This window comes from Pedobacter kyonggii, assembly GCF_004310665.1.
Taxonomy (GTDB): Bacteria; Bacteroidota; Bacteroidia; order Sphingobacteriales; family Sphingobacteriaceae; genus Pedobacter; species Pedobacter kyonggii.
The window spans coordinates 1-57,671 of sequence record NZ_SIXF01000004.1 but is presented as its reverse complement, the minus strand read 5'-3'; the positions used below and the strand labels follow the sequence as shown (position 1 = coordinate 57,671).

58 protein-coding genes, 1 tRNA gene and 1 pseudogene (1 of these 60 running past the window's edge) are annotated in these 57,671 nt (G+C 37.5%); 20 read left to right on the top strand and 40 right to left on the bottom strand.

Annotated elements, in window-relative coordinates:
* The 7 genes from eboE to EYS08_RS05980 all read right to left on the bottom strand — a co-directional run.
* Positions 1–1,101, bottom strand: the 5' portion of a protein-coding gene (eboE, locus tag EYS08_RS06010; RefSeq protein WP_131029125.1) for a metabolite traffic protein EboE. It extends 105 nt beyond the left edge of the window; 1,101 of the gene's 1,206 nt are visible here — the first part of the coding sequence; the start codon lies at positions 1,099–1,101; its stop codon lies beyond the left edge, outside the window.
* Positions 1,102–1,104: 3 nt separating this feature from the next.
* Positions 1,105–2,274, bottom strand: coding sequence for a 3-dehydroquinate synthase (locus EYS08_RS06005; RefSeq protein WP_262711717.1), 1,170 nt, complete (start codon positions 2,272–2,274; stop codon positions 1,105–1,107).
* A gap of 21 nt (positions 2,275–2,295) precedes the next feature.
* Positions 2,296–3,180 (bottom strand): UbiA-like protein EboC, encoded by an 885-nt coding sequence (eboC, locus tag EYS08_RS06000; RefSeq protein WP_244215863.1) that lies wholly within the window; start codon positions 3,178–3,180, stop codon positions 2,296–2,298.
* 4 nt (positions 3,181–3,184) lie between these two features.
* A complete protein-coding gene (locus tag EYS08_RS05995; RefSeq protein WP_131029122.1) occupies positions 3,185–4,171 on the bottom strand; it encodes a TatD family hydrolase in 987 nt (328 codons plus the stop codon).
* Between the two features lie 26 nt (positions 4,172–4,197).
* Positions 4,198–5,055, bottom strand: coding sequence for an EboA domain-containing protein (locus EYS08_RS05990; RefSeq protein WP_131029120.1), 858 nt, complete (start codon positions 5,053–5,055; stop codon positions 4,198–4,200).
* 15 nt (positions 5,056–5,070) lie between these two features.
* The gene (locus tag EYS08_RS05985; RefSeq protein ID WP_131029119.1) at positions 5,071–5,451 is read right to left on the bottom strand and encodes a transmembrane 220 family protein; all 381 of its coding nucleotides are present in this window, start codon (positions 5,449–5,451) and stop codon (positions 5,071–5,073) included.
* Between the two features lie 675 nt (positions 5,452–6,126).
* Entirely contained in the window at positions 6,127–6,993 is an 867-nt protein-coding gene (locus EYS08_RS05980; protein ID WP_131029117.1) for a LysR family transcriptional regulator, read from the bottom strand.
* Between the two features lie 72 nt (positions 6,994–7,065).
* Between EYS08_RS05980 and EYS08_RS05975 the strand changes: the two genes are divergently transcribed.
* Together EYS08_RS05975 and EYS08_RS05970 are read left to right on the top strand one after the other, a co-directional pair.
* On the top strand, positions 7,066–7,611 hold the full coding sequence (locus tag EYS08_RS05975) for a GNAT family N-acetyltransferase (RefSeq protein ID WP_131029115.1): 546 nt from the start codon (positions 7,066–7,068) through the stop codon (positions 7,609–7,611).
* A complete protein-coding gene (locus EYS08_RS05970) occupies positions 7,611–8,513 on the top strand; it encodes a DMT family transporter (protein ID WP_131029114.1) in 903 nt (300 codons plus the stop codon). Before EYS08_RS05975 ends, EYS08_RS05970 begins: the two co-directional genes overlap by 1 nt.
* Positions 8,514–8,865: 352 nt before the next feature.
* Here EYS08_RS05970 and EYS08_RS05965 read toward each other — a convergent pair whose 3' ends face one another.
* Together EYS08_RS05965 and EYS08_RS05960 are read right to left on the bottom strand one after the other, a co-directional pair.
* Entirely contained in the window at positions 8,866–9,627 is a 762-nt protein-coding gene (locus EYS08_RS05965; RefSeq protein ID WP_131029112.1) for a leucine-rich repeat domain-containing protein, read from the bottom strand.
* A gap of 12 nt (positions 9,628–9,639) precedes the next feature.
* Entirely contained in the window at positions 9,640–10,248 is a 609-nt protein-coding gene (locus tag EYS08_RS05960; protein ID WP_131029110.1) for a hypothetical protein, read from the bottom strand.
* A gap of 254 nt (positions 10,249–10,502) precedes the next feature.
* On the opposite strand from EYS08_RS05960, the gene EYS08_RS05955 reads away from it, so the two are divergent.
* Positions 10,503–12,494, top strand: a complete 1,992-nt coding sequence (locus EYS08_RS05955) for a tetratricopeptide repeat-containing sensor histidine kinase (RefSeq protein WP_131029108.1) — start codon at positions 10,503–10,505, stop codon at positions 12,492–12,494.
* Positions 12,495–12,576: 82 nt separating this feature from the next.
* On the opposite strand, the gene EYS08_RS05950 is transcribed toward EYS08_RS05955, so the two are convergent.
* From EYS08_RS05950 to EYS08_RS05930, 5 genes are all read right to left on the bottom strand, one after another.
* Positions 12,577–13,200, bottom strand: coding sequence for a response regulator transcription factor (locus EYS08_RS05950; RefSeq protein ID WP_131029107.1), 624 nt, complete (start codon positions 13,198–13,200; stop codon positions 12,577–12,579).
* Positions 13,201–13,331: 131 nt separating this feature from the next.
* Positions 13,332–14,081: a hypothetical protein gene (locus tag EYS08_RS05945; RefSeq protein WP_131029105.1), complete on the bottom strand. Its 750-nt coding sequence runs from the start codon at positions 14,079–14,081 to the stop codon at positions 13,332–13,334.
* A 91-nt stretch (positions 14,082–14,172) separates the two neighbouring features.
* Positions 14,173–15,045, bottom strand: coding sequence for a helix-turn-helix domain-containing protein (locus EYS08_RS05940; RefSeq protein ID WP_131029103.1), 873 nt, complete (start codon positions 15,043–15,045; stop codon positions 14,173–14,175).
* 121 nt (positions 15,046–15,166) lie between these two features.
* On the bottom strand, positions 15,167–16,075 hold the full coding sequence (locus tag EYS08_RS05935) for an alpha/beta fold hydrolase (protein ID WP_131029102.1): 909 nt from the start codon (positions 16,073–16,075) through the stop codon (positions 15,167–15,169).
* A 272-nt stretch (positions 16,076–16,347) separates the two neighbouring features.
* On the bottom strand, positions 16,348–17,169 hold the full coding sequence (locus EYS08_RS05930) for an alpha/beta fold hydrolase (protein WP_131029100.1): 822 nt from the start codon (positions 17,167–17,169) through the stop codon (positions 16,348–16,350).
* A gap of 342 nt (positions 17,170–17,511) precedes the next feature.
* Here EYS08_RS05930 and EYS08_RS05925 point away from each other — a divergent pair, with 342 nt between their 5' ends.
* Positions 17,512–18,306: an SDR family oxidoreductase gene (locus EYS08_RS05925; RefSeq protein ID WP_131029098.1), complete on the top strand. Its 795-nt coding sequence runs from the start codon at positions 17,512–17,514 to the stop codon at positions 18,304–18,306.
* A 99-nt stretch (positions 18,307–18,405) separates the two neighbouring features.
* Here the strand turns inward: EYS08_RS05925 and EYS08_RS05920 are convergent, their stop codons facing one another.
* Positions 18,406–18,771 carry a winged helix-turn-helix transcriptional regulator gene (locus tag EYS08_RS05920; RefSeq protein WP_131029096.1) on the bottom strand — a complete coding sequence of 122 codons (366 nt, stop codon included), beginning with the start codon at positions 18,769–18,771 and terminating at the stop codon, positions 18,406–18,408.
* A 138-nt stretch (positions 18,772–18,909) separates the two neighbouring features.
* Between EYS08_RS05920 and EYS08_RS05915 the strand changes: the two genes are divergently transcribed.
* Positions 18,910–19,242: a Cif family virulence factor gene (locus EYS08_RS05915; RefSeq protein ID WP_131029095.1), complete on the top strand. Its 333-nt coding sequence runs from the start codon at positions 18,910–18,912 to the stop codon at positions 19,240–19,242.
* A gap of 18 nt (positions 19,243–19,260) precedes the next feature.
* On the opposite strand, the gene EYS08_RS05910 is transcribed toward EYS08_RS05915, so the two are convergent.
* The 14 genes and pseudogenes from EYS08_RS05910 to EYS08_RS05855 form a co-directional block, all read right to left on the bottom strand.
* Positions 19,261–19,668 carry a hypothetical protein gene (locus EYS08_RS05910; protein WP_165456387.1) on the bottom strand — a complete coding sequence of 136 codons (408 nt, stop codon included), beginning with the start codon at positions 19,666–19,668 and terminating at the stop codon, positions 19,261–19,263.
* A 189-nt stretch (positions 19,669–19,857) separates the two neighbouring features.
* Positions 19,858–20,469 (bottom strand): DUF1266 domain-containing protein, encoded by a 612-nt coding sequence (locus EYS08_RS05905; RefSeq protein ID WP_208745795.1) that lies wholly within the window; start codon positions 20,467–20,469, stop codon positions 19,858–19,860.
* A gap of 106 nt (positions 20,470–20,575) precedes the next feature.
* On the bottom strand, positions 20,576–21,274 hold the full coding sequence (locus tag EYS08_RS05900; RefSeq protein WP_131029089.1) for a hypothetical protein: 699 nt from the start codon (positions 21,272–21,274) through the stop codon (positions 20,576–20,578).
* 14 nt (positions 21,275–21,288) lie between these two features.
* A complete protein-coding gene (locus EYS08_RS05895) occupies positions 21,289–21,744 on the bottom strand; it encodes a hypothetical protein (RefSeq protein ID WP_131029087.1) in 456 nt (151 codons plus the stop codon).
* Between the two features lie 161 nt (positions 21,745–21,905).
* Positions 21,906–23,258 carry a sensor histidine kinase gene (locus tag EYS08_RS05890; protein ID WP_165456386.1) on the bottom strand — a complete coding sequence of 451 codons (1,353 nt, stop codon included), beginning with the start codon at positions 23,256–23,258 and terminating at the stop codon, positions 21,906–21,908.
* A gap of 553 nt (positions 23,259–23,811) precedes the next feature.
* A complete protein-coding gene (locus tag EYS08_RS05885) occupies positions 23,812–24,537 on the bottom strand; it encodes a LytR/AlgR family response regulator transcription factor (RefSeq protein ID WP_131029083.1) in 726 nt (241 codons plus the stop codon).
* A 60-nt stretch (positions 24,538–24,597) separates the two neighbouring features.
* The gene (locus EYS08_RS26610; RefSeq protein WP_208745807.1) at positions 24,598–25,071 is read right to left on the bottom strand and encodes an outer membrane beta-barrel protein; all 474 of its coding nucleotides are present in this window, start codon (positions 25,069–25,071) and stop codon (positions 24,598–24,600) included.
* A pseudogene (locus EYS08_RS26605) lies at positions 25,068–25,196 on the bottom strand (hypothetical protein); the annotation flags it as partial. The gene EYS08_RS26610 and the pseudogene EYS08_RS26605, both read right to left, overlap by 4 nt.
* 43 nt (positions 25,197–25,239) lie before the next feature.
* The gene (locus EYS08_RS26000; protein ID WP_208745794.1) at positions 25,240–25,506 is read right to left on the bottom strand and encodes a TonB-dependent receptor domain-containing protein; all 267 of its coding nucleotides are present in this window, start codon (positions 25,504–25,506) and stop codon (positions 25,240–25,242) included.
* An 81-nt stretch (positions 25,507–25,587) separates the two neighbouring features.
* Positions 25,588–25,671 (bottom strand) — tRNA-Leu (locus tag EYS08_RS05875).
* Between the two features lie 45 nt (positions 25,672–25,716).
* A complete protein-coding gene (locus EYS08_RS05870) occupies positions 25,717–26,481 on the bottom strand; it encodes an MBL fold metallo-hydrolase (RefSeq protein ID WP_131029081.1) in 765 nt (254 codons plus the stop codon).
* A gap of 49 nt (positions 26,482–26,530) precedes the next feature.
* Positions 26,531–26,803, bottom strand: coding sequence for a hypothetical protein (locus tag EYS08_RS05865; protein ID WP_131029079.1), 273 nt, complete (start codon positions 26,801–26,803; stop codon positions 26,531–26,533).
* Between the two features lie 820 nt (positions 26,804–27,623).
* Complete coding sequence (locus EYS08_RS05860) at positions 27,624–28,274, bottom strand: LolA family protein (RefSeq protein ID WP_131029077.1); 651 nt, start codon at positions 28,272–28,274, stop codon at positions 27,624–27,626.
* Positions 28,275–28,335: 61 nt separating this feature from the next.
* A complete protein-coding gene (locus EYS08_RS05855; protein WP_131029075.1) occupies positions 28,336–30,927 on the bottom strand; it encodes an FtsK/SpoIIIE family DNA translocase in 2,592 nt (863 codons plus the stop codon).
* A 1,293-nt stretch (positions 30,928–32,220) separates the two neighbouring features.
* Here EYS08_RS05855 and EYS08_RS05850 point away from each other — a divergent pair.
* The 6 genes from EYS08_RS05850 (at position 32,221) to EYS08_RS05825 (ending at position 36,895) form a co-directional block, all read left to right on the top strand.
* On the top strand, positions 32,221–32,496 hold the full coding sequence (locus EYS08_RS05850; protein WP_131029074.1) for a helix-turn-helix domain-containing protein: 276 nt from the start codon (positions 32,221–32,223) through the stop codon (positions 32,494–32,496).
* Positions 32,497–32,498: 2 nt separating this feature from the next.
* Positions 32,499–32,720, top strand: a complete 222-nt coding sequence (locus EYS08_RS05845) for a hypothetical protein (RefSeq protein ID WP_131029072.1) — start codon at positions 32,499–32,501, stop codon at positions 32,718–32,720.
* Positions 32,721–32,950: 230 nt separating this feature from the next.
* The gene (locus EYS08_RS05840; protein WP_131029070.1) at positions 32,951–33,733 is read left to right on the top strand and encodes a hypothetical protein; all 783 of its coding nucleotides are present in this window, start codon (positions 32,951–32,953) and stop codon (positions 33,731–33,733) included.
* Positions 33,734–33,863: 130 nt separating this feature from the next.
* Positions 33,864–34,313 carry a hypothetical protein gene (locus EYS08_RS05835; RefSeq protein ID WP_131029068.1) on the top strand — a complete coding sequence of 150 codons (450 nt, stop codon included), beginning with the start codon at positions 33,864–33,866 and terminating at the stop codon, positions 34,311–34,313.
* Between the two features lie 1,130 nt (positions 34,314–35,443).
* Complete coding sequence (locus EYS08_RS05830; protein ID WP_131029066.1) at positions 35,444–35,776, top strand: Arm DNA-binding domain-containing protein; 333 nt, start codon at positions 35,444–35,446, stop codon at positions 35,774–35,776.
* Positions 35,777–36,238: 462 nt separating this feature from the next.
* Positions 36,239–36,895 (top strand): ankyrin repeat domain-containing protein, encoded by a 657-nt coding sequence (locus EYS08_RS05825; RefSeq protein WP_131029064.1) that lies wholly within the window; start codon positions 36,239–36,241, stop codon positions 36,893–36,895.
* Positions 36,896–36,970: 75 nt separating this feature from the next.
* Here the strand turns inward: EYS08_RS05825 and EYS08_RS05820 are convergent, their stop codons facing one another.
* From EYS08_RS05820 to pyrF, 5 genes are all read right to left on the bottom strand, one after another.
* The gene (locus EYS08_RS05820; RefSeq protein ID WP_029277136.1) at positions 36,971–37,189 is read right to left on the bottom strand and encodes a PspC domain-containing protein; all 219 of its coding nucleotides are present in this window, start codon (positions 37,187–37,189) and stop codon (positions 36,971–36,973) included.
* Between the two features lie 134 nt (positions 37,190–37,323).
* Positions 37,324–37,539: a hypothetical protein gene (locus tag EYS08_RS05815; RefSeq protein ID WP_029277138.1), complete on the bottom strand. Its 216-nt coding sequence runs from the start codon at positions 37,537–37,539 to the stop codon at positions 37,324–37,326.
* Positions 37,540–37,591: 52 nt separating this feature from the next.
* Positions 37,592–38,875, bottom strand: coding sequence for a DUF2851 family protein (locus EYS08_RS05810; protein WP_131029062.1), 1,284 nt, complete (start codon positions 38,873–38,875; stop codon positions 37,592–37,594).
* A 98-nt stretch (positions 38,876–38,973) separates the two neighbouring features.
* Positions 38,974–39,882 carry a DMT family transporter gene (locus EYS08_RS05805; RefSeq protein WP_131029060.1) on the bottom strand — a complete coding sequence of 303 codons (909 nt, stop codon included), beginning with the start codon at positions 39,880–39,882 and terminating at the stop codon, positions 38,974–38,976.
* Between the two features lie 141 nt (positions 39,883–40,023).
* Positions 40,024–40,854 (bottom strand): orotidine-5'-phosphate decarboxylase, encoded by an 831-nt coding sequence (pyrF, locus tag EYS08_RS05800; protein WP_131029057.1) that lies wholly within the window; start codon positions 40,852–40,854, stop codon positions 40,024–40,026.
* Between the two features lie 424 nt (positions 40,855–41,278).
* Between pyrF and rho the strand changes: the two genes are divergently transcribed.
* Together rho and pssA are read left to right on the top strand one after the other, a co-directional pair.
* On the top strand, positions 41,279–43,015 hold the full coding sequence (gene rho, locus EYS08_RS05795) for a transcription termination factor Rho (RefSeq protein WP_131029055.1): 1,737 nt from the start codon (positions 41,279–41,281) through the stop codon (positions 43,013–43,015).
* An 88-nt stretch (positions 43,016–43,103) separates the two neighbouring features.
* A complete protein-coding gene (gene pssA / locus EYS08_RS05790) occupies positions 43,104–43,796 on the top strand; it encodes a CDP-diacylglycerol--serine O-phosphatidyltransferase (protein WP_131029054.1) in 693 nt (230 codons plus the stop codon).
* Positions 43,797–44,071: 275 nt separating this feature from the next.
* Here pssA and folK read toward each other — a convergent pair whose 3' ends face one another.
* On the bottom strand, positions 44,072–44,578 hold the full coding sequence (gene folK, locus EYS08_RS05785; protein ID WP_131029052.1) for a 2-amino-4-hydroxy-6-hydroxymethyldihydropteridine diphosphokinase: 507 nt from the start codon (positions 44,576–44,578) through the stop codon (positions 44,072–44,074).
* Between the two features lie 40 nt (positions 44,579–44,618).
* Here folK and sppA point away from each other — a divergent pair, with 40 nt between their 5' ends.
* Positions 44,619–46,385 carry a signal peptide peptidase SppA gene (gene sppA, locus EYS08_RS05780; protein WP_131029050.1) on the top strand — a complete coding sequence of 589 codons (1,767 nt, stop codon included), beginning with the start codon at positions 44,619–44,621 and terminating at the stop codon, positions 46,383–46,385.
* 264 nt (positions 46,386–46,649) lie between these two features.
* On the opposite strand, the gene EYS08_RS05775 is transcribed toward sppA, so the two are convergent.
* Positions 46,650–47,276, bottom strand: a complete 627-nt coding sequence (locus EYS08_RS05775) for a hypothetical protein (RefSeq protein WP_131029048.1) — start codon at positions 47,274–47,276, stop codon at positions 46,650–46,652.
* Positions 47,277–47,363: 87 nt separating this feature from the next.
* Here EYS08_RS05775 and EYS08_RS05770 point away from each other — a divergent pair, with 87 nt between their 5' ends.
* The 6 genes from EYS08_RS05770 to murA all read left to right on the top strand — a co-directional run bounded on the left by EYS08_RS05770 (position 47,364) and on the right by murA (position 54,035).
* Positions 47,364–49,040, top strand: coding sequence for a helix-hairpin-helix domain-containing protein (locus EYS08_RS05770; RefSeq protein WP_131029045.1), 1,677 nt, complete (start codon positions 47,364–47,366; stop codon positions 49,038–49,040).
* 177 nt (positions 49,041–49,217) lie between these two features.
* The gene (locus EYS08_RS05765) at positions 49,218–49,820 is read left to right on the top strand and encodes a DUF4254 domain-containing protein (protein WP_131029044.1); all 603 of its coding nucleotides are present in this window, start codon (positions 49,218–49,220) and stop codon (positions 49,818–49,820) included.
* 110 nt (positions 49,821–49,930) lie between these two features.
* On the top strand, positions 49,931–50,962 hold the full coding sequence (locus EYS08_RS05760) for a glycosyltransferase family 9 protein (RefSeq protein WP_131029042.1): 1,032 nt from the start codon (positions 49,931–49,933) through the stop codon (positions 50,960–50,962).
* Entirely contained in the window at positions 50,955–51,452 is a 498-nt protein-coding gene (locus EYS08_RS05755; protein WP_131029040.1) for a SixA phosphatase family protein, read from the top strand. The genes EYS08_RS05760 and EYS08_RS05755 overlap by 8 nt, the downstream gene beginning before the upstream one ends.
* A 486-nt stretch (positions 51,453–51,938) precedes the next feature.
* Positions 51,939–52,631: a DUF4290 domain-containing protein gene (locus EYS08_RS05750; protein WP_131029038.1), complete on the top strand. Its 693-nt coding sequence runs from the start codon at positions 51,939–51,941 to the stop codon at positions 52,629–52,631.
* Positions 52,632–52,709: 78 nt separating this feature from the next.
* Positions 52,710–54,035 carry a UDP-N-acetylglucosamine 1-carboxyvinyltransferase gene (gene murA, locus EYS08_RS05745; protein ID WP_131029036.1) on the top strand — a complete coding sequence of 442 codons (1,326 nt, stop codon included), beginning with the start codon at positions 52,710–52,712 and terminating at the stop codon, positions 54,033–54,035.
* Between the two features lie 298 nt (positions 54,036–54,333).
* On the opposite strand, the gene EYS08_RS05740 is transcribed toward murA, so the two are convergent.
* The 4 genes from EYS08_RS05740 to EYS08_RS05725 all read right to left on the bottom strand — a co-directional run.
* Complete coding sequence (locus EYS08_RS05740; RefSeq protein ID WP_029277167.1) at positions 54,334–55,695, bottom strand: pyridoxal-phosphate dependent enzyme; 1,362 nt, start codon at positions 55,693–55,695, stop codon at positions 54,334–54,336.
* 156 nt (positions 55,696–55,851) lie between these two features.
* Positions 55,852–56,946 carry a DNA-processing protein DprA gene (dprA, locus tag EYS08_RS05735; protein WP_131029034.1) on the bottom strand — a complete coding sequence of 365 codons (1,095 nt, stop codon included), beginning with the start codon at positions 56,944–56,946 and terminating at the stop codon, positions 55,852–55,854.
* 51 nt (positions 56,947–56,997) lie between these two features.
* Positions 56,998–57,264 carry a hypothetical protein gene (locus EYS08_RS05730; protein ID WP_131029032.1) on the bottom strand — a complete coding sequence of 89 codons (267 nt, stop codon included), beginning with the start codon at positions 57,262–57,264 and terminating at the stop codon, positions 56,998–57,000.
* A gap of 145 nt (positions 57,265–57,409) precedes the next feature.
* Positions 57,410–57,671, bottom strand: a 262-nt coding sequence (locus EYS08_RS05725) for an IS3 family transposase (RefSeq protein ID WP_131029031.1), incomplete at its 5' end; no start/stop codon positions are given.

The window sequence follows — 57,671 nt, the reverse complement described above, 5'->3', positions numbered from 1 at the left end:
ATGAGCGGTAAAAGGGTTATTTTTTTGCAGGTTTAATACTTCGGTAATATCCGATTGTGTAGATTGGATCAAACCCATATCTTCAACAAAAATAGGTACATGAAAATGTGCCCGCCACTCCTCTACTTCAGGATTTTCACCTTCTGCCAGTGCATCCGCAAGGTCAGGATAACGCAACAGCGAACCATCATTTTTTCGTGCAATTACCTGATGGAGATAAGTAGGTTCATCAAAACGGCCTAATTGAGCCAATACGGCTGTTCTTTCTGAAACAGATGCAGGTAATTTCGCTTTCAATGCGGCACTGATCTGGATTTTTCCAATCTGAATACCTTTCTCCTGCAGTTCATTGATGATGGCGGTATGAGGTTCGTAACCAATTGCGAAATGACAAACATCATAACACAAACGGATATGCATTTTGATCAGATTTCCTGCATCAACTGCATTTAAATTCAATCGATCCAAAAAATAGGTATTTCCAATTGGTAAAAGTTCGTTTTCAAACCAGTTTATAAATTCGGGACCGGATTCTAGAAAGCCATCAGGTTCTGGTTCGATATCGAGATGGATGATTTTATCTGTTTTTTTATAGATTTTATCTAAGCCTTCGGCGACTTCTAAAATATGTGTACTTGCCGTAACTGTGGCTTTTTCTCTTTCTAAAGCATCCTTAAACCAAGGTTTGTAGCTTAATGGCGAAGTCGAAATGCCCCCATCCATACCTTCCGGGAGTAACTGCGAAAGAATTTCGGCTAAACGGAGTGTATATTCAACACGATCTCTCGTCGTCCAATCGGGCGCATGTACCTGATCTTTAACCCTGACATGATGAAAACCGCCATATGGAAATCCGTTCATGGTAAAAACATATCCACCTTCCTGTACAAGCCATTGCTTAAATGTTTCCAGATGATTTTCTTCCAGCAATTCGATACTGGCGAGATTGGAAAGGCGCAAACCTATACCCATCGGTGCTTCTGGTGATAATTGTTTTTTTAATACCGGAAAACTATCTTTCAGCACGGCAAAATGTGCCTTCCAGTTTTCGCCTGCATAAATATTGGTACAGAAGGTTAAATGTCCGGAAGTTAATTTCATAGCTTAATGTTGAATAATAGCTGTTTGGTTATTTAAAATCTCGACAGCTCGTTTTAAAATGTCGGCATCAATTTCGTGAACTTCCTCTCCACTACCCAGGCCTGTAAGTAAGGTGATGGTAAGCTCTCCACCAAGATGCTCCCTAAATTCTTCCAGTCCCTGTAAAATTGGGCTATTACCTTCGGTAACCTGTAACAAAGGATGCGTTAATTCGAAACCAAGTTGCTGGATCAGGGTGATTACCCTTTGTGCATCCTCAGTACTGATCCTGCCGGATAAATTGGAATATACGGCATCTAAGGCTATACCCATGGCAACGGCTTCACCATGCCTCACTTCAAAATTGGTCAGGTATTCTAGTTTATGGGCACTCCAATGGCCAAAATCCAACGGTCGTGCCGAACCGTTTTCAAAAGGATCGGCACTGCGGATATGCTCCATGTGGAGTTTTGCGCATTTCCAGATCTGGTAGTTCATGGCTGTGATATCCCGCTGTGCAAGCGCCACAGCGTTTGCTTCCAGCCACTCAAAAAACCCGCGGTCTTTAATCAATGCCACTTTAATTGCTTCAGCAATACCCGAACGCCAATCTCGATCAGATAAGGTGCTTAAAAATACCTCATCATTAAAAACTGCAACCGGTGGCGAAAAGGTGCCTAAAAAGTTCTTTTTATTGAAATAATTAATGCCGTTTTTAACGCCAACACCCGAATCATTCTGCGAAAGCACAGTACTTGGAATCCTGATGTGTTTAATACCTCGGTGTGCCACAGTAGCTGCATAGCCCACCATATCGAGCACAGCACCACCACCAATGGCAGCAACAAACGAATGCCTGTCGATCCCATGAACATTGATGGCTTCCAATACCTGATCAAAATATTTAGTATCGTTTTTCACCTGTTCTCCCCCGGGGATGATCAGGATATCCTGAATCAGCTGTGTTTGAGGATATTTTGAAAAATAGGTTTTAATCTGGGTATTAAGGTCTTTGTGTGCATTTGCTACACCTTCATCTATTACAAACAAGATCTTCTTAACTGCAACAGCCGGATTTAGGTTAACTAAAAAACTGTTCAACAGTTCGTTTTCAGGCAAAAAAAGCGATGAAGTAAAGAAAACATTATAATTATATTGTACGGTAAAGGATTGATGTAAATGTTCCATATCAATTTGAGAATGTGTGTTTGATGGTTAAGTAACGGCGAATAATTTAGAAAGCCACATGGATAATGGCAATAAAGCTGCAATGATAAAAGCCAAAATAAGCGCATCGAAAGTTACCGCCCATGCTGCATCCATCAAAATAAGTGAAATTACGCCAGCTTTTACTGCCGCGCCGATATTTTTACCAATGGGCTCCTTTATTGCTTTTAAAAGTGGGCTGAAAATCATAAAGGTAAAAGGAAGCAGAAACAGCAGCGACCACAGCAACCTATCGTTAACAAAAGCAAAATAAGCAATAGCGCAGATCACGATTGCATACAGCAAGGCGGCCAGATATAAGTTTTTAGCATGGCCTCCGTGTACTTCGCCACGGCTGGTCATGGTGATCGAAAAAATATAAATTACCGGAATAACGGCCAAATAATAATGATTGCAAAGCATTGCTGGCACAATACTCAAACCCAGCAGCAAGTTAAACCCGCGACATAAACCCATATTCAAAGGGCCAAAAAAAGAATGGTGTTTACTAAATTTGTTATAAAACAAAGCAAAAACGGCCACCAAAAGGGCCAATAATCCCGATGTTAAACTATTTAATACAGCTAATGCAATACCGCCCAAGAGTAACAGACTACCTAAAACGGTAGCGTTCTGCAAACTGATCAAACCACTCGGAATGGCCCGCTCCGGGCGTTCTATTTTATCCAGGTCGGCATCAAAAACATCGTTAAAAACGATTCCTCCTCCATACAAACAAGCTGTTGATGCAGCCAAAAACACAATAGATAGCCATGGAATAGACAACCCACTACTTAAGACACCAGAAATGGCAATTCCTGCTAAAATATCGGCTACTGATGTAACAATATTGGCAGGGCGCATCATGCGCAGATAGACAATTATTTTTTTCAATACTTTAGCTAATGATGATAGACGATTTATCTGTTCTTGGCTGTTGTCCGCCACGCAAAATGGTATTACCTTCGAATTTCTCGGTAAGGTCTACATTTTTTTGCGCATTAAAATCGGCTTCATCCAGCTGTCCGCTCTGCGCAAATGCGGTAATCGCATTGCGGTAAGTAACCAGCTCAATATCCTCATTGCTTAAACCACGCATTTTCATTAAAGCAGCGGTTTTTGGTACGGCTAAAGGATCGCTGATGCCCCAATCGGCAGCAGAATTTACCATAATACGCTCTGCGCCATATTGTTTTACAACTTCTACCATGCGCTCGTTACCCATTTTAGTAAACGGATAAATGGTAAAAGCAGCCCAAAAGCCTCTATCTAAAACCTCTTTTACCGTCTCTTCATTATTATGGTCGATAATTACGCGATAAGGATCAAGGCCATGCTCCAAAGCAATATCCATACTGCGTTGTGTGCCTTTTTTCTTATCGCGGTGTGGTGTATGTACCTGTACTGGCAAACCTGCTTCTTTAGCAAGCTGAAGTTGTAATCTGTAATATTTTTCTTCGGCTGCAGTCTGATCGTCAAAGCCGATTTCGCCTATGCCAACTACGCCTTCTTTATAGATAAACAAGGGTAATATTTCCATTACCTGCTCTGCCAGGCTTTCATTGTTGGCTTCTCTTGAGTTAAGACCAATGGTACAATAATGTTTAATGCCAAATTGGGAAGAGCGGAAGCGCTCCCAGCCGATCAGGCTACTGTAATAATCTCTAAAACTATCCAATCCGGTACGTGGCTGCCCCAGCCAAAATGCGGGTTCTATCAAAGCAACAACTCCTGCATCGGCCATCGCCTGGTAATCGTCTGTTGTTCTCGAAGTCATGTGAACATGTGGGTCGAAGAATTTCATTCCCTTTACCGCACTGATATCGAACGCTTCAGGCTCACCCATTAATGCTTTATCTCTTTCGATTGAACTACTGCAACACATATATTTCTATTTTGAATTTTTAATGGTTAAAATGAATCCCAATTTAAGTCCCCTTCTGATCGGGCCAACTTAAGTTCAGGAAAAGTGTTAATATAATCTTTTGCCGGCTGATAATCGGACTGTGCAACAGCAAGTGCAATAGCGCGTTGTTCAATTTGGTCGTAATGCTGTAAACCTATTTTCAGGGCCTCAAAAATCTCGGCATTGATAAATTTACCAACCAGGCGCCAAAGCTGTGGGTTTACCGTTCGTTTGGCCGCCCAGCGTTCTTTTGCATAATCAATCAAAGTTAATGCAAGATCCAGATTGGCACGTTTATCTAAACCAATAATGAGCTTGATATTTTTTTCGGTAAAAAAAGCTTTCAGCACCAATTGATTCCAGGCGGCTTCATCCAGATTTTCCGAAGGATAAGGATTGTTTTCCATAATCGCTTCCAAAACGGACCCGATATTGCTCCTAATTCCTTCAGCACAACGTTTTATCCAAATTTCGGGATGAGCTAAAAACGGCAAGGCCGAATACAAAGCCACCGCCTCATTCATTTCTGCCGACAGGAATAACCGATCGACGGTTGTGTAAAGTTTCTCCTGGTCTATTGAATTTAAAGTGCTCAGCAACCAAACGCGACAAAGCCTATCGATAGTCCAGTTACTAATATAACTGATCCCAGCCTCTTCTATTAAAACCTTTTGGTTATCGTTAACTTGAATAAGCGATTTTCCGGTTTTGCGCGGCACCATCACAAATGCCTGGCTGATTTTATTGATTTGACCAGCTGATTGTGTTATACTTTCCAACCAGTTTTGGCCATCTGCATCTACATTGCTTTTTACAATAGCTGATAAAGCTTTTTGGATAGCCATCCTATCATCACCTTTCATAAAGTATTAAATCTATTAGCTGGTGATACCCGCCGAAGCAAAATAATTGATTAACAACGCACCTGCAATAATCAATAGACCAAAAAATTCCCTCGTTTGTTCGATATAAGGTTTAGTAGCCTGCATACTCTGCACGAGGCTCTCGCGTCTGTATTTGGTAATCCAATCTCGTACACCATCTTTTGCGAAGAACAGGATAGCAGCATAAATTAAGTAGAAAGCAGTTAAAAACAGATAAGCGAAAGGATAAAATTTACCAGCAGCAGCCAATCCGCAACATATTGCCGCACTGAGATAGATAGACACCCAAAGAAAAGCATCATTATCATTTAAATTTACATAGGCAAAGCCTATAAACGAGATGCAAAAAATAATGTTGAGAATAATTAAAAGCATTTTAAATTATTTGGTTTAAAACAAGACAAATCGATTTCCGATTTTTTTCATTGAAAAACAAAGTTATTTAAACTGAATGCTTTTTTTGCTTAAAAATTGTAAATTATATACTGCTATAAAAGTTTTTTTTGATTAAAAATGAATGCAGGAGATGTTAAAATACAAGTACAGTTTAAGAAACTGTTTAAAATGAGAACTTATACAGATTGTCCCGTAGGGCTGTCAAAACGAATTTAAAGCTGACCCTTCGACAAGCTACCAATGGCAACCCATTAGTGTGGTCGTCATTCCTTGCAGGTGGAATCCTATGTTATTGAATTAAGGAGAAAACAAAAAAATATTATCATCCTGAGGGATAATTTACTTTATAAAAACCAATATGAATGGCATATAATTGGTTTCTTTTGCCCTAGGCGCAGTCTTGCCTCGGCTCGCCGCCGCCGATTGGCTCTTTCTTTTTGGTGTCAAAAAGAAACAAAAAACACCGGCTGAAAATTTTTCTTTCGAAGCCAGTGGGCTGGGTGGGTCAGTGGAACCCGAAAAATTTGTTAGGCCGGATTTGAGTCGAACGAGGATACCCTGCTATGGCCTAGCTGGATGAAAACATGCAAGCATTAAATACTGATTAACAATTATTTGTGATTTAAAGTTTCTGATTAAACAGACATAACCTATTTAATCTCCAAAAACAAGTTTTAAAATATTCGCAAGCACAGGATTGTGGTCATCGGCACGCCAATTGATTAATATATCGGTTTTAAAGGGCAAGGGAATAAACCGTAGATCGGGACTTTGGTGGTGCATATAAGAATCAGGTAAAATGGCTATCCCTAGGCCTTTCCGTACAAGTGCAATAATCGTAGATCCAAATTCGGAATGTAGAAATACATCCGGAACAAAATCGTAAGATTTGAAAAGTGCCTGAATAATCTCGCTATAGCTACTACCCTCATCCTTAGTGGGCAGGATAAACTTTTGGGCTTTAAGGCTCTCCGTAGATAAATCCTCAAATCGTTTAAAAGAATGTGCTAACGGAACCACCAGCGCCAGGTGATCGGAGTATATCTTTTTTGATTTAATCCCCTGCTCACTGGTAATATCCCTCGTAATGGCCAGATCAATCTTATAGTTCTTTAGAAAATCCAGTTGATTTTCATATAAAACCTGTACCAACTTAATTTGAAGCTGCGGAAATGCTTGCGTTATCTTGGCCAAAATATCGGGCATGATAGAAGCCGATATGGAATCGGGATGTGCAATGGTAATGGTTCCCCGCTCACCTAAATGGATCTGTTTTGCAAACTGATGGATATATTCGAGCTCACTTAACTCCACTTCCCATTTTTCTTTTAAAAATTTACCCGCTGGGGTGAGCTTCACATTACGTTTATTACGTTCGAAAAGCTGCAGGCCCAATTCATTTTCGAGCGACTGAATTTGGCGGGTTAAGGCTGACTGCGTGATATTTACCTTTTCAGCCGTTTTCCAATAATGAAGTTGTTCTGCCAGGGCCAAAAAATACTTGATTCGCTGAAGATCCATTAATGCAAAATACGCATTAATAAATGAAAAAATAGCATTTTATTACATTTAAAGAGTTATTACATTCGTGCCATGGAGCAGATCATAATCGAAAGGGCAACACCAGCTGATATCAAAAAATTACAGGAGATTGGGAGAACAACATTTTCTGAAGCTTTCGCAGATGTAAACACTGAGGAAAATATGAAAGATTACCTCGAAAAAGGATTTTCGGATGAAAAACTGAAAGCGGAACTAAGTAATCAGGATTCTCAGTTTTATTTTGCGATGCATGAAGGAAAAGTTATTGGCTATTTAAAGATCAACACCGGGCAAGCGCAAACCGAAAAACTAAACCTTGATGCGCTTGAAATTGAGCGGATTTACCTTTTGAAGGCATTTTACGGTCAAAAAGTTGGTCAGCTACTGTATCAAAAAGCCATTGATATTGCGCTTGAAATGCAAGCCAGTTATGTATGGCTAGGCGTATGGGAAGAAAATTACAGGGCATTAAGATTTTACGAAAAAAATGGCTTTACCCCTTTTGGCAAACATAAGTTTTGGCTTGGAGATGATGAACAAACAGATCTGATGATGAAAAAAGTATTGCTTAACGATAATGAATTAAAAGTATCCTGATGGAAAAAAGAAACCTCTTTTTGATTTTATTGATACTGGGTACCGCGTTCTGGGGAATTTCATTTTCTGTTACCAAGCTTGCTATCGGACAGCACCAGCCTGTTCTGTTTTTGTTCTACCGTTTTTTACTCGCCACAATGGTTTTATCGGTTATTTTTTGGAAACACGTAAAGAAACTCGATTCAACCGCTATTAAAACAGGCGCTAGTTTAGCTATTCCGCTGGTACTTGGCATTTATTTGCAAACACTGGGTATTACACATACATCAGCATCGCAATGTTCATTTGTAGCGGGAATAACCGTTGTAATGATCCCGGTGATTAAACTTGCTATTTATCGAAAACCTGCAGCATTAAAAATATGGATTGCGGCATTTACAGCGCTAATTGGTCTCTTTGTAATATCGGTTACTGATAAATTCAGTATTGGAACCGGAGATTTATATACCATTATCGGTGCTTTTTGTTTTGCCATATATCTCATCCAGATTGAAAAGGAATCGATGGCAGGCGACATTATCCCTACCATTGTGCCTATGTTTGCCACTTGCGCCTTATTAACCTTTCTATTAACGTTTATTCAAGGAAACACCACCTGGATTCCTCAGCAAGAAACATTTTGGATTGGTATTATTTTTTGCGCACTATTTTCAACGGCATATATGTACACCATATCGAATATTTCTCAAAAGTACATTAGCGCCGAAAGGGTGTCCATTATCTATCTTTTCGAACCCATTTTCGGCGCCTTTGCAGCACACTTTATTTTGGGAGAAGAAATTACATCAAGGTTATTGATTGGAGGTGGAATGATATTTTTGGCAACGCTGATCTCTGAACTTAAGTGGAGAATGCCAAAACCATTTGCAATGCTTATGGTATCGAAGGAGAAAAAATGTTAGGCTTATGTTATTAAGTTAGGCATCCTGCACAAGCAATAATAATTTAACCACAGATAGGAAGGATGCACACAGATATGAAAATCCGTGTTTATCTGTGTGCATCTGTGGTTAAAAACGCTTAACTTAACATCATTGAGCATGGCTGCAACTTAACTGCATTGTTCTGCAACATCATTCTCTTTGCCAAAATATATTCGCAAGGCCCTTTTTTAAGTTTATTACTTAGATAAAAGGCGCATTCGCAAGTACCTTCAATTAAGCGATGATCAAAAAAGCTGGCAAATATGAAATTGATCTTTATGATTTTTATTGAGATTGTTCTTCACATGTTAGCAGAAAATTTCGAGAAACTTTACCATTCCATTCTGCCTAAACTTACGGTTCCGCTCATATTAACATTGGTTAAGAGGGTGTATGAACAATCTAACTCTTTAAGTTTTCTTAAGCCATATATATCGAGTTCAACCAAAGGATTATCTCTAAGAGACAATTCTTCAAGATCTTTAAACTTGCTAAAATCTAATTTTGTTAATTGATTTTCAGCTAACCTGATCAGTTTTACCGCAGGGCATCCTGTTACTTTAAACTCGGTTAGCCTGTTTTTTTGAAACTCAATACGCACAAGTTTTGGAAGATTTGAAATGCTCACTTTACTAACTGCATTCTGTAGCATATTTATATCTTCGAGCTTTTGTAGTCCTGTAAAATCTATTACACTGATTTGATTCTGATGGATGTATAAATTTTTGAGGTTTATCAATCCCTTAAGGTTAACGCGCTGAATCTGGTTGTTGTAGCCAAAAATATTTTCCAGGTTTTTCATTCCTTCCAGATCCAGTACCTGTACCTGGTTATTCCAAAAGCTTAGCTCTTTTAGGTCCGTAAAACTTTTAATCCCCACCAACGAACTGATACCTGCCTGGTCTAAACTGAGCTTAGTTGCTTTTTGTGCTTCAGCAAGCTGAATTTCGCCGTCTCCATTAAGATCTATCCCCAGAACGATCAACTTCTTCTTAAAATTTGGATCTGGAATTTTTATCGTTTGGGCAAAAGCGCCAAAAGGTACTATCACCCCAATAATGATGAGGCACCAATAGAAATATCTTTTCTTCATTATTTTTCTCCTTTAATTGCTCACCACTACATTTACTACTGCGCCTGCTTCTTTAACTTCAACAAACCCATGTACTTCATTTTCAATAAAAACATCGTAATGCTGATCTTCATAAATTGGCGACGAGCCTAAAGCATATCCATATACATTATAAGAAGTGCTTGTGCCGGTTTGAACAGCAACTGTTTTTTGCCTGGCAAAGGCTATCCAGCTAATTGCATAATACTTTCCTGGTTTTAGGTTGGTAAACTGAAACGTTCCTTTATCATCCAAAAATCTGCCTTCTACCCGGTAAGTAAATGCAACAGGACTCATAGAGGCCTGTTTTTTACGGCTATTAAATTTTTTCTTCAACTCCAAAAATTCAGTAAAATAAGGTGTTACTGGGAATAGCAAAATCTGGCTTCCCTTAACACCAAAATTATCTTTTCCTTTTTTCTTCAATGTGGCAGTTCCCTGTATGGTAGCCGTTCCTTTTTCCATCAATTTGGCCGTTTCTGCTTCATTAAAAGGAGTAGCAGGAAGAACCCATTCTGGGGTTTTCTGTGCATAGCCCATCATACTACAACTTAAAAGCAACATTTTAACCAACAGTATTTTTGGTATTCTTTTGTTCATCATTTTTTCAAAGTTTTATTGGCTCATTATTACAATTATAAATTAACGGTTCTGCCGGCTTTTTTAAATTTCTAATCACCTTATAATATGATATCCAAAGTTAGACTAGAACATATCTGTGTATATCCCTGATTTCGGGGATATTTAATTTTATTGCCATGTTTGTTTCGAAATGAACAGTAGAAAAGTTTATCAGGTATTATAGCTGAATTGTATAGTTTTAGCTATGTTTGACACTCATCATCTACGTGCTTTTAATGAAAAAAACCGCTCTATCCTGTTTATTTATGGTTTGCGTTTACCTATCATTTGCGCAATTGCCCATAACCGATGTACGCTACCCTGATAGTTTGTTGAAACTTTTGGCAACTACCAAATCTGATAGTGTAAAAGCTCGTTCATTATTCCTTTTATCAGATTATTGGTCAAACAGCGATACCTTAAAATCTAAAAACTTCCTTGCAAAAGGTTTAAAATATGGAGATAAATATCCTTATGTTAAAGCGCTTTACTATTATTATCTGGGCGGATATTATTTTTCGACAAATGGTTCAAAAAGTGAAACAAACTATTTGGAGGCCGACAAACAGCTATCGAAATTTAGCAGTAAAGAGGCATTTCTTTTCAGAAGCAAATGTTGGTCTAAATATGCCATTTTAGAATTCAGTATAAAAGACAACTCCATTACGTCTATCGATATTTTCATAAACAAAGTGATTCCCCTGGTAAAAAAAACAGGCAATGTTCAGCATCTGGCGGTGAATTATCATAATATAGCGATGATATTTATGGATTGCCAACAATACGACAAAGCAGCGGAATATCTCCAGTTGTCTATTTCGTTATTAGAAAAACAACCCACCGTATATATTAATGAATTGTACCAAAACCACATCAGTCTTAGTCGAAATTATTTATTTCAAAACAGCACATTACCTGCAAAAAAAGAATTAGGCAAGGCTAAAGCTTTTCTTGTTAAAACTACAAGCCCCATAAATTATATGAAATTCTATGTAGTAGAAGGAACATATTATACAGCAGTCAAAGCATATGGCAAAGCATTGCAGGCTTTAAAAAAGGGGGAAGCGCTCGCTGTACAATCAAAAGAATACAATATGGAGCGAAATTTATCTTTAGAGATGTATCGGCTGTTCACAAAGCAAAAAGCATATCAAAAAGCTTTAGCAGTTTTAAGAAAAAATGTAGAAGGTCTTGTTATACATAAGCACTCTTCGGATGATTTGATTTATTACCTTGAACTGTCAGAAACCTACAGCAAATTAGGCAACAGTAAAATGGCCTATACCTGGCTTAAAAAATATAGCAAATTAAAGGATAGTATAAATGCCCAGGAGGTTGAACAAAAAATAAGTGCACTTGAAGTAAAATTTAAAACAGCAGAAAAAGAGAAAAAAATAATTGCCCTTAATGCCGAAAATGAAAAAGCAAACCTATCGGCAAAAAACAGCAAGCTATTAAGCTGGTTATTTGGTATAGCTTGTTTGTTTTTATTGATCGTTGCCATTTTGGGATGGCTTTTTTATAGGAGCAGTAAAAAATTAACGATACAAAAAGATTTAAACCACCGGCAACAAATAGAAGATTTTGACCGCAAGCAAAAAATAAAAATTGTTCAGGCCATGTTAAATGCCAAAGAAGAGGAACAGAACAGGATTGCCTGCGATTTGCACGATGGATTAGGCGGAACACTTGCGGGAATCAAGATCAATCTTTCTCATTACGCCTCAAAAAATAAAAACAACGATGATGCTGAACTGTACCAAATCATGGATCAAATGGAAGGTTCGATAAATGAACTGCGCCGGATAGCGCACGATACGATGCCAGAAATGTTGCTCAAATTTGGGCTGGAGGAATCATTAAGGGGTTTGTGCGCATCGCTAACATCTGAAAAACTGAACATTGATTTTAAATACCTGGGCGCTAAACATGCATTTTTGCCACAACAGCAAATTAGCATATATCGCATTATACAAGAGGCAATGCACAATGCCGTTAAGCACGCAGAGGCAAAAAACATTTTGTTGCAGTGCTCGCAAAACGATAATATATTTTATATTACCATAGAAGATGATGGCAAGGGTTTTGATCCCGCCTATTTAACTAAAGGCATGGGCATTCAGAATATAAAAAACAGGGTAGCCTATTTAGATGGTGAAATGGAAATTTTATCGGCCGAAAATAAACCAGGCACTTCTATTAATATAGAATTAAATGTTACTGCTTAACGACTATTTCCTTAGATCTTTAACATAAGCAATTTACTCGTTACTATCCTATCTTATGGATTATCAATAAGAAGATTTTTCATTATATCAGCCCATACTTTATAGCTCGGTTTACCACTGCCGACATACTGGCTGCTTCAAATTTTTCGATCAGATTTTTACGGTGGCTCTCTACCGTATGAGGACTGATAAACAAGTGTGTGGCTATTTGCCCTGTGGTTAGCCCTTTGCCTACCAGCTCCAGTACTTCTTTTTCTCTACGGGTAATGTGTGGTATTTCTACCAAATTGCCTTTTTGTGGGCTGTACATAATCTCTTTCGATTTAGTGCACAGGTATTTTTGGCCACTTATAATGGTCTGAATGGCCAATATGATCTCTTGACCTACAGAATTTTTAAGAACATAACCATTTGCACCGCTTTGTAAAACACTTTTAATTACAGGCCGTTCATTATGCATGCTCAGCGCAATAATACCAACTTGATTATCGGTTTTTCTTACCTGTTTGCATATTTCTACGCCGCTTATATCTGGCAGGCTAATATCAAGCAATACCACATTTGGCTTTAAATTGTTTATCCCCTCCAAACCCCTATGCCCATTACCGTAACAGGCTATTACTTCCATATCATCATGGTTAGTAAGCAGATTTTTCAATCCGTCAGATACAATAGGATGGTCATCTATAATAATTACTTTAATCATTTTAAATCAATTGGCTAATACCATTAAGTAACCACGCTAGCAGTAATATTCTTTGTCATTTAATATCAGCCAACTAAAATATCAGAAATATGCTAATAAGCGCGAATTAAAAGCATTACATTTTTCAGCCTTTACAACCCTTCTGCAACCGGTTCCGGATTTAGAACAAACTGTTTGTTCTTTATATTAAAATTCACGTTAAGGTATCCACCAACCCTGCCGATCTGATTGGAGATCAAAAAATTATTGTCTTTCCCTGTGGTAATGTTATCGTAAATGATGGTCATAACATTGCCTGTGGGCGTTTCGATATGTTCAAAATTAAATGTCTGAAAGATTTTATTAGTTTCCTTATTGATGATCTTTAATTCGCGCATGTGTGCTTCGGTAGATTTGCTCTTTTTAGCATAAACACCGATAAAATAGTAATGCTGCAAAGACGGAAACTGAAGGATCTGGATATTATCGAAGGCCTCATCTGAGAGATCACTGAGTCTGTTTACAAGCCGGAGATTTACCTTCAGTTTACTTTTACCACGGCTCCAGCTACCCGTGAGCTGCTGAGGTGAAAAATGAAGATGAAAAGTGGCCGAAACCCTATCATTAGTCCCAATTTCATAAATTTTAATCTCTTGGGTACTTTGGTTAAAAACGCCCTCAAGCCTGATAGGATGATTAAGTTTATCGTATTTATATACCCCAATAACATTATAGTGTTTTTTGGCAGGTTCACCAAAATAGCCTTCTTTTATCTGAAAAGATAAAGTAACCGGATACCTGTCGATTAAACCCGTATAATTGTAAGTATTATACCAACCGGCAAAGGTTTTCACCGATGTTAAAATAAGGGCGAACATCAATACAATAAGCTTAGTTTTCATGTTAAATTATTTGATTTTTCTTTTAGCGCTGCCTCAACGCCTAACAAAAGTGCTCTATTTTTACTCGATGACATAAAAAGATCATTGAAGATTAAATCTGTTTTGATTCGTGTATACTTAAGTATTTAGACCTGAAGCCAGATGGAGGTTCTCCGGTCTTGATAAAAAACAATCTGCTGAAATAGGCAGGATCGTCATACCCCAGGGAATAGGCAATCTCCTTTGCCGTTCTGTCTGTATGTATAAGCAATCTTTTTGCCTCCAGGATAATCCTATTTTTGATGATTTCGTTCGGCTGAGGAAGCTTAAGCCGCTTGAACCTATGCGTAAGGGTTTTGGGGGCTATCACCAGCAGATCAGCGTAATCGGCAACATTATGCTTTTCCTTAAAGTTCGCTTCGACCAATTGGGTAAACTTCCTAAAGAACTCAAGGTCATTGTTCGGTCTGGTGGCCATCACCCCTTCCAGGTGTTGCACCTTCCATAACCGGGTAGACTTGATCAAAAGCTGTTTAAGGTAAGTCCTGATCATTTCTTCCAGCGATCCATCCTTCAGTTCAAATTCATCCTCAATCCTGGAAAACAGGTATTCAATAAATGTTGCATCCTGCTGGGGTATCACCGTCATTGGCATATTATTGATGTTATTGAACAGGAGTCCATCGCAGGCAACTTCTTCATCATGCAATTGTATACAATAGAAATCGCGGTTATAGAACACCAGGCGACCTGATTGCTCACCAAGTTTTTCGATGCTGAGTACCTGATTTGGACTGATAAAGAACAACGTTGGACTGGTAGTGTGATAAACGTTGAAGTCTACTTTTATTTCAAATCCTTCATTAAGATAAAGCACCTTGATATAGGATTTGTATGCTTCGGAATTGATGGCCTCAACACTTTCTAAATCAACATTTACCATGCCGATGGTTTTAAGGTTTACATCAAAAATGCTTTGTTTCATGAAAGAGTTAATAAAATGGATTAAAAAATAAAATTACCATTATTGGTGACGATTTCAATATTTGGTTAAAGCAAAAATTACTTGCGGGCATTTAAACCCGCAAGTAATCTTTATCTTATAATTATTTTTGGGCAAACTGCTCAAGCTCTGAGTTGAATTTATCCATCTCTTCTACAAAAAGTGCGTGTCCGCTGTTCTCGAATTTCACAATGTATGAGTTTTTTAAGCCTTTATGCAATTGCTCAGCCAAGGCAAAATCAATCAGTTGATCTTTTGCACCTTGAAATATAGCTACGGGGATGGTTATGTTCTTAAGCACCGGACGCAAATCAAGATCGCCAAGGGCACTGATAGATTCGGTAACTACATACGGACTTGCAGATAAGTTGATATTTTCAAGCCATTTCTCTGTATTTTTTTGAAGTGTGGTACCTTTGGCCGCAAATGCCGCACCTAATCCACCTATCAGATCTTCTCTGTTGGTCATGGTTTGTTTGATCAGTGCTGCAGCACCTTCCTCAGATATTCCGTAATTGTAATCTGCACGTTGTTTCCATGATGGGGCAGCTGCAGCAAATAGTGCAAGTTTGCTCACATGTGCAGATTTATACTTGTTTACATAATGAATGGTAACGGCACCACCCATAGAAAAGCCACCCAGTACAGCATTCTCTATTTTTAAGGTATGGAGAACGGCATAAATGTCATCAGAAAAAACATCGAAATTGTACTTTCCATAAGGTTTATCAGATTTACCGAAACCACGTAGTGTAATGCCGATTACCCTGAAACCTTTCCTTACCAGATACTGATATTGATATTGGTACATTTCATCGCTAAGTGGCCATCCGTGGATCAATACAATTGGTTGACCTTCGCCAAGATCGGTTACGTGAAGTTTTACACCTGGCTCAACTTCGATATATTCCGCCCTTCCGGCTGAAGCTGGGACTCTTTTGCTTTGTGAAAAAGCGAATTGGCTTGTTAATAAAGTGATGATTAGACTTGCGATTAAGATTAGATTTTTCATTGTTATTTTTTTTAAAAATTAATGTTTGAAATATTTGTTGTTTGTTGACAATACAAAGATGGGGAGAACGCCAGGCCCAGGGAATGGATAAACAGACAACAATCTTGTACATTTTTCCCAACATTAGAATTAAATTCAAGCATCATACCTATTTCAGTTGATAAGCAATTGAATTTTTGACATAACACTAAACGCTGAAAACAAAAAAAGAGGCAGTATCAAAATATTGATACCGCCTCTTAGCTGATTTGATTGATACACTTTTTATCTGATTACGCTTTGATAAACTCAAGTATATCCTTGTTAATGGTTGCAGCTTCTGTAGTTGGCATGCCGTGAGAAAATCCAGGATATACAATCAGTTTTCCGTTTTTAAGCAACTGCGCAGCTTTAACTGCTGTGGTTTCATAAGGCACTATCTGGTCGTCATCGCCATGCAAAACAAGCACCGGAAATTCTACACTTTTCAAATCTTCGGTAAAATCAGTTTCTGAAAATACTTTGATACAATCATAATGCGCTTTAATGCCACCCATCATTCCCTGTCTCCACCAATTGTCCTGAATTCCTTTTTTAATATCGGCACCTTCACGGTTGTAACCATAAAATGGGAAGGTGATGTCATGATAAAACTGCTGTCTATTAAATCTTGTATTATGACGAATATCATCGAAAACAGCCAAAGGAACACCTTCAGGGTTGTTTTCATCCTGAATCATATAAGGTGTGATGGCACTGATTAACACCACCCTTGATACACGTTCTTTACCATATTTTGCAGCATATCTTATCGCTTCGCCACCACCTGTCGAATGTCCGATATGGATAACATCTTTTAAATCCAGAAACTCAACCAGTTCTGCAACATCAGCTGCGTAAGTATCCATATCGTTGCCCTGGTAAGTTTGAGTAGATCTACCATGACCTCTTCTATCGTGGGCAATAACCCTAAATCCTTGTTCCAGGAAAAACATCATTTGTGCATCCCAATCGTCTGATGATAGTGGCCATCCGTGGTGAAAGAAAATTGGTTGTCCTGTTCCTAAATCTTTGAAATAAATTTCTGTACCGTCTTTTACTGTTAATTTGTTCATGATTATAGTTTTTTAAATGTTTATGATTTGTTGTTTATTGACAATACAAAGATGGGGAGAACGCCAACCCCAGGGAATGGACAAACGGACAACAATCTTGTACATTTTTCCCATAAAGGAGATTTATCATGCTTATTCTAACCCATTATTAAAGCAGGATTGTATTTTTATCGTATTCTACGTGGCATACTTAATAATACCAAAGCAAATATCTCGGAAATATTCAATTAAAGCAATTACGGAAATAACAATTGCATAGGGATAAATTTTACGCTATCTGAATCGTAATACCGTACTTGTAGGAAACTATAGTATACCTGAATTTTGTATAAAATATATACAATGGAAAGGGAATTTAATTTCAACAACGAACTATCTGGCAAGATTGCCATGGTAACAGGGGGAACCAAAGGCACCGGAAAAGCAATTGCCGAAAGGCTACTGGCAGCCGGGGCACAAGTAATCATTACTGCAAGAAACCCGCCTGAAGAGCCCAATGAAAAGCTGTATTTTATTTCGGCAGACCTGAGCAAGCCTACTGGAACAGCAAAAGTAGTAACGGAGGTATTATCAAAATTTGACAGGCTCGACATCCTGATCAATAGCCTTGGTGGTTCAGAAACTCCAGCGGGTGGTTTTGCTAATTTAACCGATGAACACTGGGAAGAAACATTGCAAACCAATCTTTTAGCGCCAGTAAGATTAGACAGGGCATTTTTGCCGCAAATGATCAGACAAAAAACAGGTTTGGTTATCCATATCGCATCTATTCAAGGCAAACTTCCATTATATGAAAGCACACTACCCTATGCGGCGGCAAAGGCCGGACTGATCAATTACAGCAAAGGCCTTTCTAATGAAGTTGCTCCAAAAGGAATTCGGGTTTTAACGGTTTCTCCGGGCTGGATCATGACAGATAGCTCAAAGCGAATGATGGAACGCATATCGCAAACCAAAGCAATTTCGATAGAACAGGCCACACAAAGTGTAATGGATGCACTTGGCGGCATTCCATACGGCCGACCTGCCATGCCAGAAGATGTAGCAGAAATGGTTGGGTTTCTTGTTTCGCCAAGGGCAAGTTATCTTACCGGAACCGAATTTGTAATTGATGGAGGTACCATACCCACCGTTTAAAATTACAACAATACCAGCCTGGGTTGCATTTGGAATGAGTTTAAAATACTGACCGAAATCAACCTGGGCATAATTTAGCTGATACTCACTCAGAAAAAATCAGGCCAACTGCGGATATCCTTTCAGAATCACACGCTTCAAACTGTCCTGATACTCATCTCCCCAATTTCCAATAGCCGCGATCACCGGGATCAAGGTTTTGCCAAACGCAGTAAGCGAGTACTCTACCTTTGGTGGCATCACAGGATAGATTGTTCTGATAACCAATTCATGGTCCTCAAGCTCTTTTAGCTGAATATTGATTACCCTACGACTTGCATCTGGTATTTTACGTTGCAGCTCGCTCGGGCGTAAGTAACCCTCGTTGATAAACCACAACAACCGCATTTTCCATTTGCCATAAAGCACCTCTCCAACTAAATCGAGGCCACAGTTCAGATTGGGAAAAGTTTTTTTCTCATACATCTAACAAAGATACATGTAGGCCATTAATGAAACAATACGGATAAATTTTTCCCTATTCGAATCGTAATGCCTTACTTGTGCATCACGCCAGTACCACCGAAATTTGTACAACAATAAGTTAATCTAAAAATAAATATCATGAACTTACCAAAATTTATAACAGACCTAATTGAAGCGCAAAACAACCATGATGCTGTAGCTTATTCCTCACTTTTTTCAGAAAATGCCGAAGTATTCGACGAGGGAAAGAACCATATTGGAAGGGCAGCAATTCAAAAATGGATTGAAAATTCGAACCAACAGTATCAAACTACTTTAAAACCGATTAGTTATAGGGAAAGTGAAAAGGGTCCGGTATTTACTGCTGAAATTTCGGGAACATTTCCAGGTAGCCCGGCCATTCTTAACTTTAACCTCGTTCTTCAGGAGGGTTTAATTCAATCGCTTAAGATTACCGGCCGTCTTCTTTAGTTATCCTATTTTCAAAATCTAGATTTTCTGATATAATGCTCTAGTTTTTGCCATTTCATTCCACTTTCTGCCTTTAAACGACCAGACTGAAATATTATTCCAGGAACCTTCATTGGTTCGAGAAAAAATTATTATTTCATTTGCTTTATCGTCATTTAAATCTCCCGTTTTAGAAATATAAATCCCCAAACTTTGGTCAATACTTATTTTGGGGATGTTTTCTGTAAATTCAATATTTATCAAACAATTATTTTCCCCGCATTCCATTTCATCGGTTTCCATATTCCGTTTCAAACTTATAAATGCAGTGTCATTTTCTTTGTAATTATTTATGTTGCCAATAGAAAACTTTTTATCTACTGTTTCCATTCTTTTTGTTTCACAGCCAAGGATCACTAAGCACAAAATTAAAAGTCTAAATTTCATATTGAATTTCATTTTTAACCCAATTGCGATCTAATGTGATTTTTTTCTGTTGAAGGAGTAATCGTTTGGGAACTATAAATTCTGAACCGGGAATCGAAGTACGAAAAAGAGATTGATTCAGATTAATGATACTACCTATTGCCGGTCAACCTCTATTATTACCAAATTGTAGAGGCTGACCGGCATTTTTTACAAATAGATTTTGTTTTTCAATGGGCTTTTTTCACTATTCAGCAGATCGTCTGCAATCTGTATCATTCCATCGTTGTTTGAACCACCCCAAATTGCTCTTCCGAAAATATAACTGGTTGTGTATTCTTTCCAGGTTCTGCAATAGTCTCTTAGCCCTGTATGTGATTTCTGTAAATATTCAATCAGTTCTACTTCAGAAATATAGCCTTCTTCATAACAACAGCGTGATAAAAATGCACCTCTTCCATAATTCCAGGCAGTATCTCTTATATTCTTAATAGCTGAGAAATCCTGGAATACATTCTGTTCTACAAGCTCAGGTACAGCATTGCTTAAGTTTCGATATATTCCCACATAGTGTTTAAAAACGTCGTCATCATCTGGTAGATTAGATTTTAAAATAGCTACATAATTTTCCCTATTCTCAAAGGCATTATACACAATATCTAAATACTCGTCTTGATTTCTGTTTTGCAGATCTGAAAGAACTTCAATTGCATCATCTTTGTCAAATATCTCCCAATAATCCTCTAGAATTGTTTTCAATGTGCCTTTATCAAGCCCCGTTTCGTAAGAGTTAAGATAGGCAGATTGTTGTTCTGCATACATTGAACTAATTAGTAGATGATCTAATTGCAGGCCAATTACTACATTTTTATCGTTTAGTCTTAGATTCTTAAAGGCCTTAATAAATTTCGAAAATATGCTCACACAATTATGCTACCTGGAGGTTTGGGAACTTGTCTTGCAATATTTTCACAAATTTTTCACCCACTATTTGATATTTAACTCTTGTCATTAACTGTTTGTTCATGTTTAAAATATCCGTTGGGTCTGGTACATAATTTAGTCTGTCATGAACTTCAAGTGACAAAGGAGCACCATCGATGTTAAATGTGATAATATGTGTTTTTGGTAAATACTCTTCCGAAGACTTTAAGTAAACACCTAACTGTGATTTTAATATACCTCCATACCGAAGCGTTGCTTCTTCAATTCTGAAATTGTCAAAAACTATATGTTCATCTAATTCGCCAACAGTATTGGTGCTAAAAAAATGTAAATCACTGCCGCTTAACACCCAAAAGCATTCGGTTTCTATACGTCTAAGTTTTACACCAATTGCAGAGAGTGCTACGTTTTTTATGCCGTCACTTATAACACCCTGAACTTTATTTGTTGTAGATTGAGGTACAGATGCAGAGGTATAGGCATCTATTGATTTTCCTTTCATCCATTGCTTTATTTGCGGGAAATCTTGTGCTAAAAGCTCTTGTTTGTAAACATCATATTTATTTCTTTCAAAATCTAAGTCTATTTCTGATTTTGCTGATTGGTGTTTTTTGTTCATGTAGATCATAAAACACACACCGGCAATTACTAATACTGCAGGAATTAAGAATATTGGATTCATAAAAGATGCTTATTTTAAATATTAGTTGGTTCTACGTCTTTAGTTTTGTTTTTTGAAGGAATACTTGCCCAAATTAGTAATGCTATTATAACTAAGAAAACAAGTTTTCCTCCTGCTTTTTTCCAAAAAGATAAAGGATTTTCTGCAGTTTTCGCATCAAAATCATGTTTCTCTTTTAATATTTTAGCTACTTGGGGATCAATTTCAAAATACATATTATTTGAAATGTCACTCAATACAAATCTTCCATTAGTGTTCCAAATAGACATCCCAAAAATGCCATATTCTTTATTAGCATAAGATAGGTTTACTTTTTGTCCGGCCAATTTTTGAATTTCAGAATCTGTAGGTAATTCCTGCACAGTTTCGATGGATTCGCAGGGAAGACAAATAGGGATTTTTGCTTTTGCAGATACTAAACTTAGGCTTGCAAACGCAATACATGCAGTTAAAATAATTGTTTTCATCATATCTATTTTTTGTTTCAAATGGCATCGGGATTGCTGGAAATCTATAAGCGCAGCAGATCATTTTAAGTCAAAAAATTACTTAAAAAACAAATAAAAGAAATAAAATCTAAGGTGGACAAGGCGATAAAGAAGTGCTGCCTTTCAGTTAACGAGCGCTACACTTAAACCGGAATCCGTAAAGTGACAATTGTACCAGGAGCATCCACTTGGGAATTCATCGACAGGCTAGCCTCTCCTAAACCTTCAGTTTGTAAATACTGAATTCGTTCTGTTACAATTTGGGTGGCACGCGAAGTATGGGGCGGCTTATCAGTGGTATCCAAACCAACTCCATTGTCGTTAATGATAATCTTTAAAACCTCATTGTTAATGGCCATTGATACGTGTATATAACCTTTATAACTGATGTTTTTAAATCCATGTAAAATAGAATTCTCTATAAATGGCTGAAGCAACATTGCCGGAATCTCTATTTCATCAAACATATTGGCAACCTCATTGTCCAATTCAAATACATAGTCGAATTTGCCTGGCATCCTCATTTGCTGCAACTTTAAATAGTTTTCCAGAAAGTCCACTTCAGATTTCAAGTCAATATTTCGTTGTTTACCTTCCGTTAGTTTCTCTCGCATCAAAACGGAAAAATGATCCAGGTAAGTGAGTGTCTCCTGAGTTTTTTCTTGCCGAACCAAAGCACGAATACTCGCTAAGCAATTGAAAATAAAATGAGGGTCCATTTGGCTCCGCAACAACCTTTGTTCCAATTCAAGTTTGATATTAAGATCTGAAACCTGCTTATTTTCGGTAATGAGTTCTTTTCTCCTTCGGTCTAAAAACAGTAATAATATCATCGCAAATAGCAATCCTGAAAAAAGGATAATCACCGCCAACCAGAGCCTGTTCAACTCCAATTGTCCCGTTATCTTATCTATGTTTTTGTTTAATGCACCAATTTGTTGGTCTTTTTGCACTGTTTTATAGAGCGAAGATATTTCGTTTGCTGCTTTTCGGTTTTCATTTTCTTCTCTCTCTTTCTTTTTTTGAACATACTCTTCAAATGACGATTGCGCCTTTTTATTATCGCCACGAACGATAGCAAACGCGATCTTATTTTCCAGATACATCAGGTAATCATCTGCATCAAATTGGCTTAACCGCTTGGTAACTTCACGCTCTGCCACACGTGCTTTTGACAATTGATGCTTGTTTACATAAATGCCCAATAGGTTGTTGTAGGCCATAAAAGCATTGGAGGTATCTGCTTTATAGGCTTTTAATTGATAGTAAAGGGCAGAATCTAATTCTTTACCCTCGTAAAATATTTTTGCTTTTGATATATAATAATTGTAATCTATACGGGCAAGTTTGATTTTCTTTTTTATTTCTGTGGCCTGATTTAAATATAATCGAACGGAGTCATTAGCCAGTCCTTTCTTATCTAAATACCCTAGTGAAAGCAATAAATTCGCGGATATAGACAAGTCTTTTGCCAACATACTGGTATCTTTTTTCAAAAGAAAGAGCATTTTCCTGGCAAATCTATTAGATAAATCCAATCTGTTATTGAAACTGTTTAGTTGTGATGCCCATAATAAAATAAAACCGGAAGATTTTGGAAAACTGAGCTTCAAATTGCCTGCATCAATAAGATATGCCGCTTGTGTGTAGTAATAAGTTGCCGCATAATATTGCGCTTTTTTTTGCTCAAGATAGCCCATCCAATAGAAATTGGTAGCTGCCTGGGCTCCATTCTTTTCCGACAAAGGCAATATATTTAAAGCTTTTTGGGCCACTTCAAACGAAGCAGAATCTTGTTTATTTTTAAGTAAGCAATAGCTGAGGTAAAAATAAGCCCGACTAAGTATGGAGCTATCCGTTTGATTTTCTTTTATTAATTGTTGTAGTTGTGGTATTGCTTTTTTAGGCTGTTTACTTAGTTTTATCTGCTCAAATAAGCTATCCAGTAACTGGCTTTGATTTATTCGCGGTGAGGAAGGCTCCCCGCAGCTGATAAATAGGGTAATGATTAGCCAAATAGAGATTAGGTAGGAGACCTTCAAGGGTTTATTATGCATTATTAATTGTCATTTTTTGCATCAATAAATCTTTCTTACGGGTAGATACAGGCACTTGTATACCACCTTGTAAAAAAACAAAGCCATCATGATGGTATGAAATAATAAAGTTTAGACAAATCAGAAAAGATTTATGAATTCTCAGAAACAAACCTTCCGGCAACAAGGTTTCATATTCTTTGAGTGTTGTACTTGTTGTAATTTCTCTGCCATCAAATAAAAAGAAGGTAGTATAGCCACCATCTCCCTTACAATATAGAATATCGGAATGGCGCACAAAATACGTTTCATTAAGGGTTTTCAATACCAACATTGTCGATTGCTTATCGAAGAGGATTTCCTTTTGTACCGCATGCAAGACATTAGGTCGCAAGCTGGCTTTATCGAGGGCATCATACAATTCCTTTTCCTTTACGGGCTTCAATAGATAATCCAATGTCCCCGCCTTGATGGCACGTAGCGCATAATGCTCATAGGCAGTTACAAAAATTACCGAAAAAGGTGTTGAAGGAAGGTGTTCCAATATCTCAAAACTATGGCCATCAGAAAGTTCTATATCCATCAATATAATATCCGGAGCCGCAGATGGGATGAGTAGTAATGCTTCTTTTACCGAGCCGCAGGCCCCTACGATACCATCATGAGTCCGCGCACTAACTAATTGTATCAGTTCTTCCCGTATTTCTGCTTCGTCTTCGACGATAAAAATTTTAGCCATTTCGTGCAAAAAAAATAAAAATAGGCATTTATATACAAAGCTAACCTGCTTTGTTGTTAATTACTTTAGTAACAGAGGAATGTGTTTTAGGTGAGCCATCACCACAGAAAAATGACGGAGCCGTTTTTTATATACCCCCCTGCTGCAATTGACCCCATCAGGGCCGCTATTCAAAAAATAAAAAACCATTCGGGAAGCGCACTTGTAATACCTGGCTGCATTTGGACTATTAACTTGCGTTAGCAGGTAGTTTGTTCCGATTGTGGTAGTCTCAAATTTGCGGAGGTTAAACAAGTTGGCTACATCAAATATTAGCGTTGCTTTATCTTTTAAGAAAGTTTTGCTTACACCTAAATCTATGTTATGGGTGCTCGCTGTTTTGCTTTGCGCACCACTAAAATTGTATCTACCTTGGAAACTTAATTTTTTAGGTAATTTAACTTGGGTACTTAATCTACTCGTTATAATATTGCCCGAAAAATCGAAATCCTGATTAGCATAAAATCCTTTTTGTTTAAAATTGTAAACGTTTATTTCATGCTAAATTGTAAAAATTTGTATGGATTGTACAAAGCCGAAAGTTCTAAACCACCACGGGTTTCGCCATCGATATTAATTGGAGTGGTAATAAAAACTCCGCTGGTATTTCTAAAGGTATAATCTTGCGTAACGTCTTTATTGTTTTGGTAATATACGGATGGATTAAAAGTGAATTTGCCCCAGTTTTAAAAAACTTAATTCCATAACATCGGCATAAGATGGATTTAAATTAGGATTACCAACATATTGTGCATTAAAATCTGTTAACTCATTAAACGGATACAATGCAAATAGCGAAGGTCTATTGATACGTTTACTATAGCTTGCCTGTAAAGTTGCATTTAAATCTACTGGATAACTTAAGTTTATCGTCGGAAAAAACCTAGTATAATTTTTATCACTATCAAATGTGGCAGCTTTGTCTGCCAAACCTCATTTTTACTAAAGCACAAATCAATAGGAAATAAAAAAACCGGAGTCAAGATTTAAAAAACCTGATCTCCGGTGAAGTACCCAAGAGGAGATTCGAACTCCCACACCCATACAGGCGCCAGCCCCTCAAGCTGGTGCGTCTACCAATTTCGCCACCTGGGTTTGTGCTGCAAATATAATTTAATTTTGGATTTTGGAAACAATGATTTACAATTCAATTTTCAAACCATCGTAAGCCAATTGAATATGCTCAGGTAAATTCTTTTCTACATCGGCATGTTTACCCAGATTATGACTGATGTGCGTAAGATAAGTGGTTTCAGCATCTACCCTTTCGGCAAAGGCAATGGCCTCTCTTAAAGTAAAATGAGAAATATGTGGTTCCTTTTGCAAAGCATTCAACACCAATATTTTTGTTCCCTTTATTTTTTCAAAGCTTTGCTCCGATATCGTTTTAGCATCGGTAATGTAAGTAAAATCGCCAATTCTGTACCCTGTAATGGGCAACAAATGGTGCATCACTTCAAAAGGAATAATGGCACTTTCGCCAATTTTAAAATTTTCGCCATTGGTTACAGTGTGCAGATTAATCTGTGGCAAACCATGGTACTTAGTCTCGGCAAAAATATAATAGAACTCTCTTTTTAAAGCCGTTTGAACCCTGTCTGTTGCATAAACATCAATTACCTTATGCAACAGGTAATTAAACGGCCTGATATCATCTAAACCAGCAATGTGGTCTTTGTGTTCGTGGGTAAACAATACCGCATCAAGATCTTTTACTTTTTCGCGTAAAAGCTGGTAACGGAAATCAGGCCCACTATCTACCACAATGGTTTTATCAGTTGTTTCAATTAATATCGAAGTCCGTAAGCGGTTATCTCTTTTATCAGCAGATAAACAAACTTCGCAATTACAAGCAATTACAGGAACGCCTTGTGATGTACCAGTACCTAAAAAAGTAACCTTCATCTGCTTAAACTTTCCTTTCTATAGTTGTAATGTTGGAGTTGTATCTTCATTAAAATAATTCGGTTTGCTGTAAGGAAAGGTAGAATTGGCGCTGTTTTTCTTCTAACAGGTTTTCATCTGTATTGGTTTGCTTAACCAAAGTTACCAATGCAGCAATTTTTCCTTCGAGATTTGAAAATTTATTTACCACAATAACCTTATTATGCTCGAGCAGGCAAGAACCCGTTTTAAAGTTCCCTTTCTCATAACGAACCTTATAGCCCATAGCAAAAAGCAGGGTTTCTAATTTCTCTAAAGTATGGTTTGTTAGTGGCAATGACATTGGAAACAAACTTAGATAAATCTGCGCAGCATTCATAAACACATGATGAAAAATTTATCAACCACTATGTTCACTTTTAAAATATTTAGAAAATCAGGACTCTGGATCAATCGGTTGCGAAAGTCCTGCATCTGCTTTACTCATACTGAACAATGTCCTATCGCGTAAGACCTTATTGTTAGCCTGGATTTGTTTTTTAGTACATATTACTAAGGCGATCGTCATGCTGAACTTGTTTCAGCATCTTTCCTGCTATTAAATTTTCCTGATATTTAACAAAAAATAGTTTTAGGGCAAATGTTAATTTCCCGCTCTCTGCCGCGGGGGCAAGGTACTTTGGAGCGCCAAAGTACCCAAAGCGCTTTGTCAATCCAGCAATGAGCCTTTTGCACAATTCCATGCCCATCAAAAAAACAGCGGCACTTCGTTTTGTGTTCAATTCTTTTCAAAGCTTTGAATCATTGTTTATGAACACAAAACCACTGCGTTTCAGGTTTGTTAGTGCCGATTTACCCTTACTACACCTGTTTTTTTGATTTCCCCAGCTCTTGGGATTGACGGCGTTCTTCGGTAAAACCTGTGTGTTATTAAAGCAAGCTAGCGTGACACCTAAACTATGCTCAAAAAAGAAGTGCTCCACACAGCAGGACTTTAAATCGGGCCATAACGAATGGCTGAACTGCTGCAACTTAACAAAGCTTTTCAAAAAATCAGTAGTGCTCTACGATACACCTAAAAATCTGATTTCAATAAAACAAAAAAGGTTCAGCTGTTTCCAACTGAACCTCCAGGTTTCATCCCGCCTTGGCGGAAATAACAATTATCTTAAATCTACCACTTCAACACCAGGATATTTTTTGGCATCGAAAGCAAAAGTAGTTTCTGGTACATTTACATTTGGCGAAAAAGTTTTTACATTGTAAGTGTATTTGTTACCATTTTTATCGAACAATACCACGTTTGCAATTTGTTTAGCTGTTTTATCGATACTTAAACGTACTTTAAAAATCGATTTTTTAGCGTCAACAGGTGTTAAATCAATCATTTGGTAAGTTTTGGCACCAGCTTTTTGTTCGCCAGTATACACATATTTAAATCCTTTTTCGTAAACCGTAAAAATCTTAGCAGGATTAATGGCATCGCCGCTATTATCTACATTGCTCACTTGCACCTCTTTGTCTTTTTTCAAATAAGTCCATTGGCTTTTACCATCACTAAACAATTCTTGGTTGGTCATAGCCACTTTATACTTATTAGAATTGGCTTTAACATACAAGGTACCTTGCTGGGTTTCTTTTACTTTTGCTTTAGGATTATCCAAAGTGAAGCTAAAATCTGTTTTTACAATATTATACGATTTGTATTTTTTACTCACCTCAGCTAAAATGGCTTTAGCTTTCGCATCAGTTTGAGCATAAGTTGAAGTTGTAAAAGCAACTACAACCATTAATGCTGAAATTAATTTCTTCATCTTTTCTTTTTTAAATTTTTCCTTTGAAACGTTAGAGTAGATTTTTTGTTATTGGTTTAATCTAATCTTTGTCATTCATACTATTCAAGAACTGTTCCAAAGAATATTCATCCGGGTACAAGACTTCGCGCGCCTTACTTCCTTCAAAGGGACCAACAATTCCAGCTGCCTCTAATTGATCGATAATCCGGCCAGCCCTGTTGTAGCCTAATTTTAGTTTACGCTGTATTAATGAGGTAGAACCCTGCTGATGCATCACAATCAGTCTGGCCGCATCTTCAAAGAACTTATCCCGTTCATTAGGATCAAAATCGGCCTTACTGCCTTCACCTGCTTCATCTATATATTCTGGCAGTTGATAAGCATCGGCATAACCACGTTGGTTGCCAATATATTCAGAAATCCGGTCTACCTCAGGTGTATCAACGAAAGCACACTGTAGCCTGATTAAGTCGCTACCTGTAGATAAAAGCATATCACCACGGCCAATTAACTGATCGGCACCGCCACTATCCAAAATGGTTCTCGAATCGATTTTCGACAATACCCTAAAGGCTAACCTGGCTGGGAAGTTGGCTTTAATGGTACCTGTAATAATATTTACCGATGGACGCTGCGTAGCCAGAACCAGGTGGATACCGATTGCCCTGGCCAACTGTGCCAAACGTGCAATTGGTGCCTCCACCTCTTTACCGGCGGTCATCATTAAATCGGCAAACTCATCTACCACTAAAACAATGAAAGGTAAAAAGCGGTGGCCGTTATTTGGATTAAGCTTGCGTTTAACAAACTTATCGTTATATTCTTTTAAATTCCTTACTTGTGCATCTTTCAGTAAATCATAACGCTGATCCATTTCGATACAAAGTGAGTTCAACGTATTTACTACTTTTTTGGTATCGGTAATAATGGCATCGGCCTCTCCCGGTAGTTTGGCTAAAAAGTGTCTTTCAATTCTATTGAATAAAGTTAGCTCTACTTTTTTCGGATCGACCAGTACAAATTTAAGTTGTGCAGGGTGTTTTTTAAACAACAGCGAAACCAGAATGGCGTTAATACCAACCGATTTACCCTGGCCGGTTGCCCCTGCCACCAATAAGTGAGGCATTTTAGCCAAATCTGCTATAAAAACCTCATTGCTAATGGTTTTACCTAATGCAATAGGCAAATCCATAGTGGTTTGGCTCCATTTTTCGGTATTTAGAATGCTGCGCATCGGCACCATTTCTGGGTGTTGGTTAGGCACCTCGATACCAATTGTACCCTTGCCCGGCATTGGTGCGATAATACGGATACCTAAGGCTGCCAACGAAAGTGCAATATCATCCTCCAGGTTTTTAATCTTCGAAATCCTTACCCCAGGGGCCGGAATAATTTCGTAAAGGGTAACCGTTGGGCCAATGGTTGCCTTAATCTTATCAATTTCTATATTGTAATGATTAAGGGTTTCGACAATTTTATTTTTATTGGCTTCCAATTCTTCGGCATTTACCGAAATTTTGTTGGTGCCATAATTTTCGAGCAAATCAATTGTTGGGTATTTATAACCCGATAAATCTAGTTTTTCATCATAATTCCCAAACTGTTCAACCAAATCATCCGATTTTTTCTCTTCTTCAGTTTTTTCGATCGTAAAAGCAGGTTCCTTTTCGGTTTCAATTGGTGGTTCTACCGTTAATGGAAGTGTTGTTGCCGCAGCAGTAGCAAGAGGCAAATTGGTAGCCAACGGCGATAACACAATAGGCGCTACAGTTTCTTCCTCTTCTTTTTCTTCGAAACGGCTTGGCTGTAATACCACATTTTGTTGTTTACGTTCGTTACTTACTGGCTTATCACGTACCGGAAATTCAATGGGCGCAGAGGGTTCTTCGAAAGTTTTATTCTTTACTGCCTGCTCTCTAATATCATTTACATAATCTGGCGTTTCGTTGTCCAGGTAAACCTCTTTCTCTTTACGCTCCGGAAATTTAAAATCGATATTATATGCGATGATTAAAATGGTTAAACCAGCAAAAGCAATTAGTCCCGCCACCCCAGCTGCGCCAATTTGGGCTCCTAATAATTTATTGCTCCAATAACCAAACTCACCTTCTAAATAATGTGGTGATTCTGACCAGAAACTATGTGCAAAACCTAAGGTTAAGGATATAAACAGTAAAAAGAAAAAGCTATAACCTAATGTTTTCGAGATTGAAAGGATTTTAACTTTGAATAATAAGCGGTAGCCGATAATAAAAAAGGCCAAAACGAACAAGAAAGATGCAATACCGAACCATTCGTAAATAAACTGGTGCGATAACAAAGCGCCAAACTTACCTAACCAGTTTTGAACTACGGGTATAGAAACACCGGCTTCTTTTAGTTCTTCTGTTGTTTTAAAAAGATTGCCCCAACCACCATTTGCATCGATTACATAACTCTGGTCATCTTGCCAGGTAAATAAATACGAAGTAAAAGCAATTAAAAAGTAAAGTGACAATATCACAAAAAACAGACCTACAATTTTAACTGCACGGCCATCTGCCAAATCGAAACTTGGCAAAAAATCTCTTTTTTCTTTCGGCTGCCGACCTGATGATGATCTGCCAGGTGCACTTTCTGCACCTTTATCTCTGAATGTATTGGTTTTAAACTGGTTACCCCTTACCGACATTTTCTATCCTAAATAATTTAATATTGAACAAACTTAGATAAAACTGCGCAGCATTAACGAAAGCCTAACAAAAAAAATAATCACAAATTGTAAGCATTGCTGTTAGGACTTTTATTATACCACTCACTATTTTCAAAAGGAGCTAAATTTGCACCTCTATCTATTGGTTTTATAATCTGCCTTAAATTAAATAAAAATATTCATCGGGCATTAAACCTTAAACAGAAATTATTGTCTATTATTTTAACAACACACAAGTTGTTACGTTTTTGTCAAATGAAACGGATTTTGTTTTAGGTTTTATCCCGTTTTACCTGGAGAGGTAAAACGGGATTTTTATTTATAAACCTTATAACCTCAGCCTGATTAATTTCCATTCGTAGCGACCATTTTTAGCCTCTTTCTCCTAACACGACTGCCATGCTGAACTTGTTTTATTATTATTTGAAAAGCAGGGTTCTGTGCACTTCGGTTGCAACCGTCCTGCTATCACTTCAAGGCCTCACTCATTCTTCGTTCCGGGCTTTTCGTTCTATCAGGTTTATTTAACCTGAGTCTGTAGTTCTTAAGGCTTAAATCTAATGGTTGCTAAGACAGTGGGTTTGCGTTAGGGATTGTAAGGGTTCAGTACCGATCCTTCATCGGTACCGGAGCGAAGCGCAGCCCTGCAAAGCCCGACCCTTTCCCGTTTTTCACGGGATTGGGTAACGCCCAAATGAGTTAACAGCTTTCAGTTGGCAATTTTCAACTGGTGGCTCGTATCTGTCCGTAGAGTTCCGAAGGGCTCTACGGATTAATAATAGAAAAGAGTCTGTGACTCGTTTTAATTGAGTTTATAAACTCAATTTTATTCTTATATCCATAGAGACGCTATGCTTAACGCTACGGACAGAGCGGTTTATCCCGTTTTGCCTGGAGAGATTAAACGGTTTTTTTTTCGCAAGACCTCATAGGTTTAACTCGTCGTTTAATTTATTTTTAAAGGTCTCGTTGAGGGCTGAAGCCGTTTAAAAACCTATGAGGTCTGAAATACTGGTTTATTTAACCTGAGTCTGTAGTTCTGGGGCTTGCGAGACCTCGCAGGTTTCAGAAACCTGCGAGGCTGATTTTTCTTCAGATTTTATCATTCTGAAAATCAACACATTACAGATTTGTATTTTAGAATTAAAAATTGCTGTTAAAGCATTGTTAACGGTATGTGTAGCACTTCCATTGCATACCTAAATACAAGTATTTTCAAGCTTAAAACCTAAATAAACCGCATTTTTATTTAGAAAATTCTTATCTTCCAAAATGGAAGTAATCTGCTTTGAAGACCGAGCGTTTTACGCAATGGTTGATAAACTGGAAGCATATATTGATAGCAAAAAACCGCAACAGCCCAACGCCGATAAATGGATATCAGGCGAGGAAGCAATGCGCATGCTGCGCATTAGCAGTAAAACGACTTTGCAGAAATTTCGCGATGAGGGAAAAATCCGTTACAGCCAGCCGGAGAAAAAAATCATCCTGTACGATGCTGACAGTATTCGCGACTTTATCGAAGATTTTACTTACGAAACTTTTTAATCATGCAAAAAGAACAAGACCCGTCACCGGAATATATCAAAGACTTTAATCAAATGTATAAGCTAAAACAGGAAATGCCCGATGCGGCACAGCAGATATTATCTGCTAAAGCTGATGGTGACCGCTTTAATGGTATGCGAGCAGGCGCAAAACAATTTGAATTGGAGCGTATCCGTGAAGTATCACAAAAAGGTCGCAATCAATCACACGAGTTAGACAGATAGGGCTTGCTTACATTATTAGTATATTGATTGTCAGATATTTATTAGAAATAATCATACCCTTTGCTCTTATTTTCATCTATTTATTTATCCCGAACTCACGTTAATGTAACTTCTTTTTATGGATTTAGGTCAAAAACAATTAATATTGATCAAAATCAGACTATTATTTTTGTAAACTTATACACAACTTTAATTATCAACTTAATCATACAAGCAAATCTAAACGCTCAATGCTTTATCATCTCTCATTAAAAATCAAAATAACATTTGTTATTATATCTCTCTTTTTATCAATACGTACACACGGACAGGAGAAAAAGGATTTAGGCATTGGAACATTTACATTTCAATGGTCTCATTACCCAAATCGTGTGTTTTCAGATGATAGCACACGTCATATCTTAGCCAAGCGTGTCTATTATATCAAGCATACAAAAGTAATTATGAAGACAATTGGTCCTTCTGAAGAGCTGAAAAAAGATACTGTCCAAATAATTTCAGAAGAAAATGACCTGTCAGTTAAGTCCAAGGTAGTAGCGAAAGCAATTTATCCTACTTATCTGGCTGACTATAACAGCCAGAAATACTTTATGTATTTTGAAAACACAAAAAAGTTATTTTACTTTCAAGATTCCTTAAAAAAACATCCTGAAGACCTTTATAATCCTAAAGTCAACAATCCTGAAAGACCAAAAATTATCAATATTAGTGGTAGCGATATCACTATTGCTGGTAAGCATTGCTTGGCCGCTTTTGCCATTAGAGGTAACGATACAACTAAATTTTACTATACGAAAGAGAAACTCAAATTTGTATCTCCTCTTAATACGATACCTGGCGTAGAAAATCCGATTCTGGGTATTCAAACCTTGCAAAAAGATGGAAATGCCTTTGGTCTTTTTATTATCAATATAAAAGATGAGGAATTGCCCGATGATATATTTACGATTCCTACAACGGCCAGATTTAAAACATGGGATGAAATTATAACCCTGGGCAAAACTCCGAATTAATAGTTCAGACATATCTGATATCTGCAAATTTTTTGCTACAGTATTAGTAAAAGCCTCAATTCTAAAAAATTCCTTTTGTGATTAAAGTATAACATCGCAGTTAAGCATGATAAATGTAAAAACCAAAAACATGAAAACAAACAAAAAATTCTTAATTAATCTCTTATCAACCATTTTTCTCATTACAGTATTAGTATCATGCAGTAAAGAGAAAATTGACATCAAAGCAACATCGGACAATAAATTATCCGAGCAGCTCTACAAACAGAAGCTGCAAGCGCTATCAGCAAGTAATAGCTCAAAAGCACAAGAACTAGGTATTAAATTTGATCTTGCAAAAGATACAATACATCAAAGTTTCAAATCTTACCAACAGGCTTACGAATTCATTGCTGCACTAAAAAAAGGTACGCGTTCAAACCGAACTGATACGGTGCTTGTTAAAAAATCTCTAAATAAAACCATGTCAAGTCTTGTAGCGACCAATGGTGTGGATAATGTTTCATATAACGTTAATTGCTCGAATGTAGCATCAATCAGCGGAACCCTCGGATCAAGCATCATACGGGAACTTGGGTAGTGAGCGGTAGTCTTGGATATTCTTATACCCAAAATAGCTCAGCATCACCTAAAGTATATAAAACTGTTATGCCCACTGGAACTTCTCTTTCTGATCCTTTTATGGCATATTCAGGAATAGGCTCTTTGACGGCATCAGGTGGCGCATGGAGTGGTTCCGCTGCCTCTTATAATATGAACAGAAATGCTCAGATAACGTGGTCAGTTACGGTTGATGGCTTTACGACCAACGGGTCGACAGCCTTATTAGTTACTTTCACTTCGAATCTTTCCTGGACACCAACACCACAAACTGTTTACGTCACTCACTCAATGACTGCTCAGGCTTATTAATAAACGCTATTTTTTCTGCAACTGCGATGTTATCTTATGATCTTATTATTAATAATTGCTGCAAGAATTAAGATATAGGAGATAAAAATTTAATGCTATAGCTTTAAATTAAAAGCTATAGCTTACAACATCCTATCCGATTACTAAATCCAAGGCATCATACACTTTTTTTCTTTGAAAAATTAGATTGGTATATCATTGTTGTCTGAATATTCAGAACGGCAAAACTTTCTTCATTTTCGTATACAGATTCTATCAGCCAAAGCAGAGGGTGACCGTTTCAAAAGCATGCAAGCCGGAGCAAAACAATACAAACCGGAACGCATCCGATAGATAAAGAATTATCAACCAGCAGTATGCATACTACCTTCTTATATAAAGCATAATAACTAATTATTTAGTTATTATGCTTTATATTGCATTATTTGCTGCTCGGGGTGAGGTCCATCCGCAGAGCCTAATCTTAAAATTTCATTGCATAGGATTAAAAGTGTTGTATAATAATGGGAGCCAAATTTAATGGCTTTTCAAATAAGATAGTTTTTTAAAAGGGTTAGAAGAATCGATGGTTTCCTACAGGGGTCGCCAATTCAACATTTCCCTACATCTTGCGAAATACAAAAACACTGTTTTTGTAAGCACTTTATTCCACTTGACAGATAGGAAAATATACCTATACTGCCTTAAATGCTCCCAAATTGGGGGAATTTTTGGGGAGCCAAACGCCAGGCAGAAAATTTGGCTCCCCATTTTTTACTTCACACAAAATCTCAACTATTCAAGAAAAGGACATGAAAAATGCCCCTAACCGATTTGCAATGCCTGAATGCAAAACCACACACCAATAAATACAAGCGCACCGATGATCAAGGGTTATTTCTTGTTATCATGCCCAACGGAAAGCGCTACTGGCGCTATAAATACCGGATACACGGCATTGAACGAGGGATCTCATTTGGTCAATATCCAATCATTACATTAGCAGAAGCCCGTGAAAAGCGGTTTGAAACACAAAAACTGATAGCCAAGGGTATCGATACGCTTCTAGTACGTGCGGAAGAAAAACAATTGGCCAAATACAATGCTGAAATCATATCTGTCCGTAGAGTTCCGAAGGGCTCTACGGATTAATAATAGAAAAGAGTCTGTGACTCGTTTTAATTGAGTTTATAAACTCAATTTTATTCTTATATCCATAGAGACGCTATGCTTAACGCTACGGACAGAGCGGGATACCTCGTTTCCGGGCTTTTCGTTCTATCAGGTTTATTTAACTTGCGTCTATCGTTCTTAGGACTTAAAACTAACTGCTGATTAAAACAGTGGGGTTTGCGTTAGGGATTGTAAGGGTTCAGTACCGATTCTTCATCGGTACCGGAGCGAAGCGCAGCCCTGCAAAGCCCGACCCTTTCCCGTTTTTCACGGGATTGGGTAATGCCCACATTAATAATAGTCGCAATTTAGCTAACGGCCCATACAAAGAACTTACAGGTTTTGATTTTTGCTAATTTGCCTTACACTATATATATTTAGGCATTAAAGTTTACAATTTCTTAATTTTTGTTAATTTAAAGCGATTTTTGAAACAATATTATGGGCATAGCGCAACTCGAAGAGCAAATTGAGGCTGGAAATTTACAAGCAGTAAAAGAAATTTTGGTTGAAAATCCAAAATTGGCAAATATTGATACTTCTCATCACATTTCGCCATTGTTATTGGCCTGTTATTATAAAAAACAGGAAATCGCTGATTTAATTGCTGAATTTGTAGATGACCTAACCTTGTTCGAAGCTTGTGCAGTGGGCAAATTTGATGCGGCATCGCAATTAATATTTCAAAGGCCTAATAGTATTAATGAATTTTCGGAAGATGGATTTACACCACTAGGTTTAGCCTGTTATTTCGGACATGAAGATCTTGCCCGTTTTTTAGTTTTAAAAGGTGCGGATGTTAACCTGCCATCGAAAAATGGGTTTAATGTATTCCCTATCCATTCGGCAGTTGCCGCTAATAATTTCAATATTACTAAAATGCTGTTAGATGCCGGTGCCTATCCGAATGTTTGTCAGAAAGCAGGATTAGCCCCCTTACATACCGCTGCACAATTAGGAAATATAGAGTTGATTATTTTATTGTTAGAACACGGAGCAGAAGTTTCTTTACGCATGGAAGGTGGAAAACTCCCCGCTGATCTAGCCGCCGAAAAAGGTTTTAACGAAATTGCAGAGATTTTAAGAGACGATGATTAGTTCAGTTTGTAGCTCACAATTTTCAGTTGAGTTAATTAAATACTGCCAACTGAATACTGCCAATTGAAAACTGAACTATTCCCATATCCGGAGCCGCATTCTTTTCATATACGTTCTGATATCGAGCACAACAGCTGCTAAAAAATAGAACAATATTGGAAAACCTACCGCTAAAAACGACGAATAAATAAAAAATAAACGGACTTTCGCCGTGCTCATGTTCAACTTGTTAGCCAAATAAGTAGAAACACCAAAACTCTGTTGTTCAAAATAGGTTATAATTCTTTGGAACATTTTAAGCTTATTTTAAAAATCTTAATAACAATACCACAAGATAAAATCATTGGAAACCGAAATCATAATTTGATTTCCAAAATCTAATTTAGCTATAATAATCGGTTAAATTTCAATAGCATATCCGATCCCAATTATTCCAAAACCAATTTTTCGAAATCCTGTTTATCTTCGTGTTTAATAAAAAGCGTTTGTTGTTCTTCCAGTCCTGAAAACTTTTTGATCAGTTCTGCCTTAAATTTATGGATATCGACATCTTTATTTAAAATAACAGTTAAGGCATCGGCATTACCCCTAACCTCAATAATCTGATTGGGATATAGTTCTTTTAGCTCGTGTGGAAATTCCATAATTTAAAAACAGATTATAGTGTAGAAAGTTTTGTTTGAAATAAGCATCTGGTTAGGCCTGCTTTAAAATTTTAATTCCAATACCACAATATAGACATTTTTTCTCATCGCAGTATTGCTTTTTCAGCTGCAAAATTCCTTGCGAAGCAAATGCATGATCCATCTTCACTCCTGCCCCGGTAAATTTATCTGTAATGGCATTTTGCTCAGCTGGCAAACGCTCCAACAATTTTATCGCCCTGCTAATGTAATATTGTGTGCCTGTGTGTTTACCATACGCAAATAAAAACAGAGCAACCGTATTTAACAAAACATTATCAACGGATGTTTTCCCAATTTGTGTATTTACACCAGAAGTTTCTTTTTTAAAATGATAATGTGTTTTCCAGTAATCGTTTACCGGTAGGTTTTCAAACAAAGCATGTAATTGAGCTATATCTTTGATTTCCATAATTTTAGAAAAAAGATGGTTGGCTTTTACAATTAACGCTGCAAATTGCGCCAACCTGATCGTAGGAAAGTTTTGCGGCCTCATCCGCATAAATTTCCACATCGAAACCTCTATAGGGTTAATATTGTATTTCTTTCGAAGAAACTGGAATTCGGCCTTTAGCTTTTTTGGGTACTCCTCTTCAAACTGATCATTTAAAAAACCAGCGGCACCAAAAACCAGTGCTTCAATTTGGTTTGGGTTATTTTTATGCTTGGCGTAAATATGCTGCGAAACGGCTTTGGCAAACAACTCAAAAGGCAGGGCATTTATTTTGAATCCAAAATTACGCGCCAGGAAACGGTAGAAAGTCTCATCCCAATTCCCATTTAATTCGTTTAAGGTTTCTGTAACAGCATTCGTTTTTTCCTCGAAACGCTCTATTAAGGTTCTTGATAAAAAAGAATCGACAATTAATTGATCTACTGTTCCAATTTGTGCAATGCAAGGAAAATCAGTTAATGTGAGAAATAGGTTTTCGTATTTTTTGATAAGATCGGTAGAGATACGGTGTTTTAATTCCAAAACGGGCAAAACCGTATTGTCTATTCTTTTTATTTCTGCATCATGCTCATAAACAACGTGTAAGACTACATTTTCGTAGGCGGAATTAATCTGATGACTGTGCTTTAACCAATCTGACGACCGGAGATGAATTTCTACATTACCAGCCCATGTGGTATTGTCAATTTCGATTTTCGCGTTAAAAAAATCCGGGCCGGCATTTTTGTTTAGCAAGCCTGGATTTATAATTTTCAAGTTTTCTCCAGCGATAGTTTGCAGTCCGCTATAATCAAACGACCTGAATTGCCATACATAATGAAGAAAATCTTCTGGAAAATTCATTCTTCAAGGTAATGAATTATTCTGAAAAGTTATAAACAATTACATATTTTGTCGCCCAAAATTTATACTATAGTCTTAATTACAATACAGCCCTAAGATTAAGTCACTTTAACTTCAGCCTTCTTTTTATAATTGGTAATAAAAACCCCTGCGATAATTAAAACGGTTGCAACTACTAAGTCTATACCCACCTTTTCATTTAAAATTAACCAACCTAAAAATACGGCAATAATGGTGTTGAAGTAAGTTAAGATAGAAACTTCGGATGCCGAAACCTTTTTTAGGGCATAATGATAACAGAAATAACCCAAAACAGACCCGAACACAGCCAAATAAACTGTGGCAAATATGCTTTCTGTTTTCCAGGAATTCACATCAGCCTTGCCAGAAAACACCATTGCTAGACCCAACTGAATAATGGCCGAAAACACAAACTGGTAAAATAGATTTAAGAAAATATATTGAGGTTTACCGCTATGTTTCTTCGAATAAATGGTGCCGATTGTCCAACCTGAAACCGCAATTACCAATGATAAAATCCCATTTCGGTAACCTGGTTCAAGCAAATCATTCAAACCATCTCTAAAAATAAAAATAATACCTAAAAACCCGATAAAAACGCCAATAAATCCCTTTAAGCTTGCCTTCTGAATCCCTAGAAATACACAGCCGAGAAACACGAGCAATGGAGAAGTGGCATTAATTAAGGAGGCCAATCCACTTGGAATAGTCTTTTCGGCAACGGTTGTCATGCCGTTGGCAATTACCACCATTAAAATAGACAATAAGATCTGTCGTTTAAAGCTCGGCCATCCAATCCATTTTAATTCCTGCTGTTTAATTAACAGAACCAATATAATTATCGAAGCAACCGATTGACGAATGGCTGTTACATACCAGGCCGGAATACTTTCTACAGCCACCCGTATTCCCAAATATGTTGTGCCCCATATCAAGGCCACACCAAATAGGGCGAGTATGAGTTTAAGATCTATTTTTGATTTCATGAGCATTTTTTAACCACAAAGATTTTAACCGCAAAGAACACCAAGTTCCGCGCAAAGGGCACAAAGTTTTAAACCAAGTGACATTCATTTGAAAACAGGTAACTTCCTTTGGGGCCTTAGTGGAAAACAAAAAATATTTACCTAAACAAGATCAGCCTTAACTAAGATCTGCTCCATTTCTTTTTGAAGTTTCGACGCTTCTTCCCTGGCCTTTTCTGCAAAATCTTCTCCCTGGCTGGCATAGATAATGCCTCTCGAAGAATTAATCAGCAAACCGCATTGTGAATTTAGGCCATACCTGCACACTTCATTTAAATCTCCTCCCTGTGCGCCAACACCTGGCACTAAAAGAAAGTGATTCGGCGCTAATTTACGTACATCACCAAAAGCTGCGCCACGGGTTGCGCCTACCACATACATCATCTGTTCATCCGTAGCCCAGGTTTGCGATGTTTTAAGCACTTTTTCGAAAAGTTTATCTTCGCCAATTTCCTGCAATTGAAAATCGGCATGACCAGCATTCGAGGTTAAAGCCAAAAGAATTACCCATTTATCTTTAAAAGTTAAAAACGGTGTTACCGAATCGCTCCCCATATAAGGTGCAACAGTAACCGAATCGAAACTCATATCTGATGATGCGGCATTGAAAAACGTTTCGGCATACATGGCAGAAGTATTGCCAATATCGCCACGTTTTGCATCGGCAATAGAAAAAATGTTCTGAGGAATATATTTCCAGGTTTCGATCAAAGTTTCCCATCCCTTCTTTCCATAACACTCGTAAAAAGCAGTATTGGGTTTATAAGCTACACATAAATCTTTTGTGGCATCAATAATCTGTTTATTGAATTCCAGAATAGGATTTTCATACTTCAATAAGTGTTTTGGTATCTTATCTAACGAAGAATCTAATCCGACACATAAAAATGAACGTTTTTTTTGTATCTGCTCGAAAAGTTGTTGCTTTGTCATATATGGGCTTATTTGCTGCAAATATGAAGATTTTTAAGTTTTCTGAGCGACAAAATAATGCTCACATTAATTATTTTTATAAACATTTTAAACTTTTGCTTGCAGATTACGTTTCAAATACATACAATTGCAACATAATTTCTCAACCGTTTATCTGAATATCCCAGAAAAATTTATCAAGACTTGTTTTTTGTTACCATTTTTTGAAAGCACATTTTGCTTTTTATTCAGCTTGTAAACAATTATGAAACAATTTGAGCATTTTCCATAATGAACTCATTTAATGTTTTATAGCCTTAAGAATTTATACACAATGAAAAGCCAGGCCTACACTAACACAAATATATTTAAGCCTGTGTAGATTTATAACAGAAAACATCCGTTATAAACAAATGAAAAATTTCTTGAAACATATATATTTAGAATGTTTAGTAAAACAGAATTAAATGATAAGCTCACAACAGAATTACGTGAGCTAGCAAAAAGCTATGGCATTGAAGGTGCCGACTCCCTAAGAAAAATCGACCTTGTTGAAGTACTTTTACACCAACAAGAAATTATAAATGCTGCTAAAGCCGGTGCAGACCCTTATAGCGAAATCGAACCTATTGCAGCTACTCCTGCACCTAAAACCAAAGCTGCAAAAGCACCAAAAGTTGCCACAGCTGCTGCAGCCGCTTCTACAGTGGTAGCTGAAAAACCAGCTACTACAGCCGACAAGCCTGTTAAAAAAAGAGCAAGGTTAACGAAAGATGAGCCTGCAGCACCAATTGAAAGAAGAAGAGATGCTGTAACGTTATTTGACGAGCCTCAACACCATCAACAGCCAGAAAGACAACCGGACAGAATTATTGAATCTGAAGAAAGTGTAAAACCAATCTCAGCTTTAATAGAAGAAAGTGCAGAAGTACTTCCGGCAGCTCCGAAACAAAAACAAGAGCCTAAAGAAAAGCAGGAAAAACCACAGCGTGACGAAAACCGCCAGCAAAAACAACCAGGCGGTGGCAATCACCACAAAAACGAAAACAGTTACTCCAACTTAGATTTCGATAACGTAATTACAAATGAGGGTGTTTTAGAAATTATGCCTGATGGTTACGGTTTCTTGCGCTCTGCAGATTACAACTATTTAACTTCTCCTGATGATATTTATGTATCGCAGTCTCAGATAAAACTTTTTGGTTTAAAAACCGGTGATACTGTAAAAGGTAGTATCCGTCCGCCAAAAGAAGGCGAAAAATATTTCCCACTGGTTCGTGTAGAAACCATTAACGGCAGAATTCCTGCTGAGGTTCGCGACCGTGTTCCTTTCGATTATCTGACTCCACTTTTTCCAACAGAAAAATTAAATTTATTTACGGACAACAGCAACTACTCTACCCGTATTATGGATTTATTTACACCAATTGGTAAAGGGCAGCGTGGTTTAATTGTAGCTCAACCAAAAACAGGTAAAACAAACCTGCTTAAAGAGGTTGCGAACGCAATTGCTAAAAACCACCCTGAAGTTTATTTAATTATCTTATTAATTGATGAGCGCCCGGAAGAGGTTACCGATATGGCCCGTAGTGTAAGAGCAGAGGTAATTGCCTCTACTTTTGATGAACCGGCCGAGCGCCATGTTAAAATTGCCAATATTGTTTTAGAGAAATCGAAACGTTTGGTAGAAAGCGGACATGATGTGGTAATCCTTTTAGATTCGATTACACGTTTGGCCAGAGCTTATAATACAACAGCACCGGCATCAGGTAAGATATTATCAGGTGGTGTTGATGCAAACGCACTACATAAGCCAAAACGTTTCTTCGGTGCGGCACGTAACATCGAAAATGGTGGTTCTTTAACCATTTTAGCTACCGCGTTAACCGATACAGGTTCTAAAATGGATGAAGTTATCTTCGAAGAATTTAAAGGTACAGGTAACATGGAGTTACAATTAGACCGTAAATTATCTAACAAACGTATCTTCCCTGCAATTGATATTACGGCTTCAAGTACCCGTCGCGATGATTTATTATTAGATAGAGATATTTTGCAACGTGTATGGATTTTACGTAACCACCTTGCTGATATGAATAGTCAAGAGGCGATGGAATTTGTTCAATCTCAAATAAAAGGAACAAAAAGTAACGAAGAGTTCTTAATTTCGATGAACAGCTAGTTTAAGGCTGGAAGGCAAAAGGTGTAAGGCTTAAGGTCCCTATTTGGATGCCTAAACCTTACACCTTAAACCTTATACCCTATACCTCATGAAAAAGCATCTCCCTAATGCGATTACCTGTGCAAACCTTTTTTCAGGTTGTATCGGAATCGTTTTTGCATTTAAAGGCAATCTAGAAACCGCAGCCTATTTTGTTATTTTCTCTGGAATTTTCGATTTTTTTGACGGTATGGTTGCGCGTTTATTAAATGTAAAATCGGCAATTGGAAAAGATCTTGATTCTTTGGCAGATATGGTAAGTTTTGGGTTCTTACCGGGAGTAATCATGTTTCACTTATTAAAGGCAAGCGATTATTCATCTGAATACCTTCCTTATCTTGGATTTATCATTACTATTTTTTCGGCACTTAGACTGGCCAAATTTAACAACGATACAAGGCAAACAGAAGATTTTATTGGTTTGAATACGCCTATGAATACTTTGTTTATCTGTTCTCTGCCTTTTATTGCCAACGATTATCCACAGATTATTGCTTCCAGCATTTTATTGATTGCCATTACAGCAATTACAAGTTTTTTACTGGTGAGCGAAATCAAAATATTCTCTTTAAAATTCAGCGATTTAAGCTGGGCGAAAAATAAAATCAAATTTATCTTCCTCATCCTATCGGCTATATTAATTGCTTTTCTAAAATTTGCAGCAATTCCTTTTGTACTGGTACTGTATATTGCTTTATCGGTATTGCATTTTAGGGGTGCAACTCCAAATAAGTTACCTTAAGGGATATAATATATTGTATGGAATCGTCATTCCCAACTTGATTGGGAATCGTAATGCAATAAGCTTTAAGATTCCCGCCTGCGCGGGAATGACGACCATCCTATTGAAGGCTGTCAATGGTAGAGTAGTCTAAGGGCATCTGTCTTTAGATTCATAAATCGCTGAAAGTCTTTGACTACACTCTGACTGACAACTAATTAACTTAACAGCCTTGATAAGGCAAGGAAAATTCACAGCACCTTGGTCGCCCCTGCAGACATTAGAAACTTGATATATTAAAGTTTTTTAACCTCAAGCGGATCTGTAATATTTCTGCAAATATCAAGCATCGTTTCGCCCAACAGTGGATGTATCACCCCTGGTGCAATCTCAGCCAAAGGCTCCATTACAAATTTTCTATCCTGCATATGGGGGTGAGGTACCTGAAGTTTATCCGGAATATTGATAATTTCATCTCCAAAAAGGATCAGATCGATATCAATTAACCGTTCTCCCCATTTATCTTTTCTTACCCTGCCCAGTTCCTGTTCGATACTTAATGCACAGTCTAAAACTTCAAGTGCCGTTAAACGGGTTTGTAAACTTACAGCTTGATTTAAAAAAGCAGGTTGGTCGGTTTTTCCCCACGCAGCGGTTTCATAAAGAGATGAGATGGCTATCACATTACCAATTTTATTGTTCAATAGTTCGATGGCTTTTTTCAAATTCCCCTCCCTATCGCCTAAATTTCCACCCAGTAACAAATAAGCCGTGCTGCACTCTAAAGCTTTATTAAGCATCATGTATTTTTATATCTTTACAACACAAAATTAAAACATTTAAATGAGAGAATTCTTTAAGTATTTATTTGCCTCTATGCTGGGCTTTTTCTTATCAATAGTAATTGTATTTGTGATCTGCTTCGTAGTTGTTGTGGGTCTAATATCTTCTATTGATAGCGACAAAACCGTCATTGTGTCTAACAATTCGGTACTATTCCTAAATTTAGACCAGGCCATTACAGAACGTACACCAAAAAATCCATTCGGAAACCTGCCAATTGTTGGCGGTGAAGAAAAAGATGGCATTGGCTTAAACGATTTCTTAAAAGCGGTACAAAAGGCCAAAACAGATGATAATATTAAATGCATCTACCTGAATGTGAGCAGTCCGAATGCGGGTTTTGCAACCTTGCGCGAGGTTAGGAATGCGTTGATCGATTTCAAAAAATCTCACAAAAAAATTATCGCTTACAGCGAAGTGTATACGCAGGGTGCTTATTATTTAGCTTCAGTTGCCGACAAAGTATATTTAAATCCCGAAGGCGCTTTAGAATTTAAAGGTTTTAGTTCTGAATTAACTTTCTTTAAAGGAACTTTAGAAAAAGTTGGTGTAGAAATGCAGGTTATCCGTGTAGGGAACTATAAAAGTGCTGTAGAGCCTTTTATTTTGGATAAAATGAGCGATTATAACCGCAAACAGGTTACAGCTTATGTTGGTGGTTTATACAATACCTTCCTAACCGATATTGCACAAAGCAGAAACATTCGAAAAGATAGTCTTTATAACATTGCCGATAATTACAAAGTACAACAGCCACAAGATGCCGTAAACTTTAAAATGATCGATGCCCTGAAATATAAAGATCAGATTTTAGAAGAGCTGAAGGGATTGTCTGGAAGAACCAGGGGTGAAAATATCCGTTCGGTTACGATTAACGATTATGCCAAAAACAATACAGATACTGGCGAAGGAAAAGATAAAGTAGCCGTAATTTATGCCAATGGCGAAATTAATGGCGGCGAAGGTTCTGACAACCAGATCGGTTCGGAACGTATTTCCAGGGCAATTAGAAAAGCACGATTGGATGACAACATTAAAGCGGTGGTTTTACGTGTGAACTCACCCGGAGGTAGCGCACTTGCTTCGGATGTGATCTGGAGAGAAATTGTATTGACCAAAAAAGAAAAACCAGTTATTGCATCGTTTGGCGATGTTGCCGCTTCAGGCGGTTATTACATTGGTTGCGCTGCCGACAGTATCTTTGTGCAACCAAATACCATTACAGGCTCGATCGGTGTATTCGGTATTATCCCGAACTTCCAAAATTTAATGACCAACAAACTGGGAATTACATTTGACGGCGTTAAAACCGGTAAATACGCAGATATTATGGCCACTAACCGCCCTATGACTGCAGGAGAAAGATTCATTATCCAAAATGAACTGAACAGAATTTATAGCGGTTTTGTAAGCCGTGTGGCAGATGGCAGAAAGAAAAGCAAAGCATATATTGATAGCATTGGCGGTGGCCACGTTTGGATCGGTACAGATGCCGTTCAAATTGGTTTGGCTGATAGAATTGGAAGTTTTAACGATGCCATTAAGGCAGCCGCTAAAAAGGCTAAATTAAAAAATTATAAGGTTGTAGAATATCCAGATGTAATTGATCCATGGAAATCGTTAATGGATGAGGGTACAGACAGGATTAAAACCTATTACACCAAACAAGAACTTGGCGATAACTATATGCTTTACCAACAAATGAAAAAGGTAATTGCAAGTTCAGGCATTCAGGCCAGAATGCCATTTGAAGCAGTTATTAAATAATAATTAAACCTTGTAGTGTTCTAAAACCTGCAAGGTTTAATATTAAAGTTTATTTCACTCTGGGTTTGCGTTAGGGATTGGAAGGGTTCAGTACCGATTTTCATCGGTACCGGAGCGAAGCGAAGCCCTGAAAAGCCCGCCCCTTGCGTAGCTTGGGTAACGCCAAAAAAAATAAGTGTTAGTTTTTTCCTTAAAAAATGATAATCAAATTAAGAATGGATTGAAAGACCTTTAGACCATACATTTTATTTCACTTTCTTCTTTCTACTCTATTAACTTCCACTCCGGGTGCAAAGTAAGATAAGTCGCATTAACCGGAATATTCACCTGATGAACCGTTAAGGAAATACTTTTCCCTTTTAAAAATTCAAAGCCAATTCCATCTTTTTTGGCATCGTAAACCGTAACGGTATCTTTATCTTCATTTAAATAAGCAGAAAGTTTTTCAATGGTTGGGAACTTCAATTTCGCATCTTCCAAAGTGCCACCAGTAGCCAGGCCATCCTTTGTTTTAAACTTATTGGAGGTAATTCTAATCTGTTTTACATCTTTTATACGCATACTGGTATCCCGATAAGAAGAATATACCGCAATTTCGTTGCGGTGTTTCGCGGTAGAATCGTCACTGTACCAAATTCCCCAGGCTTTTCCCATTGCGGCATCGCCGGCATTTGGCCTGCCTAATTTTTCACCAACCTCTTCCATATCCTCTCCAAGCGCAATTTCTCCAATCGACCGACCGGCGACAACCAGGAAGCGCTCATCAACATTTTGTGCTGGGGCTGATGCTAAATTACTTATTGAATCGGTATCGTGATCTGTTTTACTGGCAGATTGACAAGCGGCTACACTCATACTTAATCCCAAGAGGGCTAATTTTATAGATTTCATGATTGTAAAACAACAATTAATAAATTTGTGTTTTAATTTTATGAGCACAAGAAGGATTTGAGGCATTATTTCCTAATTTTACCCCTTATGGAAAACAAGACCATCGCCCGCACCTTACGCCTTTTATCGCAGCTTATGGAACTGCATGAAGAAAATCCCTTCAAAATTAAATCTATTGCAAACGCTTATTTTAAAGTAGATAAACTGCCTTTTGCATTAAAGGATAAACCTTTAGATGAGCTGGATAAAATTGAAGGTATCGGTAAAGGACTGGCTTCCAAAATCATTGAACTTCTACAAACAGGAGAATTAAAAGAGCTTAACGAAATTCGAGAAAAAACGCCCGAAGGTGTAGTAGAAATGCTGGCCATAAAGGGCATCGGACCGAAAAAAATATTCATTATCTGGCGTACCTTAGGAATAGAAAGTATTGGTGAATTGTATTATGCCTGTAACGAAAACCGCTTAATTGAAGCCAAAGGTTTCGGTTTAAAAACCCAGGAAGAAATTAAGAATGCAATCGAATTTAAACTCGCGGCCAATGGACGGTTTTTATATGCGCAGGTTGAAGGTTTTGCCAAAACTTTATTTACACAGCTTGCTGATTGGACTGGAAAAATTGACAACAGTGCACTTTTGGGTTTTGCCGGTCAGTACCGCCGCGCCTGTGAGATTATCGATGAACTGGAAATTGTGATCGGTGCTGAACAAATTGATACCCTGAAACAAAACTTGCCTGCTTTCGAAGCACTCTCTCTGGTTGAAGCAGAAAATTCTTTCATCTGCACTACTGAAGCTGGTTTCAGGATAAAAATTTATGCAGTTGAAAAAGCTGAATTTTATTTACAATGGTTCAAACACACAGGAAATACCGAACACGTAGAGCAGGTTTTAGCATTAGCAGGCAATGACCCTTTTACAAGTGAAGAAGAAATTTACAGCAAAGCAGGTTTATCTTTCATTGTTCCTGAACTTCGTGAAGATTTTGATGAAATTGAACTGGCGAAAGCAGGTAAACTCCCTACCTTAATCCAATATGAAGATTTAAAAGGCAGTTTGCACAACCACTCTACCTGGAGCGATGGCGTACACACCCTGGAGCAAATGGCTGTATATTGTAAAGAAAACTTAAATCTTCAGTATTTAGGAATCTGCGATCACTCTAAAACCGCTGTTTATGCGAAAGGTTTAAACGAGCAACGTGTTTTTGGTCAACACCAGGAAATTGACGAACTAAATAAAAAACTCGCTCCCTTTAAAATCTTCAAAGGTATTGAGAGCGACATTTTAAGTGATGGCTCATTGGATTATTCGGATGATATTTTAAAAACATTCGATTTTGTAGTGGCTTCTGTGCACAGCAATTTACGCATGGACGAAGCCAAGGCAACTGCACGTTTGCTGAAAGCTATTGAAAACCCATATACTACCATTTTAGGACACCCAACTGGCCGTTTATTGTTAAGCAGAGCCGGATACCCTATAGATTATAAAAAAATTATTGATGCCTGTGCGGCAAATAAGGTCGTGATCGAAATCAATGCTAATCCCTTACGTTTGGATTTAGACTGGCGCTGGCACCGTTATGCTTTAGAAAAAGGTGTATTACTTTCTGTAAATCCAGATGCCCATAGAACTGAAGGTTTCCATGATATGCATTATGGCGTTCTAGTTGCCCGCAAAGGTGGTTTAAGTGCTGATAAATGTTTAAATGCTTTTTCTTTGGAGGAGATTACTTCGTATTTTGATAGTAAGAAGGTTTAGGGTTTAGGGTTTAGGGTTTAGGGTTTAGGGTTTAGGGTTTAGGGTTTAGGGTTTAGGGTTTAGGGAAAACAGGCCCGAAGTCATCTTGTTTTAAATCTAACAAATAAATCGGTGCAATCTTAAAATCTGTGTAATCAACCCGTCAGGAAAAATCAATCTATTTAATATCTTTGCCCCATGATAAGTGAAATTGCCAACCGCATATTTAATCAAGTAATTACAGACTACCATAAGTTTGATGATATTGACCACCCGGTTGAAAACCCATATGATGCCGAAAGTTTAGAGCATCTCTTTTATGTTAAAAACTGGATCGATACGGCACAGTGGCATATGGAAGATGTGGTGCGTAACCCTCAGATTGATCCTGTTGAAGGTTTAAGTTGGAAAAGACGTATTGATGCACAAAACCAGGTACGTACCGATATGGTTGAGTTTATTGATGGTTATTTCTTAAATCTTTATCAGGGAATTTCGGCTTTGCCAGATGCAAAAATCAATACAGAAAGTCCAGCATGGGCGATAGACAGACTTTCTATCCTTGCATTAAAAATTTACCATATGCAGGAAGAGGCTGAACGCGAAAGTGCCTCAGCCGAGCACCGTGCGCAATGCCAGACTAAGTTAAATGTATTGTTATCACAACGCGAGGATCTTTCAACCAGTATTGATGAATTATTGGCAGATATTGAGGCGGGTAAAAAATACATGAAAGTATATAAACAAATGAAAATGTACAACGATCCGAGTTTAAATCCGGTGTTGTATAATAAAGGTTAAAGACTAAAGCTGAAAGGCTAAAGCGAAAAGTAAAGATTAATCATGCCAAAAGACACGAAAGAACACTAAGAAAAACTTGGTGCTTTTGTGTCTTTGTGGTAAATAAAAACATGGCATTAACCCAAAAAATTATTGTTTTACGCTTTTCGGCAATGGGCGATGTGGCCATGGCAGCCTCTGTTTTACACGAATTTTCAGAGCAGAACCCCAATACAGAGATCATCATGGTGAGCAGATCTGCTTTTAAGCCATTTTTTGATCGCATTCCGAACCTGATCTTTCACCCTATCGAGCCTAAAACTGTCCATAAAGGAATTGATGGTTTATACAAACTCTATCAGGAACTCCGCAGTTATAAACCAAGCGCAATAGCCGACCTGCATGATAATTTGAGGAGCAGGGCAATTTCTACTTTCTTCCGTTTAACGGGCACAAAGATTAGGCGGATAGATAAAGGAAGAGCAGAGAAAAAGAGATTAACACGTAACAATAATAAAGTTTTTAAACCCCTCAGAAAAACGGTAGAGCGTTATGCAGATGTTTTCCGCGAATTGGGATTTGCGGTTAAACTCAGTTATAAAATAAATAAATCCCCTCAGGAAATTCCAGCAAATGCACAAGATTTATTCGCCAATAAAGCGACAAAAAAAATAGGTATCTCCCCTTTTGCGCAACATGTTTATAAAGTATATGCTTTAGAAAAAATGGAAGCTGTAATTGCCTCGTTAAGCGGATTAGGTTATGAACTTTTCATATTTGGTGGTGGTAAAACAGAACAGGCAGCCGCCGAAAACTGGGCGAAAACGCATAAAAACGCTCATAATTTAATCGGTAATTTTAACCTAACGGAAGAGCTTGCCATTATCTCAAACTTGGATTTAATGTTAAGTATGGATTCATCCGGCATGCATATGGCATCGCTTGTTGGTGTGCCTGTAATTTCAGTTTGGGGACCAACACATCCATATGCTGGCTTTTTGGGTTACGGGCAATTGGAAAGCGACTGCATCCAGATTGATCACCCTAACCGGCCAAATTCTATTTATGGAAACAAACCCTGCCTTTGCGGTGTTGAAAACTGTATAGACTTAATTAAGCCTGAAACAATAGTAGATAAAATTAAAGAGAAATTAAATGGCTAAGCAATTACTTTTGGTTCGTCACGGCAAATCGGACTGGGGAAATTTAGATTTAAAAGATTTCGATCGACCGTTAAACAAACGTGGCAAAGAAAATGCACCAGAAATGGCAGAAAGATTGATTAATAAAGGCTTCAAATTAGATCTGATGGTAAGTAGCCCGGCGAAAAGAGCCAAATCTACAGCTAAATACTTCGCAGAAGCCTACAATATAGACCATATCCAATTTGAAGAATCTATTTACGAAGCCAATACCAGCGCCCTACTTAAAGTAGTTAACGGATTAAATAATGGCGCAGACCATGTAGTGATGTTTGGTCATAACCCCGGTTTTACAGATTTTGCGAACGAGTTATGCGATGCCGATATTTATAACATTCCAACTGCAGGCATGGTGTTAATTTCTTTTCCTTTTGATTCGTGGCAAATGGTAAGCAAAGGAACAGGAGCATTGGTGTTTTTTGATTACCCTAAGAATAGTGATGAAGTCTAAGGCTTTTACCATTAAGGGATAAAGAACATTAAGGTAAGTAGTTAATTACTTGCCACGGAAACACCGATTTACACGGAAATTATTGAGCGTTTGCATTAACTCATTACAGATTGGCTTTAGCCAACTGCATAAATACTTCTAACGCTTAGCTACATTTGGCGCTAGAAAGGTTTTTCCCGACAAGCACAATCTAACGCAAAATAAACCCGGTAGTAGCGGCAGCCCCCGATCCTTTATCGGGGCTATAGCGAATAACGGGACTGAATACGCCAAGAACTACTGAACGAATATTTCTAAAAAAAATATCACATCAATTTAAAACATCTTAAATCAGGTATGAATATCACAAATCAAATAATTTTATTACCTTTGAATATATAAAACGAAAATCTGGCAATAGACATTTCGGTGAATTCATAACCTAAACTCCTCTGGTTATTTCATAATTCGTATCGCCAGAAAATTTATCCATTAATTTATCTGTACATGAATTTTGACTATAATACTACGCGTAGCCATTTGATTTTATCGGAATATGGCCGTAACGTACAAAATATGGTGAAGTATATCTGCGAATTGCCCACCATTGAAGAACGTAATAAATATGCCCAGGCGGTTATCGACCTGATGGGTTTTTTGCAACCACATTTACGTGATGTTGCCGATTTTAAGCATAAACTTTGGGATCACCTGCACATTATTTCTGGCTACCAGATTGATGTAGACAGCCCATACCCAAAGCCATTAATTGAGAATGCTTACATTAAACCAGAGCCTCTGGCCTATCCTCAACAAAGAATTACCTATAAACACTATGGTAAAACCGTTGAGAATTTGATTGAAAAAGCCATGCGCGAGGAAAATGCCGAAATTAAAAAGGCAATGGTTCAAAGCATCGCAAATTTTATGAAAATGGCTTATGTTACCTGGAATAAAGATAATGTGAGTGATGATACCATTATTAAGGACTTAAAGTATCTTTCCGGCGGACTGTTATCACTTGATGAAGGTGTTAACCTGGCCAAGGTAGAATTTAGAGCGCAAAACCCTCGCCAAAATAATAACAACAATAATAACCGGGGCAGAAGCAACAATAATAACAACAACGGAAAAAACCGTCAAAATAACAACAATAATAATAACCGTCAACGCAACAACAACAATAAACCTAAATATTAAAGGTGAAGGGTAAAAGGCATAAGGTGGAAGGTTAAGGCCGACACTATTACTTGATACCTGATACTAAATACAAAAAATATGAACGCATTTGAAATAACAGGCGGAATTAAATTAAAAGGCGAAATTACCCCTCAGGGAGCCAAAAACGAGGCTTTACAGATTTTATCGGCTGTATTGCTTACTGAAAAGAAAGTAACCATCAGTAATATTCCCGACATTAAGGATGTTAACAAACTGATTGAGTTACTTGGCGATTTAGGCGTTACTGTTGAGCGCATCAATAAAGACACTTATACCTTTGAAGCTAAAAATATTGATTTGAATTTCTTTGAATCTGATACTTTTAAAGCTAAAGGTGGTGGTTTACGTGGTTCGATTATGATTGTTGGGCCATTGTTGGCACGTTTTGGTAAAGCGGCGATCCCCAAACCTGGCGGTGATAAAATTGGCCGTAGAAGACTGGACACACACTTTATAGGTTTCGAAAAATTAGGTGCAAAATTCGTTTACGACAGCAAAAAAGCTTTCTTTAATGTAGATGCAACCAATTTAAAGGGTGCATATATTTTATTAGACGAAGCATCGGTAACCGGAACCGCAAATATTGTAATGGCGGCTGTTTTAGCAAAAGGCACTACAACTATATACAATGCTGCCTGCGAACCGTATTTACAGCAACTCTGCAAAATGCTTAACCGCATGGGTGCAAAAATATCGGGCATTGGTTCTAACTTGTTGACCATTGAAGGCGTTAGCGTTTTAGGTGGAACTGAGCACAGAATGTTGCCAGATATGATCGAAATTGGCTCTTTTATTGGTATGGCTGCCATGACGGAGTCAGAAATTACTATTAAAGATGTTTGTTATGATGAACTGGGTGTAATACCAGAGGTTTTCAAAAAACTGGGTATTAAATTAGAGCGCCGCGGCGATGATATTTATGTTCCTTCTCAAAAACATTACGAAATCGATACTTTTATCGATGGTTCGATTTTAACCATTGCCGATTCTCCTTGGCCAGGTTTTACGCCTGATTTATTGAGCATTGTTCTGGTTGTGGCTACACAGGCAAAAGGAAACGTTTTAATCCACCAGAAAATGTTCGAAAGCCGTTTATTCTTCGTGGATAAATTGATCGATATGGGTGCTCAAATCATCTTATGCGACCCACACCGCGCAACCGTTAATGGCATTGATAAAAAATATAAACTTCGTGGAATCAGCATGACTTCTCCTGACATTAGAGCTGGAGTTTCATTGTTAATTGCAGCTTTATCTGCTGAAGGCAAATCGACCATTTACAACATCGAACAGATTGAACGTGGCTATCAGGATATCGACACCCGTTTGCGTGCCTTAGGCGCACAGATTAAGCGCGTAAATGCTGATGCACCGAGTCATTAAGGTAGAAGGTTTAGAGGTATAGGGTTTAAGGTAAAACCCAAAGCGAAAATAGCATAAATAAGAACGTCCGGGTAATAATTACCCGGACGTTCTTATTTTGGTCACTTTTTAAGGGAAATCGTCATGCTGTCCCGAAGCTTCGGGATCAGCATCTATTAGTCTTAACATTAAGACCCTGAATAAATGAGAGTAACGACCAAGAGATTACTTCTGGATCAGCATCTTTCATGCTATAAAGATCCTGAAACAAGTTCAGGAGGACGATCGCAGGAATTAAGCCATTATCCACCTTACACCATTACCCTGATATTGCGTTAATAATATCGTATTGCGTGATAATTTCGATCTTTCCTGATTCATCTTCTACTAAAACGGCCGAGTTTTCTTTATTGATCAATGAAGATATTTTATCAATTGAGGTGTTCAAATCAACAAATGGGAAAGTAGCTGTCATAATTTCTGAAATCGGCGCCGATTTCAAGCCTGGATTTTCAAGTAATGCACTTAAAATATCACTCTCTGCGATTTTACCTACAATCATTCCTTGTTGCGTTACCGGAATTTGAGAGATATTCATCGATTTAATTGTATTGATGGCCTCAAGCACCGATTTTTGTGCATCAAGTGTTACAATCTCTGTACTTTCTTTTTTAGCCAGGATAGATTTAGCAGTTAACTTTTCATCCTGTAAAAATCCGCGTTCGCGTAACCAATCTTCATTATACATTTTACCCATGTAACGACTGCCATGATCGTGAAAAATAACGACAACAACATCTTCAGGCTTAAGTTTATCTTTTAGCTGAATTAATCCGCCAATGGCGGCACCGGCAGAGTTACCCACGAAAATACCTTCTTTACGCGCAATATCGCGTGTCATTAAAGCAGCATCTTTATCTGTAACCTTTTCGAATAGGTCGATTACATCAAAATTTACGTTTGCCGGAAGGAAATCTTCGCCAATACCTTCTGTGATGTATGGATAAATTTCATCTTTATCAAATATGCCTGTTTCTTTATATTTCTTGAAAACCGAGCCATATGTATCAATTCCCCAGACTTTAATATTCGGATTCTTTTCTTTCAGATATTTTCCCGTTCCAGAAATGGTTCCACCAGTACCCACACCAACTACTAAATGGGTAATTTTACCTTCCGTCTGCTCCCATATCTCAGGACCAGTTTGCTCATAATGAGCCTGTGAGTTCGCTAAATTATCATACTGATTAGGTTTCCATGAATTTGGCACCTCGCGCTCTAAACGCGAAGAAACAGAATAATAAGAACGGGGATCTTCAGGCTCAACATTTGTAGGACAAACGATAACTTCGGCACCAAAGGCACGTAAAGCATCAACTTTTTCTTTCGATTGTTTATCAGTAGTGGTAAAAATACATTTATAACCTTTAATAATGGCCGCCATAGCCAGGCCCATACCTGTATTTCCGGATGTTCCTTCTATAATTGTTCCACCTGGTTTTAGTTTACCACTTTTCTCGGCATCTTCAATCATTTTAACCGCCATACGGTCTTTAATTGAATTGCCTGGATTAGTAGTCTCTATTTTCGCCAGAATTGTTCCCGGAACTCCTTTTGTTATCGTATTTAATTTTACCAATGGCGTGTTGCCAATGGTTTCTAAAATATTATTGTACCACATATTGCAAAATTAAGCAATGGCATTAAGTATTTTATAAACTATATTTTATTTAAAACATAATTCCGAAAATAATAAATTAAAAGAATTTAATTCCATAATCTATAATTATGATAGGCATTATAGATTGATTATTGGGCAAAATGCAATTTCAATTTCTTATAAGAGCTTATATATCTTTCCTGGTAGCGAAACAATAATCCCCTGCATCTCTAATGTAAGGATTACGATCGCCAGTTTACTTTGCTGAATATTCAGTTGAATGCAAAGCTCATCTATAGAAAGTTGGCCGCTTTGTAATGCATCAACAACCCGCTGTTCGTTAGGGGTAAGGCTAAGGTGTAGCGTGGTTTGCGCCTCCTTTTTCTTTTCTCCTACCTCATCATCCCAACCCAAATAATAAATCAGATCATGAGCATTATTTATTAATCCGGCTCTATTGGTTTTAATCAGGAAATTACAGCCTTCCGAAAAAACATCATTTGTTCTACCCGGAAAAGCATATACATCTTTATTGTAAGAATTTGCAATTTCAGCGGTAATTAAGGCACCTCCCTTTATTGATGCTTCAACTACAATGGTAGCATCTGCAAGCCCTGCAATAATCCGGTTTCTTTGTGGAAAATTAGGCCGATCAGGATTGGTTAGGGTTGGGAATTCGGTGAGCAGGCTTCCATTCAGAACCATTTTTTGAGCAATTGTTTTATGAATTTTTGGGTACATCCGATCTAAGCCATGACCAAGCACACCAACTGTAGGAATATTATTTACCAAGCATTCTTTATGGGCCGTTATATCAATACCATAAGCCAAGCCACTCACTATCAAAACATTGTATGGCGCTAAAACTTCGCACAATTCTTTACAGAGATTTTTCCCGTAGCTTGTTGCATTACGGGTTCCAACGATGCTGATGATGCGCTGATGGTTAAAATCAACTGTACCTTTGGCATAAAGCAGTATTGGCGAATCGATGCAATTTTTTAACCTTTTAGGATATTTTTCGTCAGAGAAAAACAATACTTCTATTCCATGTTTTTCGATAAAATCTAATTCTTGCCGGGCTCTTACCAGAGCATCGGTACTACGAATGGCTTCAATTGTTTTCTCTCCAATACCCGGAATCTGCAAAAGCTGCTTTTTGCTTGCAGAAAATATATTTTCGGCACTTCCACAATAGGCAAGAAGATTTTTAGCCGTTACCGGACCGATAGATTTAATAAATGTTAAGGCAATTTTATGGAGCATGCTCATGATCTGATAAGGTTAAATAAATGCGGGATGATTTATTTCCTTAAAGCAAGCTTAAAATTCAATATCGATTAAACTTTTTAACGGAATATGAATATTATTCTTTAGCTGTATATATTTTTCTGTAACAGCCCAAACTGTAGTATCAACACGTTTTGGACCAATGGTAGTATTAAAAGTAATGACGGCTTTTGATTTAAACTCATTACCCAGCCGTTGTGCCTCATCAAGTTTTGTTTTTAATTCAGTAGTATGATCTTCTTTTGCATTGATGATGTTTAAATAACTAATATGTTCCTTTTCTACAATTTCTATTGGCATGGTATCTCTTTAACGATTAATGTTAAACAAGCTTATCAATTTTTTATAAAAAAAACAACACTTATTTCTCAAATAATGCAGTAATCACATAAAAAAGGCCAGATTTGAAATTGGACTGACCCCCAAAGGTTGGACAAGTTAAAAATTAATTACATTGGTGAGCTCGATATTTTATCGGGCTCATTCCATTTAGATTTAGTTTGATCCTGTCGTTATTATAGTAATAGATATACTCTTCGATATCTTGTTTTAACTGGTTGATATCATTATACTTTTTAAGATAGAAAAGTTCAGATTTTAACGTTCCAAAAAAGTTTTCAATGACCGCGTTGTCCAAACAGTTCCCCTTCCTTGACATACTTTGTCTTATTCCTTTTTTCTTAAGCAGATATTGGTATTCTTTCATT

Excerpts from the sequence above, each read along its gene's own strand:
- EYS08_RS05995 (WP_131029122.1), bottom strand. The coding sequence starts at position 4,171 with ATGTGTTGCAGTAGTTCAATCGAAAGAGATAAAGCATTAATGGGTGAG.
- EYS08_RS05990 (WP_131029120.1), bottom strand. The coding sequence starts at position 5,055 with ATGAAAGGTGATGATAGGATGGCTATCCAAAAAGCTTTATCAGCTATT.
- EYS08_RS05985 (WP_131029119.1), bottom strand. The coding sequence starts at position 5,451 with ATGCTTTTAATTATTCTCAACATTATTTTTTGCATCTCGTTTATAGGC.
- EYS08_RS05980 (WP_131029117.1), bottom strand. The coding sequence starts at position 6,993 with ATGGATCTTCAGCGAATCAAGTATTTTTTGGCCCTGGCAGAACAACTT.
- EYS08_RS05975 (WP_131029115.1), top strand. The coding sequence starts at position 7,066 with ATGGAGCAGATCATAATCGAAAGGGCAACACCAGCTGATATCAAAAAA.
- EYS08_RS05970 (WP_131029114.1), top strand. The coding sequence starts at position 7,611 with ATGGAAAAAAGAAACCTCTTTTTGATTTTATTGATACTGGGTACCGCG.
- EYS08_RS05965 (WP_131029112.1), bottom strand. The coding sequence starts at position 9,627 with ATGAAGAAAAGATATTTCTATTGGTGCCTCATCATTATTGGGGTGATA.
- EYS08_RS05960 (WP_131029110.1), bottom strand. The coding sequence starts at position 10,248 with ATGATGAACAAAAGAATACCAAAAATACTGTTGGTTAAAATGTTGCTT.
- EYS08_RS05955 (WP_131029108.1), top strand. The coding sequence starts at position 10,503 with ATGAAAAAAACCGCTCTATCCTGTTTATTTATGGTTTGCGTTTACCTA.
- EYS08_RS05950 (WP_131029107.1), bottom strand. The coding sequence starts at position 13,200 with ATGATTAAAGTAATTATTATAGATGACCATCCTATTGTATCTGACGGA.
- EYS08_RS05945 (WP_131029105.1), bottom strand. The coding sequence starts at position 14,081 with ATGAAAACTAAGCTTATTGTATTGATGTTCGCCCTTATTTTAACATCG.
- EYS08_RS05940 (WP_131029103.1), bottom strand. The coding sequence starts at position 15,045 with ATGAAACAAAGCATTTTTGATGTAAACCTTAAAACCATCGGCATGGTA.
- EYS08_RS05935 (WP_131029102.1), bottom strand. The coding sequence starts at position 16,075 with ATGAAAAATCTAATCTTAATCGCAAGTCTAATCATCACTTTATTAACA.
- EYS08_RS05930 (WP_131029100.1), bottom strand. The coding sequence starts at position 17,169 with ATGAACAAATTAACAGTAAAAGACGGTACAGAAATTTATTTCAAAGAT.
- EYS08_RS05925 (WP_131029098.1), top strand. The coding sequence starts at position 17,512 with ATGGAAAGGGAATTTAATTTCAACAACGAACTATCTGGCAAGATTGCC.
- EYS08_RS05920 (WP_131029096.1), bottom strand. The coding sequence starts at position 18,771 with ATGTATGAGAAAAAAACTTTTCCCAATCTGAACTGTGGCCTCGATTTA.
- EYS08_RS05915 (WP_131029095.1), top strand. The coding sequence starts at position 18,910 with ATGAACTTACCAAAATTTATAACAGACCTAATTGAAGCGCAAAACAAC.
- EYS08_RS05910 (WP_165456387.1), bottom strand. The coding sequence starts at position 19,668 with ATGAAATTTAGACTTTTAATTTTGTGCTTAGTGATCCTTGGCTGTGAA.
- EYS08_RS05905 (WP_208745795.1), bottom strand. The coding sequence starts at position 20,469 with ATGTATGCAGAACAACAATCTGCCTATCTTAACTCTTACGAAACGGGG.
- EYS08_RS05900 (WP_131029089.1), bottom strand. The coding sequence starts at position 21,274 with ATGAATCCAATATTCTTAATTCCTGCAGTATTAGTAATTGCCGGTGTG.
- EYS08_RS05895 (WP_131029087.1), bottom strand. The coding sequence starts at position 21,744 with ATGATGAAAACAATTATTTTAACTGCATGTATTGCGTTTGCAAGCCTA.
- EYS08_RS05885 (WP_131029083.1), bottom strand. The coding sequence starts at position 24,537 with ATGGCTAAAATTTTTATCGTCGAAGACGAAGCAGAAATACGGGAAGAA.
- EYS08_RS05870 (WP_131029081.1), bottom strand. The coding sequence starts at position 26,481 with ATGAAGGTTACTTTTTTAGGTACTGGTACATCACAAGGCGTTCCTGTA.
- EYS08_RS05865 (WP_131029079.1), bottom strand. The coding sequence starts at position 26,803 with ATGTCATTGCCACTAACAAACCATACTTTAGAGAAATTAGAAACCCTG.
- EYS08_RS05860 (WP_131029077.1), bottom strand. The coding sequence starts at position 28,274 with ATGAAGAAATTAATTTCAGCATTAATGGTTGTAGTTGCTTTTACAACT.
- EYS08_RS05855 (WP_131029075.1), bottom strand. The coding sequence starts at position 30,927 with ATGTCGGTAAGGGGTAACCAGTTTAAAACCAATACATTCAGAGATAAA.
- EYS08_RS05850 (WP_131029074.1), top strand. The coding sequence starts at position 32,221 with ATGGAAGTAATCTGCTTTGAAGACCGAGCGTTTTACGCAATGGTTGAT.
- EYS08_RS05845 (WP_131029072.1), top strand. The coding sequence starts at position 32,499 with ATGCAAAAAGAACAAGACCCGTCACCGGAATATATCAAAGACTTTAAT.
- EYS08_RS05840 (WP_131029070.1), top strand. The coding sequence starts at position 32,951 with ATGCTTTATCATCTCTCATTAAAAATCAAAATAACATTTGTTATTATA.
- EYS08_RS05835 (WP_131029068.1), top strand. The coding sequence starts at position 33,864 with ATGAAAACAAACAAAAAATTCTTAATTAATCTCTTATCAACCATTTTT.
- EYS08_RS05830 (WP_131029066.1), top strand. The coding sequence starts at position 35,444 with ATGCCCCTAACCGATTTGCAATGCCTGAATGCAAAACCACACACCAAT.
- EYS08_RS05825 (WP_131029064.1), top strand. The coding sequence starts at position 36,239 with ATGGGCATAGCGCAACTCGAAGAGCAAATTGAGGCTGGAAATTTACAA.
- EYS08_RS05820 (WP_029277136.1), bottom strand. The coding sequence starts at position 37,189 with ATGTTCCAAAGAATTATAACCTATTTTGAACAACAGAGTTTTGGTGTT.
- EYS08_RS05815 (WP_029277138.1), bottom strand. The coding sequence starts at position 37,539 with ATGGAATTTCCACACGAGCTAAAAGAACTATATCCCAATCAGATTATT.
- EYS08_RS05810 (WP_131029062.1), bottom strand. The coding sequence starts at position 38,875 with ATGAATTTTCCAGAAGATTTTCTTCATTATGTATGGCAATTCAGGTCG.
- EYS08_RS05805 (WP_131029060.1), bottom strand. The coding sequence starts at position 39,882 with ATGAAATCAAAAATAGATCTTAAACTCATACTCGCCCTATTTGGTGTG.
- pyrF (WP_131029057.1), bottom strand. The coding sequence starts at position 40,854 with ATGACAAAGCAACAACTTTTCGAGCAGATACAAAAAAAACGTTCATTT.
- rho (WP_131029055.1), top strand. The coding sequence starts at position 41,279 with ATGTTTAGTAAAACAGAATTAAATGATAAGCTCACAACAGAATTACGT.
- pssA (WP_131029054.1), top strand. The coding sequence starts at position 43,104 with ATGAAAAAGCATCTCCCTAATGCGATTACCTGTGCAAACCTTTTTTCA.
- folK (WP_131029052.1), bottom strand. The coding sequence starts at position 44,578 with ATGATGCTTAATAAAGCTTTAGAGTGCAGCACGGCTTATTTGTTACTG.
- sppA (WP_131029050.1), top strand. The coding sequence starts at position 44,619 with ATGAGAGAATTCTTTAAGTATTTATTTGCCTCTATGCTGGGCTTTTTC.
- EYS08_RS05775 (WP_131029048.1), bottom strand. The coding sequence starts at position 47,276 with ATGAAATCTATAAAATTAGCCCTCTTGGGATTAAGTATGAGTGTAGCC.
- EYS08_RS05770 (WP_131029045.1), top strand. The coding sequence starts at position 47,364 with ATGGAAAACAAGACCATCGCCCGCACCTTACGCCTTTTATCGCAGCTT.
- EYS08_RS05765 (WP_131029044.1), top strand. The coding sequence starts at position 49,218 with ATGATAAGTGAAATTGCCAACCGCATATTTAATCAAGTAATTACAGAC.
- EYS08_RS05760 (WP_131029042.1), top strand. The coding sequence starts at position 49,931 with ATGGCATTAACCCAAAAAATTATTGTTTTACGCTTTTCGGCAATGGGC.
- EYS08_RS05755 (WP_131029040.1), top strand. The coding sequence starts at position 50,955 with ATGGCTAAGCAATTACTTTTGGTTCGTCACGGCAAATCGGACTGGGGA.
- EYS08_RS05750 (WP_131029038.1), top strand. The coding sequence starts at position 51,939 with ATGAATTTTGACTATAATACTACGCGTAGCCATTTGATTTTATCGGAA.
- murA (WP_131029036.1), top strand. The coding sequence starts at position 52,710 with ATGAACGCATTTGAAATAACAGGCGGAATTAAATTAAAAGGCGAAATT.
- EYS08_RS05740 (WP_029277167.1), bottom strand. The coding sequence starts at position 55,695 with ATGTGGTACAATAATATTTTAGAAACCATTGGCAACACGCCATTGGTA.
- dprA (WP_131029034.1), bottom strand. The coding sequence starts at position 56,946 with ATGAGCATGCTCCATAAAATTGCCTTAACATTTATTAAATCTATCGGT.
- EYS08_RS05730 (WP_131029032.1), bottom strand. The coding sequence starts at position 57,264 with ATGCCAATAGAAATTGTAGAAAAGGAACATATTAGTTATTTAAACATC.